Annotated in this window: 52 protein-coding genes (1 of these 52 cut by a window edge); 13 read left to right on the forward strand and 39 right to left on the reverse strand. The window is 42.1% G+C overall.

Going from position 1 to position 57671, the window contains the following annotated elements; genetic code table 11:
- Positions 1 to 544 precede the first annotated feature (544 nt).
- Genes L3V43_RS06105 through L3V43_RS06115 form a run of 3 tightly spaced genes read right to left on the reverse strand, consistent with a single transcriptional unit; the run spans position 545 to position 2394 of the window.
- Positions 545 to 973, reverse strand: a complete 429-nt coding sequence (locus L3V43_RS06105) for a GNAT family N-acetyltransferase (RefSeq protein WP_102056700.1) — start codon at positions 971 to 973, stop codon at positions 545 to 547.
- Positions 974 to 1030: 57 nt separating this feature from the next.
- On the reverse strand, positions 1031 to 2023 hold the full coding sequence (locus L3V43_RS06110; protein WP_237116156.1) for an NAD(P)H-quinone oxidoreductase: 993 nt from the start codon (positions 2021 to 2023) through the stop codon (positions 1031 to 1033).
- Positions 2005 to 2394, reverse strand: coding sequence for a hypothetical protein (locus L3V43_RS06115; RefSeq protein ID WP_010604606.1), 390 nt, complete (start codon positions 2392 to 2394; stop codon positions 2005 to 2007). The genes L3V43_RS06110 and L3V43_RS06115 overlap by 19 nt, the downstream gene beginning before the upstream one ends.
- A gap of 135 nt (positions 2395 to 2529) precedes the next feature.
- Here L3V43_RS06115 and L3V43_RS06120 point away from each other — a divergent pair, with 135 nt between their 5' ends.
- Positions 2530 to 3366 (forward strand): hypothetical protein, encoded by an 837-nt coding sequence (locus tag L3V43_RS06120; RefSeq protein ID WP_237116157.1) that lies wholly within the window; start codon positions 2530 to 2532, stop codon positions 3364 to 3366.
- Between the two features lie 64 nt (positions 3367 to 3430).
- Here L3V43_RS06120 and L3V43_RS06125 read toward each other — a convergent pair whose 3' ends face one another.
- From L3V43_RS06125 to L3V43_RS06145, 5 genes are all read right to left on the reverse strand, one after another.
- Complete coding sequence (locus tag L3V43_RS06125) at positions 3431 to 6112, reverse strand: ATP-binding protein (protein ID WP_010604604.1); 2682 nt, start codon at positions 6110 to 6112, stop codon at positions 3431 to 3433.
- 102 nt (positions 6113 to 6214) lie between these two features.
- Positions 6215 to 8455, reverse strand: coding sequence for a TonB-dependent receptor (locus L3V43_RS06130; RefSeq protein WP_102056695.1), 2241 nt, complete (start codon positions 8453 to 8455; stop codon positions 6215 to 6217).
- 250 nt (positions 8456 to 8705) lie between these two features.
- On the reverse strand, positions 8706 to 10946 hold the full coding sequence (locus L3V43_RS06135) for an NAD(P)-binding protein (protein ID WP_235367498.1): 2241 nt from the start codon (positions 10944 to 10946) through the stop codon (positions 8706 to 8708).
- Between the two features lie 114 nt (positions 10947 to 11060).
- A complete protein-coding gene (locus L3V43_RS06140; RefSeq protein WP_237116158.1) occupies positions 11061 to 12038 on the reverse strand; it encodes an acetoacetate decarboxylase family protein in 978 nt (325 codons plus the stop codon).
- 69 nt (positions 12039 to 12107) lie between these two features.
- Positions 12108 to 12695, reverse strand: coding sequence for a dienelactone hydrolase family protein (locus L3V43_RS06145; RefSeq protein WP_102056692.1), 588 nt, complete (start codon positions 12693 to 12695; stop codon positions 12108 to 12110).
- 283 nt (positions 12696 to 12978) lie between these two features.
- On the opposite strand from L3V43_RS06145, the gene L3V43_RS06150 reads away from it, so the two are divergent.
- Positions 12979 to 13809 (forward strand): transporter substrate-binding domain-containing protein, encoded by an 831-nt coding sequence (locus tag L3V43_RS06150; RefSeq protein ID WP_102056691.1) that lies wholly within the window; start codon positions 12979 to 12981, stop codon positions 13807 to 13809.
- A gap of 94 nt (positions 13810 to 13903) precedes the next feature.
- Here the strand turns inward: L3V43_RS06150 and L3V43_RS06155 are convergent, their stop codons facing one another.
- The 4 genes from L3V43_RS06155 to L3V43_RS06170 form a co-directional block, all read right to left on the reverse strand.
- The gene (locus tag L3V43_RS06155) at positions 13904 to 14476 is read right to left on the reverse strand and encodes a YceI family protein (protein ID WP_102056690.1); all 573 of its coding nucleotides are present in this window, start codon (positions 14474 to 14476) and stop codon (positions 13904 to 13906) included.
- 3 nt (positions 14477 to 14479) lie between these two features.
- Positions 14480 to 15055: a cytochrome b gene (locus tag L3V43_RS06160; RefSeq protein WP_102056689.1), complete on the reverse strand. Its 576-nt coding sequence runs from the start codon at positions 15053 to 15055 to the stop codon at positions 14480 to 14482.
- A gap of 154 nt (positions 15056 to 15209) precedes the next feature.
- Positions 15210 to 16592, reverse strand: a complete 1383-nt coding sequence (gene ccoG / locus L3V43_RS06165; protein WP_010371615.1) for a cytochrome c oxidase accessory protein CcoG — start codon at positions 16590 to 16592, stop codon at positions 15210 to 15212.
- Positions 16593 to 16733: 141 nt separating this feature from the next.
- Positions 16734 to 18161 carry a sigma 54-interacting transcriptional regulator gene (locus L3V43_RS06170; protein ID WP_237116159.1) on the reverse strand — a complete coding sequence of 476 codons (1428 nt, stop codon included), beginning with the start codon at positions 18159 to 18161 and terminating at the stop codon, positions 16734 to 16736.
- A 355-nt stretch (positions 18162 to 18516) separates the two neighbouring features.
- On the opposite strand from L3V43_RS06170, the gene rsmF reads away from it, so the two are divergent.
- Positions 18517 to 19956: a 16S rRNA (cytosine(1407)-C(5))-methyltransferase RsmF gene (gene rsmF / locus L3V43_RS06175; RefSeq protein ID WP_235367504.1), complete on the forward strand. Its 1440-nt coding sequence runs from the start codon at positions 18517 to 18519 to the stop codon at positions 19954 to 19956.
- Between the two features lie 261 nt (positions 19957 to 20217).
- Here the strand turns inward: rsmF and L3V43_RS06180 are convergent, their stop codons facing one another.
- Positions 20218 to 20466, reverse strand: coding sequence for a YkgJ family cysteine cluster protein (locus L3V43_RS06180; RefSeq protein WP_237116160.1), 249 nt, complete (start codon positions 20464 to 20466; stop codon positions 20218 to 20220).
- Between the two features lie 236 nt (positions 20467 to 20702).
- On the opposite strand from L3V43_RS06180, the gene L3V43_RS06185 reads away from it, so the two are divergent.
- Both L3V43_RS06185 and L3V43_RS06190 read left to right on the forward strand, forming a co-directional pair.
- Positions 20703 to 21878 carry an efflux RND transporter periplasmic adaptor subunit gene (locus L3V43_RS06185; protein WP_010604595.1) on the forward strand — a complete coding sequence of 392 codons (1176 nt, stop codon included), beginning with the start codon at positions 20703 to 20705 and terminating at the stop codon, positions 21876 to 21878.
- A 5-nt stretch (positions 21879 to 21883) separates the two neighbouring features.
- The gene (locus L3V43_RS06190) at positions 21884 to 25054 is read left to right on the forward strand and encodes an efflux RND transporter permease subunit (protein ID WP_102056686.1); all 3171 of its coding nucleotides are present in this window, start codon (positions 21884 to 21886) and stop codon (positions 25052 to 25054) included.
- Positions 25055 to 25275: 221 nt separating this feature from the next.
- Here L3V43_RS06190 and L3V43_RS06195 read toward each other — a convergent pair whose 3' ends face one another.
- Positions 25276 to 26490, reverse strand: a complete 1215-nt coding sequence (locus L3V43_RS06195; protein ID WP_039495683.1) for a pyridoxal phosphate-dependent aminotransferase — start codon at positions 26488 to 26490, stop codon at positions 25276 to 25278.
- Positions 26491 to 26678: 188 nt separating this feature from the next.
- Positions 26679 to 27023 (reverse strand): Hpt domain-containing protein, encoded by a 345-nt coding sequence (locus L3V43_RS06200; protein ID WP_206472808.1) that lies wholly within the window; start codon positions 27021 to 27023, stop codon positions 26679 to 26681.
- Between the two features lie 119 nt (positions 27024 to 27142).
- Here L3V43_RS06200 and L3V43_RS06205 point away from each other — a divergent pair, with 119 nt between their 5' ends.
- Together L3V43_RS06205 and L3V43_RS06210 are read left to right on the forward strand one after the other, a co-directional pair.
- Complete coding sequence (locus L3V43_RS06205) at positions 27143 to 27733, forward strand: tRNA-uridine aminocarboxypropyltransferase (protein ID WP_237116161.1); 591 nt, start codon at positions 27143 to 27145, stop codon at positions 27731 to 27733.
- 9 nt (positions 27734 to 27742) lie between these two features.
- The gene (locus L3V43_RS06210) at positions 27743 to 28531 is read left to right on the forward strand and encodes a CLCA_X family protein (RefSeq protein ID WP_237116162.1); all 789 of its coding nucleotides are present in this window, start codon (positions 27743 to 27745) and stop codon (positions 28529 to 28531) included.
- Here L3V43_RS06210 and L3V43_RS06215 read toward each other — a convergent pair.
- From L3V43_RS06215 to apbC, 3 genes are all read right to left on the reverse strand, one after another.
- On the reverse strand, positions 28491 to 30956 hold the full coding sequence (locus L3V43_RS06215) for an EAL domain-containing protein (RefSeq protein ID WP_237116163.1): 2466 nt from the start codon (positions 30954 to 30956) through the stop codon (positions 28491 to 28493). The two genes, L3V43_RS06210 and L3V43_RS06215, sit on opposite strands and share 41 nt — an antisense overlap.
- 460 nt (positions 30957 to 31416) lie before the next feature.
- The gene (gene dcd / locus L3V43_RS06220) at positions 31417 to 32001 is read right to left on the reverse strand and encodes a dCTP deaminase (RefSeq protein ID WP_010371648.1); all 585 of its coding nucleotides are present in this window, start codon (positions 31999 to 32001) and stop codon (positions 31417 to 31419) included.
- A gap of 2 nt (positions 32002 to 32003) precedes the next feature.
- Positions 32004 to 33107 carry an iron-sulfur cluster carrier protein ApbC gene (gene apbC / locus L3V43_RS06225; protein WP_237116164.1) on the reverse strand — a complete coding sequence of 368 codons (1104 nt, stop codon included), beginning with the start codon at positions 33105 to 33107 and terminating at the stop codon, positions 32004 to 32006.
- 202 nt (positions 33108 to 33309) lie between these two features.
- Here apbC and metG point away from each other — a divergent pair, with 202 nt between their 5' ends.
- Positions 33310 to 35346: a methionine--tRNA ligase gene (gene metG, locus L3V43_RS06230; protein WP_237116165.1), complete on the forward strand. Its 2037-nt coding sequence runs from the start codon at positions 33310 to 33312 to the stop codon at positions 35344 to 35346.
- A 56-nt stretch (positions 35347 to 35402) separates the two neighbouring features.
- Here metG and L3V43_RS06235 read toward each other — a convergent pair whose 3' ends face one another.
- The 6 genes from L3V43_RS06235 to L3V43_RS06260 form a co-directional block, all read right to left on the reverse strand.
- Positions 35403 to 35654: a lysine transporter LysE gene (locus L3V43_RS06235; RefSeq protein ID WP_237116166.1), complete on the reverse strand. Its 252-nt coding sequence runs from the start codon at positions 35652 to 35654 to the stop codon at positions 35403 to 35405.
- A gap of 44 nt (positions 35655 to 35698) precedes the next feature.
- On the reverse strand, positions 35699 to 36841 hold the full coding sequence (locus L3V43_RS06240) for an ABC transporter permease (RefSeq protein ID WP_010371660.1): 1143 nt from the start codon (positions 36839 to 36841) through the stop codon (positions 35699 to 35701).
- A complete protein-coding gene (locus tag L3V43_RS06245; protein ID WP_102056677.1) occupies positions 36825 to 37757 on the reverse strand; it encodes an ABC transporter ATP-binding protein in 933 nt (310 codons plus the stop codon). Before L3V43_RS06245 ends, L3V43_RS06240 begins: the two co-directional genes overlap by 17 nt.
- The gene (locus L3V43_RS06250; RefSeq protein ID WP_237116167.1) at positions 37754 to 38701 is read right to left on the reverse strand and encodes an HlyD family efflux transporter periplasmic adaptor subunit; all 948 of its coding nucleotides are present in this window, start codon (positions 38699 to 38701) and stop codon (positions 37754 to 37756) included. The genes L3V43_RS06245 and L3V43_RS06250 overlap by 4 nt, the downstream gene beginning before the upstream one ends.
- A complete protein-coding gene (locus L3V43_RS06255; protein WP_237116168.1) occupies positions 38698 to 39345 on the reverse strand; it encodes a TetR/AcrR family transcriptional regulator in 648 nt (215 codons plus the stop codon). The genes L3V43_RS06250 and L3V43_RS06255 overlap by 4 nt, the downstream gene beginning before the upstream one ends.
- A gap of 538 nt (positions 39346 to 39883) precedes the next feature.
- The gene (locus tag L3V43_RS06260) at positions 39884 to 41188 is read right to left on the reverse strand and encodes an NAD(P)/FAD-dependent oxidoreductase (RefSeq protein WP_102056675.1); all 1305 of its coding nucleotides are present in this window, start codon (positions 41186 to 41188) and stop codon (positions 39884 to 39886) included.
- Between the two features lie 400 nt (positions 41189 to 41588).
- Between L3V43_RS06260 and L3V43_RS06265 the strand changes: the two genes are divergently transcribed.
- Entirely contained in the window at positions 41589 to 41852 is a 264-nt protein-coding gene (locus tag L3V43_RS06265; RefSeq protein WP_174168991.1) for a RebB family R body protein, read from the forward strand.
- Between the two features lie 189 nt (positions 41853 to 42041).
- On the opposite strand, the gene L3V43_RS06270 is transcribed toward L3V43_RS06265, so the two are convergent.
- Both L3V43_RS06270 and L3V43_RS06275 read right to left on the reverse strand, forming a co-directional pair.
- Positions 42042 to 43307 carry an amidohydrolase family protein gene (locus L3V43_RS06270; RefSeq protein ID WP_235367517.1) on the reverse strand — a complete coding sequence of 422 codons (1266 nt, stop codon included), beginning with the start codon at positions 43305 to 43307 and terminating at the stop codon, positions 42042 to 42044.
- A 90-nt stretch (positions 43308 to 43397) separates the two neighbouring features.
- Entirely contained in the window at positions 43398 to 45182 is a 1785-nt protein-coding gene (locus tag L3V43_RS06275) for an MFS transporter (protein ID WP_237116169.1), read from the reverse strand.
- Between the two features lie 35 nt (positions 45183 to 45217).
- Here L3V43_RS06275 and L3V43_RS06280 point away from each other — a divergent pair, with 35 nt between their 5' ends.
- Positions 45218 to 47632, forward strand: coding sequence for a hypothetical protein (locus tag L3V43_RS06280; protein ID WP_235367519.1), 2415 nt, complete (start codon positions 45218 to 45220; stop codon positions 47630 to 47632).
- A 166-nt stretch (positions 47633 to 47798) separates the two neighbouring features.
- On the opposite strand, the gene L3V43_RS06285 is transcribed toward L3V43_RS06280, so the two are convergent.
- From L3V43_RS06285 to L3V43_RS06320, 8 genes are all read right to left on the reverse strand, one after another.
- Positions 47799 to 48773 (reverse strand): transposase, encoded by a 975-nt coding sequence (locus L3V43_RS06285; RefSeq protein ID WP_235367520.1) that lies wholly within the window; start codon positions 48771 to 48773, stop codon positions 47799 to 47801.
- Positions 48774 to 49153: 380 nt separating this feature from the next.
- A complete protein-coding gene (locus L3V43_RS06290) occupies positions 49154 to 49687 on the reverse strand; it encodes a GrpB family protein (protein WP_102056669.1) in 534 nt (177 codons plus the stop codon).
- A 31-nt stretch (positions 49688 to 49718) separates the two neighbouring features.
- Entirely contained in the window at positions 49719 to 50267 is a 549-nt protein-coding gene (locus L3V43_RS06295) for an HPP family protein (RefSeq protein ID WP_039495654.1), read from the reverse strand.
- Positions 50268 to 50298: 31 nt separating this feature from the next.
- Complete coding sequence (locus tag L3V43_RS06300; RefSeq protein ID WP_102056668.1) at positions 50299 to 50694, reverse strand: ACT domain-containing protein; 396 nt, start codon at positions 50692 to 50694, stop codon at positions 50299 to 50301.
- Positions 50691 to 51128 (reverse strand): GFA family protein, encoded by a 438-nt coding sequence (locus tag L3V43_RS06305; RefSeq protein WP_237116170.1) that lies wholly within the window; start codon positions 51126 to 51128, stop codon positions 50691 to 50693. Before L3V43_RS06305 ends, L3V43_RS06300 begins: the two co-directional genes overlap by 4 nt.
- A gap of 2 nt (positions 51129 to 51130) precedes the next feature.
- On the reverse strand, positions 51131 to 51589 hold the full coding sequence (locus L3V43_RS06310; RefSeq protein ID WP_010371749.1) for a YaiI/YqxD family protein: 459 nt from the start codon (positions 51587 to 51589) through the stop codon (positions 51131 to 51133).
- A 35-nt stretch (positions 51590 to 51624) separates the two neighbouring features.
- Positions 51625 to 52071: a GNAT family N-acetyltransferase gene (locus tag L3V43_RS06315; RefSeq protein ID WP_237116171.1), complete on the reverse strand. Its 447-nt coding sequence runs from the start codon at positions 52069 to 52071 to the stop codon at positions 51625 to 51627.
- On the reverse strand, positions 52058 to 52855 hold the full coding sequence (locus L3V43_RS06320; protein ID WP_102056665.1) for a PhzF family phenazine biosynthesis protein: 798 nt from the start codon (positions 52853 to 52855) through the stop codon (positions 52058 to 52060). The genes L3V43_RS06315 and L3V43_RS06320 overlap by 14 nt, the downstream gene beginning before the upstream one ends.
- Before the next feature lie 146 nt (positions 52856 to 53001).
- Here L3V43_RS06320 and L3V43_RS06325 point away from each other — a divergent pair, with 146 nt between their 5' ends.
- A complete protein-coding gene (locus tag L3V43_RS06325) occupies positions 53002 to 53187 on the forward strand; it encodes a hypothetical protein (RefSeq protein WP_010604566.1) in 186 nt (61 codons plus the stop codon).
- 51 nt (positions 53188 to 53238) lie between these two features.
- Here the strand turns inward: L3V43_RS06325 and L3V43_RS06330 are convergent, their stop codons facing one another.
- The 3 genes from L3V43_RS06330 to L3V43_RS06340 form a co-directional block, all read right to left on the reverse strand.
- Positions 53239 to 53457 (reverse strand): DUF6500 family protein, encoded by a 219-nt coding sequence (locus L3V43_RS06330; RefSeq protein ID WP_010371761.1) that lies wholly within the window; start codon positions 53455 to 53457, stop codon positions 53239 to 53241.
- Positions 53458 to 53576: 119 nt separating this feature from the next.
- On the reverse strand, positions 53577 to 54047 hold the full coding sequence (locus L3V43_RS06335) for a DUF3291 domain-containing protein (RefSeq protein WP_010604564.1): 471 nt from the start codon (positions 54045 to 54047) through the stop codon (positions 53577 to 53579).
- Positions 54048 to 54162: 115 nt separating this feature from the next.
- The gene (locus tag L3V43_RS06340) at positions 54163 to 55170 is read right to left on the reverse strand and encodes a phytanoyl-CoA dioxygenase family protein (protein WP_237116172.1); all 1008 of its coding nucleotides are present in this window, start codon (positions 55168 to 55170) and stop codon (positions 54163 to 54165) included.
- 133 nt (positions 55171 to 55303) lie between these two features.
- On the opposite strand from L3V43_RS06340, the gene L3V43_RS06345 reads away from it, so the two are divergent.
- Both L3V43_RS06345 and L3V43_RS06350 read left to right on the forward strand, forming a co-directional pair.
- Complete coding sequence (locus tag L3V43_RS06345) at positions 55304 to 55765, forward strand: carboxymuconolactone decarboxylase family protein (RefSeq protein WP_237116173.1); 462 nt, start codon at positions 55304 to 55306, stop codon at positions 55763 to 55765.
- On the forward strand, positions 55743 to 56510 hold the full coding sequence (locus L3V43_RS06350; RefSeq protein WP_237116174.1) for a helix-turn-helix domain-containing protein: 768 nt from the start codon (positions 55743 to 55745) through the stop codon (positions 56508 to 56510). The genes L3V43_RS06345 and L3V43_RS06350 overlap by 23 nt, the downstream gene beginning before the upstream one ends.
- A gap of 43 nt (positions 56511 to 56553) precedes the next feature.
- Here the strand turns inward: L3V43_RS06350 and L3V43_RS06355 are convergent, their stop codons facing one another.
- Both L3V43_RS06355 and L3V43_RS06360 read right to left on the reverse strand, forming a co-directional pair.
- Positions 56554 to 57408: an acyl-CoA thioester hydrolase/BAAT C-terminal domain-containing protein gene (locus tag L3V43_RS06355; RefSeq protein ID WP_237116175.1), complete on the reverse strand. Its 855-nt coding sequence runs from the start codon at positions 57406 to 57408 to the stop codon at positions 56554 to 56556.
- Between the two features lie 18 nt (positions 57409 to 57426).
- Positions 57427 to 57671, reverse strand: partial view of a LytTR family DNA-binding domain-containing protein gene (locus L3V43_RS06360; protein ID WP_010604559.1) — the 3' portion only. The gene runs 466 nt beyond the window's last position; 245 of the gene's 711 nt are visible here — the last part of the coding sequence; its start codon lies beyond the right edge, outside the window — the gene reads right to left on this strand; it ends in the stop codon at positions 57427 to 57429.

A 57671-nucleotide genomic window follows, 5' to 3' on the forward strand; every position in this document is an offset into this window, starting at 1 on the left:
AAGCACTACCTACTCTCTATAACCCGTGCCAAGGGTCGATAATTCGGATCCACTCAGTTGTACCACTCCTAAATATTCAGTCTTATCTAATAAGAATCCATTCGATTGTACCAACCTTAGATCTAATCCAAATAAAGAAAAGCACTACCTACTCTCTATAACCCGTGCCAAGGGTCGATAATTCGGATCCACTCAGTTGTACCACTCCTAAATATTCAGTCTTATCTAATAAGAATCCATTCGATTGTACCAACCTTAGATCTAATTCAAATAAAGAAAAAGCACTACCTACTCTCTATAACCCGTGCCAAAGCTCGGTAATTCGGATCCACTCGGTTGTACCAATCCTAAATATTCAGTCTTATCTAATAAGAATCCATTCGATTGTACCAACCTTAGATCTAATTCAAATAAAGAAAAAGCACTACCTACTCTCTATAACCCACCCCAAGGGTCGATAATTCGGATCCACTCAGTTGCAACCCTTCAAAAGTTATCTATATCTATCGCTATTTCTTAATCTACCAAGAAAAAAGTTGAAAATTCAAACTTTAGAGCTTTTAATGGAGCCTACTGTGAACTTCTTTGTCATTCCTTGACTCGCTGGAGCTACTAAGCGATAACCCAGTTTCTCGTAAAAGGCTGGCTCGTCTGCGATCATTGAAACATATGAGCCCGGCAAAACATTTGATGCTAAGTAACCATCAATATATTCCATTACTGTACGCCCTAATCCCTGCCCTTGATAAAGCGGATTGACGGCAACATCGACAATTTCAAAATTGCAACCTCCGTCTCCAACCACCCGGCCCATTGCCACAAGTTGTTCGTTATGTCGAATTGCAACCCCATATAATGAGTTAGGTAGTCCCCTTGTGGCTGCTTCTAGAGATTTTGCAGATAATCCAGCGGCTATTCGCAAATCACAATATTCCTCTGGGCAAGGTACTTTCTCTTCAATTTTGAACGTCAAAATAATCACTCCTCTAATCACTAAGAGTGATAGCATAACAACTGTATAAATAAACAGTCAACTAACTCTAACTATCACCTTCCCAAGGTTCTGGTTGTGTTCGAGAATATCGTGAGCTTGCTCAATTTCATCCCAATATAACTCCTTATATATTGGTATCTTCATTGTCTGATCCGGCAGGTCCGAGCCAAACTCATTCAGAAAATCTTTCACTAATTCCGTTTTATAGTCCAATGAGCGGTTTCTCAACGTACTTCCGTGCAAGTTAAACCTTTTCGCGAGTAACTTGGCAAAGTCTAGTTCTGTATATCTTCCGCCTAGCATAGCGAGCATCACACAGTGACAATCCATTGCTGCAACTCTTAGGTTCGCTCTGAGGTATTCACCACCGACTGGATCAAGAATGACATTTGCTTTCAAACCAAGCTTTTTCATTTCTTCAGCAAAATCACAGTCTAAATAATTAATAGTGTAATCCGCCCCCAGAGCCTTTGCGTACTTGGCCTTTTCCTTGCTACTTTGGGTCGTAATGACCATTGCACCAAGCCTTTTTGCAATCCGTATGGCAGCACTGCCAACACCCGAAGCCCCGCCATGGCACAGTAAAATCCCATTAGAATTTAGCTGCCCAGTTCGCACAATCGCATCATAGGCCGTAAGATATACTTCAGCTAAGCCTGCCGCATAGCTCAATGACAAGCCTTTGGTTAACGGCATGAGTAATTCACTTTGTGCAACCACGTACTCAGCATAGCCGCCTCCAGAGGTTAAACAAAACACTTGATCACCAAGTAAATGTTCAAACTCAGGAGATGCCACTTGAACTATCGTTCCAGACACTTCCAGACCCAATATCTCACTATCGCCTTCAGGCGCAGGGTATTTCCCTTGTTTTTGCAAAATGTCTGCTCTATTAACCCCAAACGCATGCACTTTGATTAGCACTTGCTTTGCACTCAATGTTGGTGTTTCAGTGTACTGGATTTGAAGCTGAGAAGATGCGTGACTGATATAACGCATCTTCTTTGGGATCACTGAACTTTTTTCCATACTTCCTTCTCGACGAACTTACCATCTTCATACAGTTCATGATGCCATAAATTACCATCAATCTTGTAGCTGAATGACATCGTTCGACCAAGTAAGGAAGTAACATTTCCATATTCATAGGTTTCGATAAATCTATCTCCCTCTATTTTGTAACTCCCTCCACCAGCGTATTTAAACTTTCCTTCACTTTGCGTAATGTAGCTGTGGTGAGCCTCAGTAATTAACTTTATCGACGTCAAGCTAGGCGCTTGCGCTGAGACAATGCCATCTGTGGTGGCATATTTTCCCTCAACAAATTCCCAAGTACCTAAAAGTGGGTTTGCCAAAGCAATTGGACTCAATAACAATAAACTAAGTGCGGTGACTTTCATCTTATTTCCCTTTAACGTTGTTTTATTCAGTTTTACACAATCACCCAACCAGGTCAGTTGAGATAATCTCAACATCAAGAATGAAATAATGCGTTCTCAGGTCTATTTACAATAGTAACCATTGTAGAGAAAATAATGAAATTATTAATGTTTATACTGTTGTTTGGCTTAATTGCATCCACTCAGGCAACCGAAATTGAAATCGAATATAAGAGCTGGATCAGTGGCAGTGATAGACAACATGTGGAAACTTGGCTAAAACACGGTGTTAAAGCAACAGAGCGTTCCTTGGGAATATTACAACAATATACACTTCCATTTATCATTGAACCGAGCTTATTCGCATCTGAGCCTGTGCCATGGGCCACGGTTCAACGTGGCAAACCCGACGCTGTTCTACTCCAAATCAAACGATTTACCTCAAGCCGAGTGTTGATTAAAGATTGGACCTTGTACCATGAAATTGCTCACCTTTATCACCCGTTGCTTGACCACTCAGATTTCTGGCTTGCAGAGGGGCTTGCTACCTATTTACAAAATGTCATTATGCTAGAGAACGATATTTTTAATGTTGCAGAGTTTCGTACAAGATTAATCTCAGGGCTCAGCCGAGGCGCAAAAAATACGCGAATGAATAAAGGAGCACTTAAAACAGTGAGCGAACAAATGTGGTCATTAAACGCACAACAAAGAGTCTATTGGAGTGGGGCTGCATTCTTTATAGAAGCAGAAATTGCACTGCAGGATACGGGCAATAAGAACACAATCAGAGCGCTTATCTCCTCATTTCAGCAGTGTTGTAAAGGCAGTGTAATATCGGGAGACCGTAACAGTGGACGTTTATTTATTGCGAGTCTAGATAAACTATCCAAAACCACCATATTTTCCAATCTATATGCCAACTATAAACAGCGGAAGGACTTCCCTGACCTAAGTAAGGCTCAAATCTACAGTCTGCAGCCATTAAGATAAGGTGTTGTATAAAATCCTTTCATTATCATGCCTATCCGCTATAAATATTAAAAGGCGTAGAATCCTAAGCTTGTTTGGTTTGCTGCTTTTCTGACTCAATAGCGGTTGTCATCGCACCAAGTAACTCAGTTAGCTGCACTTCAACACACTCTAGTTGTTTATTCTTCAGCTTAACATCCAACTCGTTTGCAATTTTATGAATATCAATACAATCAAACATCGCAGCAGTACCTTTAATCGCATGAACTGTTCTTGCTAACGCATCGTAGTCCTGATACTTAGCTTGATTCTTTATCTGAATGATTTGCTCATGCAGCCCAGAAATATACTGTTGTTTTAACTGATAAAATTCGGCTTCAGGAAGATCAACTTCCTCGTCGACTTGGATATCCAAATAATAGGCTACCTTTTGACTGAACACGACTCTATCAATAGGTTTTGCAAGATGATCACTAAATCCAAGTTTTAAGTAACGCTCAATTTCATGCTGCATGGTGTTGGCAGTTAATGCAATCACAGGCGTGCTACACCCTGTTGCCTGAATAAAGCTAAACGCCTGCTCACCATCCATTACAGGCATTTGGATATCCATTAATATCAAATCGAAATCACCATCTAGTACCGCCTGTACCGCTAGCTGACCATTTTCAACCGCCGTCACAGATAAACCCATACGCTCTAAAATACGCTTAATAAGCTTACTATTGTCTGTGTTATCTTCAGCTAATAACACCTCACCTTTAAGCTCTTGATTTATTTCATCAGGTATTGTGCCTTGTTCACGAACATCACCAATTTGAGCGAGACTTTGCACCCACTTTGTTTTCTCGGTGGTATATAGGCCAACAGTAAGAGTAAAGGCAGTACCTGAGCCTACCTCACTTTCTACCGAAATATCACCATCTAACTTTCTCGCTAAGCTTTTGGAGATATTTAGTCCAAGCCCTGTCCCACCATATTTCCTTGATGTGGAAGAGTCAGCTTGATAAAACGCGCTAAATAATTCTTTTTGCTCGTCCGCTGTCATTCCTATCCCGGTATCTCGCACTGTAATCATGAGACGCTCGTTTTGACACGCCACATCAATCGAGATTTTACCAACCGTCGTGAACTTCATTGCGTTAGATGTGAGATTTAGTAATATCTGTCGCAAACGAGTGGGATCAATAACCACAAAATCAGGCAGCGGAAAATGATAATTCAGCGCAAACTCCAGTCCTTTATCTCTAATTTGCTTACCCAATAATGAATCGACATGCGCAATCGCTTGAAAAAGGTTTGACTCCACCAACTCAACTTCTAGTTTATTGGCCTCAATTTTAGACATATCCAGAATATCATTAATTAGCCCAAGTACATGACGCGAGTTTTGCAAAATAACGGAGATAGCGTGATTACGCTCATGTGGCTTAATATCTCCGAGCATAATGCCATCGGCATAGCCAATAATTGACGTCATTGGTGTTCTTATTTCATGACTCATGTTTGCCAAAAATCGACTTTTTGCCTCACTAGCATCTCTAAGTTCTGAGGCCACCTGCTCTAACTCATAGGTCCGCTTTAACACCTTTGCTTCAAGGTTTTTATTGAGTTCTATATTTTCTTCACTGGTAATTCTAAACTTGTCCGCAACTGCGAAGGCCAGCAGTAATGCATCAAGCGCAGTACCTATTAGACCGTAAAGATATAAGTTACTCGACGATTCAGGCAGCAAACTTAAGTTCGTTAAATTACCCACCATATTGGGGATCGCCATTGCAATATATGCCATTACAAAATAGCGAGCGGGCTTAAATCCTTCAGTCCAACGCGTAATACCAACAAATAGTCCGAAGCAAAGCGCTAACCCCGTTACTAAAGTCGCCCAAATAAAACCAAAGCCAGGGAAAAGAATACAAAACGGTAGTCCAAGCGCAGCTATCACACCAAGCCAAATAGAAATCGACACATAGTTTGGATGAACGTCCTTGAGTTTTAGAAGATGGATATAAAATAACGCGTTAGTTAATGGCGCAAGCGCAAAACCTAACCAATGTAAGTTTGCAGAGTAAAACCCAAATAACTCGTCGGGAATATGAAAAAAATGGCTCCACGCAAATACCCACACACAAGTGAATAATGCGTAATAAAAATGAGTGATATCTTTAGAGCCGATGTAGATTAATAAGTTATACAGCCCCAAAACAATGCCGACACCAAAACAAAGCGTCATAATAAGATTTTCATAGACCACTTCCTGCTGAAAGTCTCTAAGAGGCTCAATGGTCAACTTTACCGGGGTGTAAAAGAAATCACTCTCGAAGAGAGTAACGATATAATAATCTTGACTAGGCTCCAACTTGACTTGATTACCATAATGAAATGCAAATTCATTTTCGACCTTACCCCCAGAGAAAACTCGCAAGACTGTTTCCGGTGTATATATCCTCGACTCAACTTTGCTTAATACCGTATTGTATGGATAAAGCACAAATTCATTTAAGGGTGTTTCATTTCTGACTTTAGTAACCAAGAAATAACGACCAGAAAACAGCGCTCTGTTTTTTAGTGGTTCATGAATAGATTCCCACGCACTCAATTCAGCCCAGTTTTGAGGAAATCTTGTACTAGAATTTGCCTCATAAGCCTTTCCAACATGGTGTAAATTTTGATATTGCCAAGGCTGCGTCAATTTCAACACAGCCTGATCTGCATAGGCAAAACTAGAAACCAGAATTATGCTGAAAATGATCAGGAGTAAACGCATTCTAGCCTGTTACCTCAGTAAAGTTACCTGTGATTCGGTATTGTATCTGCAAGTTTTCAACCCCCAAGTCAGGTGACTTATACGTATAGTGATTAAGCAAAATCAAAATCGATATGTTACATCCATGCCTACTCTTCTTCCCTCACCTTTAAAGTCTTCTAACATTCCCAAAAAACTACTCAGGTCAAATTTAAGGTGGCTATACTCTTTATCTAGAAGATTTTTACCCCAAATACCTAACTGCCAGTCTCTATACTCCAGCTGTAGATTAGCATTCCAAAGCATATAACTGGGTTGCTTAGCATACGGAGATTCGTTTTGGTCAAAGTAATATTCGCTTTGATAATCAAATGCTATTCTACTTTTTATACTAACTTCATCCCAATTAAATGCATAATTTATTTGCCCAGAGATATTCCATTCGGATGTAAACGGTAAACGATTGTCGGTCAATACAACGCCAACTGGATCGATAAACTCCTCAAAGTTAGCTTCAGGTATATACCCTACATCTAAGCCTATCTGAGTTTGCTCCGATAGATACCAAGTATTTTCTATCTCAGCACCATAGATTTTGGACTTACCTACGTTTTCAAGTAACTGATAAGGCGGCGCTCCAGGTACTTCTGAAGCCTGATTCATAAATACCTGTTGATCTTTATAATCATAGTAAAAAGCAGCCAAATTTGTACGAAGTTTAAGGTCATTAAATAACAGCTTAGCGCCTACTTCATGAGCGATTAGTTCTTCAGGGCCATAACTTGCCTGTATCGCGGCATCCTTCGAAATAAGGAAGCCACCGTTATAGCCGCCGCTTTTTACACCATTAGATAAACTATAATAAACACTTTTATCCGATTTAACTTTATGGATAACCGACAATTTTCCAGACAAATTACTATCGGACTCTTTTCCCTCAATGTCGTAGGCAGGAACTAAAATGCCAGCGAGATTACCTCCAAAAGGCACGTTTAAATAGGAAAAAGAGTCATACTTCACATCTTCATCGCTATATCTTACTCCTACGAGTACATCTGTATGCTCACTAACTTCATATTCATATTGACCAAATAAGGCCATTGATTTTACTTTAATATCATTATCATAGAAAAAGGTCGCCGCACTTGCACCATTAGGGGTTCCCCTAAAATCACGTAATAAGTCATTAAAATTATCTTGATAAATACGCTCTTCTAGTTGAAATAAACCTACCGTTAGAAAGCCGGTCTCCATACTTTGCTCAAACCTAAGCTCATTCACCAGCTTTTCATTTTTAAGTCCTAACTCGCCTTCACACAATGAAAATGGACTTCCATCACAATTAAATCCATGTATCCTATCTAAGCGATTGAAAGCCCCAAGATAAATAAGTTGAGACCGGTCATCCAGTGCATACGCGACCTCTGTTGTAACGCCTTTGCTTATACTGTGATGTTTTTGATAATTATTTACCCGTACAGCCCAAAAATCGTCACTGCCAATATTAAAGCCAAGCGCATCAACGCAGTTGCTAGTGCCCGCTTGGGCTGGAGAACATAATGAACCATCCAAAGGGTTTGAGAATAATCCGATATTCCCGACCGGCTGAACCAGTCCATTCCAATGACCATAATCTAATTTCACAAAAACACTGAACTTATCAAACTCGCCAAAATAACTTAGTCGAACATCATTTTGTTCCATATACGCCTCAGGAGCGTCAGGCTGTAAGTTATACGTTGTGTACTCATAGTTATTGTGGCTAGCTGCAAGTCGCACCGCGCTATTTTGATCTAGGCTATAATTGAGCGTCGCACGAGCTCTTGATAAAGAGTCAGAACCGACCCCTACACTGACAGAAGCAAAATCACCATCTGTTGGGCGCGCCGTGCGCACTAAAATTGCCCCCCCAGTGGTATTTCTACCAAAAAGTGTACCTTGTGGACCTTTCAACACTTCAACTTGTTCAACATCAAACAAGTTAATGATTTGATTATTCGCAGACCCAACAGATATACCATCTAAATACACCCCAACCGGAGAAGTGTTAGCCGTGTTATAATCGACAAGTCCGACACCTCGAATGCTGACCGCTGGGGGCGTACCCTCAGCTGCATTTTGACTGATTTTTACATTCGCAACTAAACTACCTAGTTCGGTCGTATCTTTCAGCGCGGCGTCAGTGATGACTTGTCCGGATATGGGTTTAACAGCGATAGCAACATCATTGATAGATTGCTTTCTTTTTTGGGCGTATACCTCAATGACTTCGATTTCTTCTTCGACTTGTGCTGATGCTTCCATCGAGACTGCTAAGAGTAATGTTAGTGTTATCGTATTTAACAGCACATTTGGATGTGGCATAGTTTGAATCCCGAGCTATATCATGCAATTGCACTATCAGTATAGCTGAATTAAAAAGACCCCCAAACAAATGAACCCGATTACCTTTTTAAGGTTCAAGTTATCGTTCATAATACATACAAATTATACCAAGGTGGAATTTGAGCCCTGCAAATTGCAGGGCGTAGAATATAGGTTAAGCTAATACAGTTGTACAACTAACGGTTCAAAAACCAAACGTTCGTTTAGCGCCTAAAGAGTAATAGCTCGGTTATTTAAACGGCTCAAACCCTGATTCTCCACTAATGTTTTGAGGATATCCGGTGATGGCTCTACTCGTTTGCATGCCAGCCATCACAGCAGCTTCAACACAACCTGCATTGACACCGGTTTTAATCCAATCTCCAGTAATGTAGAGGTTATTGAATATGCAGCCGTCCGTAGGCAGTCGAAATTGACTGCTATCAACAACACTTAAGACATAACGCTCACTGGGGTCGACATTCACCCTCCAATACTGAGTGTTGAACCTAACTTCACCTTCGTTATTATCAACATCAAACAATACGTTCCAGTCGAAGTCGTTACCATGATAAGCCTCTGGCCACAGTGGCTGCATCTGTAATCTAAGTTTTTGCAATGCGTTTTCTTTTACCTGAGCTTTCATGCGCTCAGGAAACTCATGATCGCTCGGAGGTGGATAATCTGCGCAGGTAAAAGCACTACAAAAGTAGGCAATGTTATTTGGCTGTGTATTTGGCCAATCTTCAACCTCAATTAAATTAGACATCGCGGCCCAAGTGTCAAAAGGTTGAGAAAATGCGCTTAATATTGGTGGCTCATTACTACCAGAAGGATCGTGAAAACCCAGTTCACTGTCAGTTTTAGTAAGCCACAACTGTAATGCTTGAGTCGCAACAGTTTTGACCTTTTCAGCTTGCAACTTTAAGCCGTTATCTTTAGCCAATAATTGCTGACAAAGTGGCTCAAGACTTGCCACTGAGATCCCAAAAATCACTAAATCGAAATCAGTACCTTTATTTAGTGTTTTTCTCGGTAACCTCTGTCCAAATGCTTGTTGGTAAACCGCCTCCCAATTAGACCAGTAAGACTCTAGGTTAATCTCATGTTCTTTAAGTAGTGCCACTTGCTGCGGGTCAATTTGTTGCCACAGAGGCGAGCTTGGCCAACATGGCAAGTCTTTGACTAATTCCAGAGGCTCGTAACTTTGCGTCTCTTTTAGTTTAACCTGTTGAATTAATTGAATGCTATCAACATAATGACCATCATCATCCTGTGTACAGTGTAACGATTCAACCTGATGAAAAAACGCAAACTTAACGCCTCGATGTTTGAGCAGCTCATAAATAGGAGAGAAAATAATATCTCCCATTCCCGCTTGCATTTTCCACATCACACCACCGCGATAACACAGCATAATCCGAAGCATGGCCAAAGCCGCAACTCCCGCTTCAACATTCGGCTTTTTAAAATCACCGTTCTCATAGCCAAAAACGAGATCATAAAAGCCGCGGACTGGTGCAGACTCCACAGACAGCAATTCATTTGCGCCATTGCGCTTGAGCCACTGTTTAAAATCGTATTGATCAAGATAACCAAACCCTCGTGAATAGACTTTGTCTCGGAGCATGCCAATGGTCATCGCAACACCTAAATCTATGCATATATATAGACGTCTAATGACAGGGTTGTCATCAATTAAGTCATTTACTTCAGACTGCAACCAGCGCCTAATTTTTCGAACCATATACCAAACAACTAAGTGATCTTTCTTATTTTCTAAACGATGATCAGCTTCACGTACCGTTAGAAAATTACTAAGTTGCGTTATTAACAGCTTTGGTGTGGATACGACCTCTTGGGCTTGATTTTCTGCGTCATCAAATAGAGCTCTAGCCTTTTCTTCTACACTATCAAAAAAGCTTTTAACTTCCTGTCCCAAGTGAGCAAGCAGCGTTTTGTCTCTTTCTTTTTTAGTTTTGAGTTGTGTGGATTTGTGGGTTTTCTCAACTTCGCATTCCAAATCATCAACCCACTTGTGTAGCCAAGCCGCAAGTAATTTTAAAATCTGCCAAAAATGTAAATCGAGTGTGCCATCTGCTGGATTACCTGGGATCTCAGGGAAATCTACTGACCAAGTTTGCCATTGCTGATCAATATATTCTTGCAACACCACCAAACTATGTGGTTTTAGCGCTTGTTGCCAAGTGTGAATGGGGATATCACTTGAGCGCTCAAGCTTATTATAAACGGTCTCAATTGCCCTAAAAGAATTGACATAGGCACCAAACCAAACGTGAAGACCGTGCTCCTCTATACGTTCGCCGTATTCAGCATTACGACCACTCGCCCCTTTGCCCCCCAAGCGCCAACCTTGCTGATAAACGGTAATATCATAGCGCTCTTGCCAATCGTCTTGTTCAGTCATGTATACCGCAGCAGTCATTGCCGAAACACCGCCGCCAAGTATTGCTACTTTTTGTTTACTCATAAACCTTCCTTTTTCTAACCTGTTGACGAGCAACATCTAAAGCCACATAGGAAGACAACTAAACATGCAAATATCGCTTTAGTAAAAAATCGTGTTTTTTATGCCACCAGTACACTAACGATGGAGGCTAGCGATACTCTGAGCACTGGAAACAATTTCTTCCACTCCTGCCTGATCGAAGTCCATTTTCACAAAGTAAGGTAGCTTGACCTCGCTTTTGCCTATTGGAATGCCAAACATTTTATCCAGTGGAAACGCATCCATTCGTTGTAGATTCAGGCTTAAGTCATCTTTGATAAAGCCAATTTTGTGGATTTTCTTCACCTCTGAAGGGGAATGCACCACTGCCGAATATACAGACTTCTCGGCATGGCCATCTGGGAACTGCTTAAATAATATTTGATCCATTTGCGGGTGGGTAAAACCCGATAAGAACTGCTTAAGAAATTGGCTATCGACGTTTAAATCAGACACTGAATCTTTGAAAAGCTCAGCAATTTCTTCACCCACTTCCAACACTTCTTTTAACCACGACTCCCCGTCATCCTCAGGTTCAATGGATAACAATTCATGCCATGCCATTTTGACGTTGGGATCAAATTCCTTAAAGGTCTCCAGAGAGAGGGAAAAGTTCAGTGGGTCGCCAAAGTTATCAGGCATTTCGTAGCGACATAAATATTTGTTGTAGCCCCATATTTCTCGACCATTTATCAGCGCGTTAATGTTATTGACCGAGATAAATGCTGGATACCAATATAGATGTTCTGCCTTTAACGTTTCGAGATTGACTTGCAGAATTGGCAACCAGATGATGACATCGGTTTCTTGCATATATCCATAGTTACTAAATGGCGGCACTTTTGACGCGATATTTTCAATATCTGTAAATGTCAATAAGCACCAATCGGTTAGGGCCCTGAATACAAATTCACTACTAGAAACCGAATTAAGCGTTTTATCAACATAGGTTTGGATTGTTGATTTTTTTCCTTTGACAAAAAAGCCATACATTTGTGCATTTAGCATTCTGCATGGAGGTTTGGCGATCGGATTACTATAAAAATGTTGATAATCAGGCAACTCGGGATACATCTTTCACTCCTTAAAGTATGATAAGTTAGTGTTTAGTGTAGTTCGCTCAAGCCGCTTTTGCGTATGTTGTTATGAAAACTCCGCTTCTTGTTGCACAACCTCAAAATAGTTACGCGCTTCTCGCTGGCAAAAATACTGATAATGCGAGTATGCGTACTCGTCATAGTTACCCGAAAGCTTGTTCATAAAACCGTGTAAATACCGCGTTCGGATACAATTCAACCCTTTTTTATCTTTTAACTGCTCAATGACGGGCTCAACGTCAAAATGAGATTCAACTTGAGCAAAGAAGATAGACACATCGCAGCTGGGCTTAATATTTAGATGGTTACGTATTTGGCTGGGATAAAATGCAATAAGTTGCTCGACAGAGTGAGATGCACCTTGTTCAGACAATGCAACCCACGCAGCAGCCCCGCCTGCACTAAAGCCAATAATAAGTTTTGGTTTGTATTCAGAAATCGCTGCTGATATTTTATCAGCATATAAACGATGACCACACTGAGCCAAAAACAGCTCATAACAATCCGACTCTGAGACACTATTTGGTTCTTCTATAAATGGTGAAAGCACCTGCACGTCACTTCCAAGCGATTTAGCAAAACGATCAATATGATCCGTATGACCGAAAATATCGGTAACGATTAATATAGCCATAGGTTTTCCTTATTAATAATTTATCGTTATTGGCTTTTATGACTTTCCTTGCCATGTGGCCTTATCTACTTATATTTGGATTAACGCACTGCAATCAAACTCTATATTCAATCGCTTAACTGAGCTTTGCTAGCATGCTTTTACCCAAAACTAAAACTTCTTTTAAAGCTAGCATACCGCCAACCTCTGTAAACATTAAATACAAATTAAATAAACATTAATTTAATCATCAACATCGCAAACAATGCTAAGCTTATTGTAAGTTCAGCAAGAGTGACCCAATTTGATCAAAATCATCTTACTCCTCTTCATTGCCTTTCAATCCAGTTTTGTATTTGCAAAACAAATAACTTGGATTGCGATAGATTTCGCGCCTTATTATATCCTTGCTGACGATTTGGAAGGGCAAGGACGAGACGAGTTATTGATAAAACTCATTCAACAACAGATGCCCGATTACACTTTTAATTATAAAGTATTCCCCGCATCTAGGGCCATACATGAGCTCTCTAATTTCAACAACCAATATTGTATGATCTCCCTCTATAAAACAGTCGAGCGGCAAAGACATATCGCTTTTAGTGAAGAGTATTCCACTATCGGATTATCAACCTCTGCCGCACTAAGGAAAGATGTTGCACAGTCACTTGGCATTACCAACAGCGCAATTGATTTGGAAAAACTCGTAACTGAGCATGGACTAACTGTAGGTGTCGCGGCAAATCGATCGTTTGGCCATGAAATTGATGCGTTATTGGCGGGTTTGCCTTCCAAGCAAGTGCTTGTAAGACCAGGAAGAGATACATTAGAGAGTTTGACTATCATGCTGCTCAAAAAAAGAGTCGACGTGATACTTGGATACCCAAGCGAACACCACTACCACAAATTGCATGTTGATAAGCAAGATGAATTGACACAAGTCAGATTGAGTATCGCCTCGCAGATAACTGCTGGATATGCAGGCTGTAATAACAATGCGATTGGTAAGGAACAAATAGCTGCAATTAGCGAAGCGTTAAAACAAGCCCATAAAAACGAACAGTTTAGACTGGCTATGTCTCGTTGGTTACCAGAGCAGTTTCAGCCACAGCTAGCTAGTATTTTTAAAAACTAACTTTCTAAAACTGATATTGCGCTTGAAAAGTGGGCTCCTCTTAGAATATAAAGCGCAGCACCACGTATGTAGAAACACGTGGTGCTAGTAGAGATTATTTACGAATACCTTCTAAGTGCAAACCGATGGTAACGTGTGTTGATGCTGGGCCTAGATCATAGTCGATGTCATAATCAGCAAGTTTTAACTGAGTTTCACCTTCAAAGCCAACTCGGTAGCCGCCCCATGGATCTTTACCTTCACCCACTTTTTTAATATCAAACTCGATATGCTTTGTTACCCCATTGAGTGTGAAGCTTCCTTTCACCTTCGCATTTGTATCATCGCTAAAAGTAATCGAGTTACTCTTAAAAGTCGCCTTAGGGTTTGCTTTTACGTTTAAAAAATCATTACCGCGCAAATGCTTATCACGCTCTGCATGGTTCGAATCAACAGAAGCAGTATCGATCACTACATTGATTTTTGACGCATTTGGGTTTTTTGCATCATAGCTGAAGTCGCCTTCGAAGCTATTAAATCGACCATGCAACCAGCTGTATCCTAAATGTTTAATTTTAAAGTTTACAAAGGCATGTGCACCTTTAGTATCAATTACATAATCCGCGGCATTTACTCCGGCCGATAAGGTCATAGCTGCCATGCTTAATGCAATGATTGTTTTTTTCATGTTTTAATCCTCAACTTTTGTAGCGTTTGGTACCTTGAGCATTCGAACTAAGGTACAATCTTTATTAATAAAGTGGTGTTTTAGCGCTCCCACAATGTGCAGCGCCACTAATCCAATGAGCCCCCAAGCAATATATAAATGCACAGTGCCTGCAATATCACTTTGTTCATCAAACAGCTCCCCAATACCTGGAACAGAAAACCAGTTGAACACCTCTATTGCTCTACCATCTGAGGTAGAAATTAAGTAACCTGTGACAAACAGCCCAAACAAACCTAAATACAAAACGACGTGAACGACATGTGCTATTGTGTTTTGCAATTTGTCCATGGGAGTGGCTTCGCTTTCGGGTTTCACGCTAGGGTTGGTAACCTTCCAAATCAGTCTAAGTACTATCAAAGCTGCTAGCAGTATTCCTATGCTTTTGTGAATATGTAAGCCATCACGGTAGAAAGGATCGTAATAACTGAGTTCAACCATGTACAACCCGAGACCAAACATGCCAAATACCGCAAGCGCGCTAACCCAGTGAAAGATGATGGCTAACAAACCATAGTGTTGTGATGTATTTTTAAACATAATATTCAGCTAATAAAACTCATTCTCAATAAGAGTAAGCTTATACGCTAAAAGTTCAGAGAGAAAGCCATAAATTTAGCGTCAGATTGTGCATATATGCACACAAAAAAAGGCGCTTCATAATACAAGCGCCTTGAGTCGGGGGGAGTGTAAACTAATTTTTATAGAAGTAGCTGTCCTTCGTTATGCTAATATTGGCATCTTGTTGCGACTCTATAGTGAATTGGATTGGAGTGCGCTTACCTTTAAGCTCATAGCCATCAGCGGTCACTGTTACTGGGATTAACGCCATGTCGCCGCCAGCGATATGCGTTGTGATTGGAGCTGTAAGTTTCGCATCTGGCAGTCCCTTTAAGCTCACGGTGTAAGTTAAATCGTGCTGTGTTTTGTTTATTACACTTAAGGTGTATGGGTTCTCGACCAACCCCTCATAATTAACACGATAAAGCGCATTACGGTCGCGAATGACAGAAGCTTCTATTGGTGTTCGATTGAATGCCCAAATCACCATAGTGACTACTATCAATACGGTAATAGCACCATAGCCTACTATTTTTAACCTAAACGGATTGGATTTTTTACCCGCTTGCTGATGCTCACTTTGATACTTAATCAAATCTGGCTGATAGCCGAATTTATTCATCGTTTCGTTGCACGCATCAATACATAAACCACAGTTAATGCATTCGTATTGCAAGCCATTACGAATATCAATACCAGCGGGGCACACTTCAACACATAAATTACAGTCTACACAGTCGCCGAGCCCCAGCTGTTTTGGGTCTTCTTTGCGTTTACGACGACCCCTATTTTCACCACGTTCGCTATCATAAGTGACGACTAACGTATCTTTGTCAAACATCACCGATTGGAAACGAGAATATGGACATGCCACAGTACACATTTTCTCTCGTAGAAAGCCCGCGTTTCCATAGGTACAAAGTGCGAACAAAAATACCCAGAAGGAAGTAAGGCCAGTCCACTCAAGCGTAAACATGTCTAGATACAGCTCTTTTGCAGGTATAAAATAGGCCATAAATGAAGTGGCAGTAAACACCGAAATTATCAACCAAATAGCGTGTTTGGCCGTTTTCTTCGCGACTTTTTTGCTATCCCAGTTTGATTTGTCCAACTTTATTCTTTGGTTGCGAGTCCCCTCCACTCGGTGCTCAACCCAAGTGAACATCAGCATCCAAATTGTTTGTGGGCAAGTATAACCACACCACACGCGACCCAGCCAAGTCGTGACAAAGAATAAAGCAAAGGCACCCACCATGAAAATCCAGGCTAGAATCATAAAGTCTTGAGGGAGAAAGGTGGCACCAAATATCCTAAATTGCTGCTTACCAAAATCAAGCAAGATGGCCTGCTGCTCATTGTACGGGATCCAAGGAATGAGAACGAAAGTTAACATTAAAAACCAGCCAAGGTTTCTCCTTATTTTTTGGAAAAAACCTTTTTGCTCTCTGACGTAAATAGGCCCTTCTTGTTTATAGGGCTTAATGATCATGTCTTCTTCTTTGATATCAAACTTCATGTTATTTGCTACATTGGTAATACACGAGTTTGATATTGCAACTTTCAGACCAATCTGAAAGTTTATAAAGCTTTGATTTTTAGTGTGTTTATCTTTATGACATTTTCATTTTCGCGAAATATCACGAATAGGCGCGAAATATCACGAAAGCTTAGTAATTTTTAGTTTTTTCATTTTCGACCTTAGCGTACTTTCGGGTAGTCCTAACTTATCAGCCGCCCCGTTGCTGCCAGCGATCTTCCAGTTACTTATTTCTAGCACTCTTAATATGTGTTCAGCTTCCGCCTGCGCTAAAGTCAGTTCACCGTTTTCAGATTTATGCTGCTCAGTAGCGTTAAGTGCTTGAGATAAATCAATTAAACGACCTTTAGATAATATCGCTTCGCGCTCCAACACGTTTTGGAGTTCTCGAATATTGCCTGGCCAATCATAACGCTGTAACGCATGAATAGCCTTTTTAGAGATCCCGCGTAGTTGCTTGCCCAGCTTTTTGTTGAGCTGCACGATGAGATTGTTGGCCAATACGGGTATATCCTCTATACGCTCCCTTAGTGCAGGCACTCGAATAGGAAAAACGTTTAAACGATAATATAAATCCATTCTAAACTCCCCACCCTCGACCATTTTCCATAAATCTCTGTTGGTCGCTGCGACTATCCGTATATCTACTTGAATCGACTTACTTCCCCCTACACGCTCAAACTCTCGCTCTTGTAATACACGTAATAACTTGCTTTGCGCTTCTAGCGGTAACTCACCAATTTCATCTAAAAATATGGTCCCTTTATCCGCCAACTCAAAACGTCCTTTACGTCTTTCATTCGCTCCAGTAAATGCTCCTTTTTCATGTCCAAACAATTCAGATTCAATCAAGGTTGGTGAAAAAGCAGCGCAATTTACTTTAACGAAAGGTTGCGATGAGCGCTCACTAAGACGATGCAGATTTCTAGCAACAAGCTCTTTACCGGTGCCGTTTTCTCCTAAAACCAATACCGTACTGTCAGTCTGACTAACCAGTTCTAGCTGCGCCAACATAGCCTGAAATATTGCGCTACTACCCACCAAACCCGAGTCTTGCCAATTTTCATTTAATGTCTCTAGCAGATAGGCATTTTCATCTTTAAGTTGCTCAGTCAGTACTTGAACTTTATTCAGCGCCTCTCTTAGGGCATTTTCAGTTTTGTGCTGTTGCGACACATCGCGAAATATCGCGACTGCACCGATAATTTGCTGATCTTTAAAGATTGGGGTTGAGGTATATTCCACAGGAAAACAACTCCCATCCTTCCGCCAGAACACCTCATTGGTTACCTGTCGTGTTTTACCATCAAACATTGTTTTGTAGATGTTACATTCATCAGCAGGGTAATCACTCCCATCAGCATGACTATGATGATGGTACTGATGTATTTTTTTCCCCAAAAGCTCATCACTTTGCCACCCAGTCATACGCTCTGCGGCCGGGTTTACAAAAACAGCGTTACCAGAAAGGTCAAAACCATAGATCCCCTCTCCAACCGCATTCAATAATAATTTAGGGTCCGCCAAAAAGTGTTTGATAATAGACATAGCAATCCTCGCGATATTTCGCGAGCATTATATAACTATAGTCTTTTACTGTCAGCCATGAGTTTTGCTTAATAACCTGAACCCGGGATAAGAAGTGAGTTAATCCACTAAAATATCCAAGTTCAAAAGTGTAATATCACTCTAGCCAGAAGTTATTTCTTAATACAAGGCAAATTTGTGCGTCAATAGCTGGCCTATTGCAAGCAAATTTAACGCAGTAGTAAGGAATAACAACTGCTAGAGAACAAGTTGTTATCCCGAGTTCAGGTTGAATAATCAGCATCGTCACAACAAATATGCATTTTTCACTCATGAAAGTGTAAAATGTGATAAAGCTTTCAAATTGAGTAACTGCGTGGACAAATCAACTTATATTCCCAGCGCGTTTCTAGACGACATAAAAACCTACTTACCAGATCACCTTAGCATCGAAGACTTTATAGATAAGTGCCAGTCTCCTTTACGCCGAGCAGTCAGAGTCAACACCCTAAAAATGTCTATCACTGAATTCTTAGCCTACTGCGAAAAAAGTGATTGGCAGGCAGAACCGATCCCTTGGTGTGAGGAAGGGTTTTGGATATCAAGAAGTGAACAAGAAGAAGCTAATCTTGCTATCGGCAACACAGATATCCATTTAGGTGGCTGCATCTATGTCCAAGAAGCAAGTTCTATGTTGCCGCCAACAGCATTGAAGTCGACTATCTGCAGTGATGATATTAATTTGGATATGGCGTCAGCACCGGGTTCGAAAACCTCGCAACTCGCAGCTTACATGGATGGACGCGGCGTACTAATCGCTAATGAGCTATCTTCATCTCGACTCAAAGCGCTTGCGGCAAATATGAAACGTATGGGCATACGAAATGTTGCGTTATCTCATTTTGACGGCTGTATCTTTGGCGATTATATGCATGAATGTTTTGATAACATCTTGCTTGATGCACCATGCTCTGGAGAAGGCACTGTTAGAAAGGATCCAAATGCCCTTAAAAACTGGTCCATTGAGTCTAATGTTGAAATAGCACAAGTGCAGAAGCAACTGATAGACAGTGCATTTCAAGCCTTAAAGCCAGGTGGTACCTTAGTGTATTCAACTTGCACATTAACACCATTGGAAAATCAGCAAGTATGCCAACACCTCATTGATAATTACCCTCAAGCAGTAGCAGTCGAAAACCTATCAACTTTATTTGAGGGTGCTGAAAAAGCAACAACGTCCGAAGGATACTTGCATGTGTGGCCTCAGCTATATGATAGCGAAGGGTTTTTCATTGCTCGATTTAAGAAGTTACACTCTGTTGCCGTTAAAAATCCAAAGCGGAAAAAAGGCACTTTCCCTTTTGAAGCGCTGGACAAGAAAACCACTCAACTATTGTTATCTGTACTAAACAAACAGTTTGGTATTGCCCAACTTGACGGTAAGTTGATGCAGCGCGATAAAGAGGTATGGCTATTTCCTGACAACTTTGAAGCAATCCAAGATAAGATCAAATATTCTCGCATAGGGATTTTAATCGGTACTACCCATAAAAATGGGGTAAGACTAGAGCATGAGTTTGCCACTACTTTCGGCCACTTAGCGTCTAAAAACACTTTAGGGCTAACAAAAGAGCAAGCTAAAGATTACTTTAATGGCAAGGATATACGCCTAGATGAGGTGACAAAACTAACGGGAGAGGTGATCCTCACGCTATGTGGCAGTGCCATCGGGTTAGGGAAATGGCAAAAAAACAAAGTTAAAAACAGTTTGCCTCGGGATTTAATTAAAGACGGCCTGTTGATAACTTGGGTATAACCTGAATATACCCTTTTGATATTTTTAAGACCGATTATGAATATAAAGAACAACTCTTTGTTTTATATAAACTTAATAAATGATTCATTTATTTGTAAAAAGAATGAAAGGTTAACTAAACTTAACAGTACTTTCTACTTCTCCCTACAGTCTTAGAAGGTGTTTTTAGTTAGCGCACGGCTCAATCTTGAGCCTTTCCCTAGGCCCAGAACTTAGCAGGTAAGTTTCTGGGCGTTTTTTTATCAGTTAACCAGAGGCTAGTTAGGTCAACATTTCGAGTTCTGTGATGATCTGCATCGCTGCTTCATTACTGTCACCGCACACATCTTCCATGGCCTTAAATTGCAAACACACTTGTGGGCGCTCTGGCTGGTTAAACAGTTTACACAGATTATTTTCATCTAGTTGAATACACCGCTTCCCCGCAGGTTTACCATTTGGCATACCGGGAATGGGTGTTGAAATACTTGGTGCTATACAACAAGCGCCACAACCAAGCCTACAATCCATTCTGTTTCTCGCAATTTTGACAATAAGTGGTGCATTTTATCGAAAAATCGACTACACGTAAAAGCATCAATCGCTTTTAAGAATGTAACGATAAATTTAGGTACGCAAAGCTTTGTTACATATTCAGTCTGGATTTAAACACCTCGACATAACTATTCGCGTATTCTTAAGCTTATCGATGATCTAGAGCCGTTAATCTGGGTCATCAAGAATCATTCAACAGGAAGGATTTTAACGTGGCTAGTAAAAAACAAATAATTCTACCAATTGCCGTTCTTGCGGTGGGAATTGCAGCGGCTGTTGCCATGTCTGCAATGAAACAACCTCCAGAAGAGAAGAAAGAAGAAATAGTACATCCTCTCGTACAGGTTCAACCTATTCATATTGACCAAATTAGGCTGAACGTATCGTCATACGGTATCGTGATGCCAAAATACAGTACTGAGCTTGTTGCTCAGGTCAGCGGTCAAGTCATTTCATTGTCTGACAAGTTTGTCAAAGGTGGCTTTGTCAAAGAAGGCGACGTGCTTGCTCGCATCGACCCGAATGACTATGAAGCGTCGCTGATTGAAGCCGAAGCGGCTTTAGCACAAGCCAGCTCAGCGCTAGAAATAGAGCAAGCTCAGGTGCAAGTAGCAAAAGCAGAATGGCAAAGGATTAAAGCAAACGCTAACGAAAAAATACCTTCCGAACTTTATTTAAGAAAACCTCAGCTCGCTGAAAAGTTAGCAAGCTTTAAAGCTGCGCAGGCAGCGGTGAAAAGAGCGAACCGAAATTTAGAGCGTACTTATATCAAAGCGCCTTACGATGCGATTATAGAATCTCGCACCGTAAGCCTTGGTAGTGTAGTCAATCCCGGTAATGGCTTTGGTAAACTCAATGCGACATCTGTTGCGGAAGTACGCCTCCCTGTTGCCGATAATGAATTGAAATACCTACCGCAACAAGGTGTTGGCACCGATGTCGTGATCACAGCAGAAGTCGCTGGTCAACCGATGAGTTGGAAAGGTGAAATAGTCCGCAGTGAAGGCGTTATCGATAACAAAAGTCGCATGACCTACCTTGTTGCTCAAGTCGAACAGCCTTATCACAACAACGTAAAACCACTACGTTTTGGCGCTTATATCAACGCTGATATTCAAGGTTTGTTAGTGCAAAATGCCACTATGCTTCCTCATCACTTAGTGAAAGAAGGTCGCGTTGCAACATTGGATGACGATAACAAGCTCAGTTACAAAAAGGTCAATATTATTAGAGAGTACAATGGCATGGTCGTCGTTGATAACGGCGTTGAGTCAGGCCAACAGATCATTACTTCAGCGCTGGACTATCCGTCTGAAGGGATGCAACTACGTACAGACGATACTCCTTCGCAAAGCGCAAACACCCAATTGGCGCTCAAAGAGGAGTAAGGTTTATGCATAGTCAAAGTACAGAAAAAGGCTTAATTGCTTGGTTTGCACGTAACCCAGTCGCAGCAAACTTATTGATGATATTTATTATTGTGGGCGGCTTGCTTACCGCGTTTTCGATCCGCAAGCAAATGTTTCCACAATACGATAGTAACTGGATAAGTGTTCAAGCTGTGTATCCGGGCGCGGCACCTCAAGAGGTCGAGGAAGGGATCACGATTAAGATCGAGGAATCCATGGAAGGTCTCGAAGGGATCAAACGCTTGATCACCTACTCTAATCGCGGTTACTCGCAAACTTGGATAGAAGTAGACGAGCAGTACAACACCAAAGAGGTACTCGACGAAGTCAAGATGCAAGTAGACTCCGTCTCAACTTTCCCATCAGGAATGGAACGCCCTATTGTACGTCACGACAAAGCAACCCAAGAAGTGATGTGGTTGTCACTCAATGGCGACTTGAGTCCCCATGATCTTAAAGAGCTTGGTAATCGCATTCATGAAGAAATGCTGTCGTTACCTGGCGTTAACCTTGTACGCTTTGATGGTGGCCTGAACTACGAAATCTCTATTGAGATAAGCCCTGATAAAATGCGCGAATACGGCCTAAGTTTTAGAGCAATTTCGGATGCAGTAAAGAGCTTCTCAGCGAACATGTCTGCTGGCCAAATTCGCTCCGAAAATGGCTATATTTCAATGCGAGTTGAAAACCAAGCCTATCGCGGTGACGAGTTTAGAAAACTCCCCTTACTAACACTACCAGACGGCGCACAGGTTAGCTTAGGCGATGTCGCCACCATTAACGATGGCTTTGAAGAAGGACTGCAATACTCTAAATACAATGGTAAGAACTCACTGGTGTATGAAGTTAGCGCGTCAAAAGACCAAGACATCACCAAAGTTGCAGATATCATTAAGAACTATCTTGAGGCAAAGAAAGGCTCACTGCCACAAGGCGTAGAACTTGAACCTTTTATTGACTTGACCTATTACCTCAATGGCCGCCTTAACATGATGCTAGAAAATATGGCGTTAGGTGGCGTATTAGTTATGCTAATGCTTGCTCTATTTTTACGTGTGCGTTTAGCATTTTGGGTAATGATGGGGTTGCCAGTTAGCTTCTTAGGTGCATTTTTAATGATGCCAATGGGTTATTTAGACGTAACGATTAACTTAGCCTCACTCTTTGCCTTTATTTTGGTGTTGGGGATTGTCGTTGATGACGCGATAGTCGTCGGTGAATCCGCCCATGCTGAAATAGAAAAACATGGTCATAGCCTCGATAATGTCGTCCGTGGTGTAAAACGTGTTGCTATCCCAGCCACTTTTGGTGTGCTTACTACTGTTGCTGCTTTCTTGCCGCAAACATTAGCAACTGGCCCAACTGCAGCATTTTCTAAAGCAATTGGTGGCGTAATAATTCTTTGCTTACTATTCTCTTTGGTTGAATCTAAGCTGGTTTTACCTGCGCATTTAGCAGCGATGAAAGAAAAACCAAGCAACCCTAAAAATCCGTTCCACCGCCTCAGAGAAAAAATGGATAGCGGCCTTCAATCTTTCATTGAAAACACGTACCGCCCATTCATTGTCCGCTGTATTCACTACCGCTATACCGTCATTGTTGGATTTTTAACCATTTTAATTGTTAGCGCCGGGATGTTTGCTGGTGGCTTAGTGAAGTTTGTTGCTAACCCAAAAATCCCACATGATTTTCCACGTATCTCGATTGATATGAACTTATCTTCGTCAGAAAACGCGACGCTTGAGTCAATTCAAAAAATTGAGCAAATGGTACTGAATGTCGACAAAGAAATTGAGGCTGAGTATGGCAAGAAAATGATCCGTGATTACATGGTGAATATGAACGGCCGCACAAGCGCAAATATTATGGTGATCTTGGTTGAACCAGATGCACGCCCAATCGATACCTTTGCACTCAGCGCCCGCTGGCGTGATACAATGCCTGCACTGCCTGGTGTTAAATCGCTAAACATTCAAGATAGCATTATGAATGGTGGCCGTGATGACGGAGACATTAGCTTTAGGTTAGAAGGTAAACACAAAGAAGAGCTTCGTGAAGTCGCACAGAAACTAAAAGACAAGCTAGCAACTATTGAAGGTGTTGGAGATATCAATGACTCTATGCAATCAGCAACCGATGAAGTGCAGCTTGAGCTTAAACCATTAGCGTACAGCCTTGGACTCACGTTGGCGGATGTTGCATCCCAAGTAAACTTCAGTTATTACGGCCTTGAAGCACAGCGTATTTTACGTGATGGTGAAGAGATCAAAGTAATGATCCGTTATCCTAAAGAACACCGTGATGCCATTAGTGACATTCAGGACGTGCGTATCTTAACGCCTCAAGGTGCAGAAGTGCCGTTGGTAGAAGTGGCTGACGTGAAATTGGTAGACGGTGTTAACCGAATTCGCCGAGAAAACGCCAAACGCACTATTAATGTTTGGGCATCAGTTGATACAGAAATCGCACAACCTTTTGAGATAGCAAAGCAAGTTCGTGACGAATATCTTCCTAGTCTATTAAAGAATTATCCTAGCGTTCAAAGTGCAGTGGCAGGTCGCGTACAAGAAGAAATGGAGAGTGTTGCTGAGCAAATTCGTGACTTTGCCCTATCATTAATGATTATTTTCGCACTACTGGCAATTCCACTACGTTCTTATTCTCAGCCTGTCATCATCATGTCTGTGATCCCATTTGGTGTGGTCGGCGCGGTATTCGGTCATATGGTATTGGGAATGACAATGAGTAGCTTGTCTTTCTTTGGTATTATTGCCGTAGCTGGGGTTGTGGTGAACGACTCTTTGGTTATGGTTGATTTTGTCAATAAAGCACGCGAAGAAGGTATCGATTTAAAAGCCGCAGCCGTCGAGGCCGGATGTAAACGCTTTAGAGCAATCTTGCTCACTTCGTTGACCACCTTTATCGGACTTGTACCAATCATTATGGAAACGAGCCTACAAGCTAAAATTGTTATTCCAATGGCGGTTTCGCTTGCATTTGGTGTGTTGTTTGCCACAGTGATCACCCTAGTACTTATCCCTTGTCAATATGTGGCACTTGAAGATGTTAAGCGCGTTGGCCGCAAATGGTTTAAAGGTAAAAGCTCGGCTGATAGCCAACAAACGACACCGGAGCTAAATTCTAATACTCCCTAAGTAACAAATTACTAGCCCACAAAAAAGCTCGGAAATTTCCGAGCTTTTTTATACCAATTCGCTTAATTAAGTGATCTATTTTGAGGCGAGAAAATCTTGTCGATAACCAGGCGAAAATTTTGCTATTTAGTTATTCTAAATGAGAAATTTTTAACGCAGTTAGTGTCAGATTTGCTCCTTCAAATTGAGCAAGTATTAAGGCTAATTGGTATTACAAGGTATTACTGACTGTAATGCGCAAAAAAGCGCTTTACTCTATCCATCGCAGGCTGTAAATCATCTTTATGTGGTAAAAACACTAATCTAAAATGATCCGCACTAGGCCAGTTAAAAGCGCGTCCGTGGACAAGTAGAATTTTTTCTTCTTTGAGCAAGTCCAGCACCATACGCTCATCATTCTTAATATTAAACCGCTTCACGTCGACTTTTGGAAACGCATAAAGCGCGCCCTTTGGCTTTACACAGCTTATCCCTTCGATATCGTTTAAACCTTTAAACGCAATATCACGCTGCTCATACAAACGCCCACCCGGTTCAATGAGTTGGTCGATGGATTGTATGCCTCCGAGCGCTTGTTGAATGGCAAACTGTGCAGGAACATTGGCGCATAATCGCATAGACGCGAGCATTTCTAAGCCTGTGATCAAGTCCCGCATCACTGAATGCTTACCACTGATCACCATCCAGCCCATGCGGATCCCGGCCGCACGATAGGTTTTTGCTAAGCCGTTGAAAGTGATAACTGGGATATCATCACAAAGACTCGCAATTGAAAAATGCTCCGCATCATCATATAAAATCTTTTCGTAGATCTCATCACTCAGTATTAATAGCTTGTGTTCTCTGGCAACGTCAATTAATGCCTCAAGCAATGCTTTGTCATATACAGCACCGGTCGGATTATTTGGGTTGATCAGCACCAATGCCTTTGTACGACTCGTGATTTTACGCTTGATATCTTCGATATCTGGAAACCAGTCTTGCTCTTCATCACAAAGATAATGCACTGGGTTACCGCCTGATAATTTAACTGCGGCAGTCCATAACGGATAATCCGGTGCGGGGATCAACACTTCGTCACCGTCATTGAGTAAGGCTTGTGCGGTCATTTGGATCAATTCACTGACGCCATTGCCAATGAAGATGTTATCGACACTAATATTGGGAAAGCTTTTTTGCTGATAATATTGATACACGGCAACTCGGGCAGAATACAATCCTTTTGAGTCGCAATAGCCCTGTGCAGAATATAAGTTTTTTATGATATCTCGGTGCATATCTTCTGGCATATCAAAGCCAAATGCCGCCGGATTACCAATATTTAATTTGAGGACTTTCATGCCCTCGTCTTCCATTTTTCTTGCTTGATCCAATACTGGACCACGAATATCGTAACTCACACCATTGAGCTTATTACTTTTTGTTATTTGTAGCATCTATAACCCCCTCATTTTGCTCAAGCATATATCACAATGCCGTCTAAATTCTATGCTTGTGATAACTTTTTATGCTTCAAAAAAGCAACTTATAAAATGAAGTGATTAGGGTGGAATAAATAAGAGCAATATTAAATAAAAAAGGCCATATAAACGACCTTATTTCCGCTCTTTGGCCTGTGCTGGATTTAAGACTGTGCACTCACCCACTGCTGCAGTTGCGCTTTTGAACCTGCAACTTGTGCTGCAAGCTTCTCAATAGAGTCATCAACAATATCCTGCTCCCCTTGAATAAGGGCATGTTCTATCGTCTTTGCTAAATCGCTCAAACTAGCGGCCCCAAACTGAGCAGCGTTAGATTTCAAACTGTGAGCATGACGAATGGCAGCTTCTTGATCCTGATTCAAATTCAGCATCAACTCCGATTCTAACCGCTCGAATTCAGAACAACAAAAATGAACCGTATCTTCGAATTGCTCGCCCAGCAACATTTGCATGTTTTCTAGGGCACCTTCATCTATTACGATGCTCATAATTTTCCTTAAATTTAATATTCTATTACTTATGCTAGCCAAATCTGGTTTCTTGTGCAAAGTAAATGCGGGCAAGATATGATAAAATATGACTTATATTAAGAAACACCTCGTTAAACATGAAACGTAATACCTGTCCAGTCTGCCAGTTTCCCACAAAAACTTGCGTATGCTCCTATATTGGTAACGTGATACCAAATGCGACTCAAGTTATTATCATGCAGCACCCAAGCGAAGTAAAAGTCGCCAAGAATACCGCAAAGCTCCTCGCCTTGCAGTTAGGCAGTTTTGCGCTGTATGTTGGAGAAAATACCACTGACTTTGAAGAGTTGATTAACTTCTGCAACCTAAACTATGTTGCACTGCTCTACCCAAACAGCCACGCTAAGACCTTAACTACAGAACATAATCACGCTCAAAAGCTTGATGCCATCATCTTATTGGATGGTACTTGGAAGAAAGCCACTAAGCTTTATAAGCTCAACCCGTGGCTAAGCCAGTTGCCCAGTTTCCAGTTCGATTCGGTCAATGCAAGTGAATATACTATTCGTAAATCTAAACATGAATACAGTTTATCAACACTTGAAGCGGCAGCTCAATTTCTCGAGATTGTAGATCGATGCGAAACTTCGGTTCTCTACAAACTTCAAGCTGGTATGGTGAAAGAGCAGATGAAGCGAATGCCTGATGATGTTAAGGCTCGATATTAAAGGAAGAAAATGCCAAGCTCGAGACTACAGCGCGGATACACTCGTCGAGGACCCGATTATCGATTCGGCGATCAAGTTGATTTCAGTGAAATCAAACAGACCTTTGGCTTTAAAACCATGACCATTGGTCATTGGGTTACGCCCGAAGAAACCCGTTTATCCGCCAATTTAATTTATGATGCCCTCGCAGATCTAGCCCAAATACTACAAGTACCACCAGAAGTCATTGGCCTTCGGGGAACACTTAATTTTGATTTTGGCACAGGCGGTCAACAAGGTGTTCAAGCGCATTATGCAGCAAATACGAGAACACTCGCGTTAGCAAAAAATGCCGGTGGTGGCGCACTTGCCCACGAATGGTGGCATGCATTTGATCACTATATTTGCCAGCATTTAATAACACAGCCAAAAAAGCCTTTTGCATCATCAGCTTGGTTACTTTCTACCGAAACCGTATCACACCCACTGAACAATGCTTTAGCAACGTTTTTTGCGCATACCTTTTTAGATGAACAACATCAACAAGCAAATCGGTATTTTCATACCGCCAAGATTGCTGATAGCGCAAACAAACAGATTTATTACGCACTGCCCGAGGAGTTAACAGCTCGGATGTTCGAGGCCATTATTGCCTACCACAGCGATATATCAAATTCATTTTTGGCCGCGGGAATTAAAGGTTCAGAACAAGAAAAACTGGGGATTTACCCAAAGCATAAACATAGAAAACGATGCGCTGAGCTCATTTTTCACTACTTCAGCGAACTAGGAAAGATTTTATATCACCAGCATAGGTGACTTTACTTAGCCAACTCTTAAATTCCGTGAACGGCAACGGACGTGAAATAAAATAGCCCTGTGCAAAGTCGCAGCCATAGGCCTGCAAACGAATGTAGCTATTGATATCCTCAACCCCTTCTGCCACCACCCTTGATCCTAAACTGTGCGCCATATCACACGTCGCTTTACAAATTGTTTGGTTGCTCTTAGATGTCTCAATATCCATCACAAAACTTTTATCAATTTTAAGTTCATCAAATCCAAGTTTACTCAAATATGCAAGTGAGGAATATCCAGTACCAAAATCGTCTATCGCCACCTTTACGCCGATTGAACGATAATCATCTAACACCCCTTTAAGCTCTGCTTCTTTTCCTATCGTTACAGATTCCGTGATCTCTATCATTATTTGAGAAGGTGCGAGTGATAATTCATTGATAAGCGTAATAAGCTGTACCGACAACTCTCTTCTACTCAAGTCACGACCAGATACGTTGATTGAAATAACGTGCTCAGGCAATAACTTGGTTATCTCAGCTTGATAATGAAGCGCATGCTCAATCACCCATTCGGTGATCTCATAAATTTGCCCTGAAGACTCCGCAATCGGAATAAATTCGTCAGGTGGTATGTAACCAAGTTCAGGGTGAAGCCAGCGCAGTAGCACTTCCGAGCCAAATACCCTGCCAGTCCTGAGGTCTACCTGCGGCTGAAAGAATAAACTGAACTGTTCATGTTCTATCGCACTTTTAAGAAACGAGGTGAGCTTTAATTGTCGCTCAGTCGAAATAGAGCTTTCAACATCAAATAGATGCCAACGTTGACCATTGTGTGACTTAGTATTAAGAGCCTGCAGCGCGCGCTGGATAAGCTTCTCAGTGGATTTTGCATGCATTGGATAATTCGCTACCCCAACCTCTAGACTATCGACAATCTGCGTGTCTTTATAGCCAACCCCTTCTTCGAATACAGCAGATAAAATACATACATATTGCTCAACTTGACTGACCTCTATTTTACCATCAAGCACGATGGCAAACACTTGGTCTTCTAGGCGGTAAATAGGTGTGTTTCCTTTATTTGCAACGGCAGCGCTACCATAAGTATTGATTTGCTCAGAGACCTCTTTGAATAACTTATTGATGTGCTGATTTGCAAAGGTTAAGCCAAAACTCAGTCTTATTGATGGCAGGATCAGTGGTTTAAAAAGCAACAATGTATGCGCTTTATTTTGCTCCTCAAGCTTAGCGAGCGAACCAAACAGGGCGAATTTATTGGGAAGTGCAGTCTCTTTATCAAACTCAGCATAATGAATATACATACGCCGCTTTTCCGCATCATGCCAAACCACAAACAGTAGTAAGAGCATTAAATGTAGGTTGATCAGCACATGGTTTACGATTGATATTTGCTCACTTGGTTGTATTAATTGACTCCCAGCAAAACCAATTAATACCGCCACCATGGGAGACCAAATTGCGCAGCAAAAATAGACTTCTTTACGACTGTCTTTATCTTGGCTTACCAAAATCATCGTACTTAATACAATCGCACCAATAACCATTATGGACTGAAGTGCAAACGGTAAATCCACTTTAGCAAACGCCACAATCACACCGCTTAGTAAGTAGATATATGCGGTCGTCTTGATGGTTAGCTTTATCTTTCTATCAAGCCTATTTTTAGTAAGGAAATGATGAAAAAACAAAAGGCTGAAGCCGAGTGCAAAACACACAAAGCTGCCACTGTAATGTAAAAAATGAATGCTATTTTGGTAGCTGAAAAAGATATCAGCGAGTCCTTTATGGGTGACGTAAAGGCAGGCTAATGACAGCAAATAGCCACCAACCGAAAGCAGGCTTGCGCGTTTCGAAATAATACCGGTACTGAGCATGAAAATACTCAATAAAAACATTACCCCCAGAAACAATCCAGTTAAAAATAGATGAGCATTGGTATCTTCTATATAAACTTCATAAGGATCAATACTCACTCTGGACAAGGAAACATAGGGTGATTGAACTTTAACAACGATCGGCTCAATATGGCTATTTGCATCAATTACCAAATGGGGGGAAAAGTGGGATAACGATGTATGATTATTACTTGCGGGGATTTGAGTTAATTTTCCAATAGGGTCCGTGGTAAAAAACTCAACACTGCCCATGGATGGACGTGCGACTGTTAGCACTTGGTCTGACAGATCATCGCGAACGAGGTTTGTGATTCGAAGCCAAACCGCAACACCCTTTGGAATAATTACCGTTTCTTGCGATACATTAAACTGGGCCTCGGAAAAGTCACCATAGCCTACTGAAATTAAAGGTCTTGCTTCTATAGTTTCTGCGGCCAGCTGCGTTTCAACAGTAGCCAACATCGCAAAGATGCAACACACAATTATCGTAAACATCAGTGTGGCATACCTAGCAGCGCTAAGCCACATACCCATTCTCCTTGAGTCACTTTGACGGTGATTTATCAGCCTATTCGTTATGCAAAGAACCAAGCGTTAACGTTCAAGAAAAACACCAACCTGAAAACATTCGCTATGAGCTTCTCTTTGCAAATCAGTAGGCAACGCCATTCGCGCACTAATACCTATTTCACTTTGTCTACTGCAGTCATTCGCATGACGCTTTCGCCGACAACATAAAAAACGCATTACAATAAGTATGGTTTGGATCAAAGCAAATGCAAAAATATTATTGAATTTAAATCGTTATGGTTATTTGATGGGGGATCAAAAATGTAAAGATGGCATGCCGTTATAGGGGGTTAAATATTTAATTATAAGATTGGAACAACAACTTGTTCTCCAGCCGCTGTTATTCCAAAACTAAGCGTCAGATTTGTTTGTAATAGGCCAACTATTTACACACAAATCCTCTCGCCTACCTATTCAATTAACTGTCGTCACTAATACGCGAAGCAACCGCACTATTTTGATCCTTATATTTGGCGTCTTTACGCTCGTTATAAGGGAATTGCGCAGCACTTGTCATCGTTTCAAAGCTCATCGCACCTATTTTCATGTTTGGCCTAAGTGCCAAAGGCAACTTACCTGAGTTATAGAATTCTAATACGATGTTTCCAGACCAACCGGGATCAATACGATGCGCAGTAACATGAACCATTAAACCTAGCCTTGCCAGCGACGAGCGGCCATCTAACCAACCAACAAGGTCGGCAGGTAGGGTTACCTTTTCATACGTCATTGCCAGCGCCAGCTCACCAGGGTGCAAGAAAAACGCTTGGCCATCTTCTAACACAATTTCGTCACTCATGATGGATTCCATCGCGGCATTGATCTGATCTTTAGGACCACTGAGATCAACGTAAGGCGCGGCATGGTCCTGAAACACTCTAAACTTGTTACCCAGTCTTAAATCCACGGTAACGCCTGAAATCATATCTGGCTTAGGTGTAGGTTCGATGATTATACGTTGTTGTTCAATCGCTTCTCGAATATGGGTATCCGATAATCTCATTCTTAGTCTTCCGTCATCACAATCTCAACACCCGATGTTGAGTCTGATTGGTAATATAACATACTGGCAATCAGTTGGGCACAATCAACATAGTGATCTGCTATACCATGATTGTCAGTCTTGCTTTCTGAATTAGGCTCACGGACTGTGGCAATGATATCTTCGCCCTGCTCCGTTGCTGTTCTGATCTGTTCGTTAAGCGGTACTTCCGCAAGCAAAGGCACACCATAGCGACTCGCCAGCGTGGTGCCACCAGAGTGACCAAAAATGTGGTTGCGACTACCACATTGCTCACAATTGAAGTAACTCATATTTTCGACCAAACCTAAAATGGGGAGCTGCACTTTTTCAAACATCGCGATGCCCTTCTGTGCATCTGCTAGCGCCAAGGTCTGCGGTGTAGTGACAATCACCGCACCACTGGCTGGCACTTTTTGCGTCATGGTCAGTTGGATATCTCCTGTGCCTGGCGGCATATCAACAATCAGATAATCCAGCTCACCCCAATCCGTTTCATTTAACAATTGAGTAAGCGCTTGAGAAGCCATTGGTCCTCGCCAAACAGTGGCGTCCTCTGCTGGGACCAAAAAGCCGATAGACATGGCTTTAATACCCGACTTTTCAATTGGTAGTAAGGTTTTATCATCTTTCGCCTGAGGTTTTTCATCCTCAAGAGCCAGTAAACTAGGTAGCGAAGGGCCATAAATATCAGCATCTAGCACACCGACTTTCGCGCCTTGAGCACGTAGCGCATACGCCAAATTAATCGCAGTGGTAGACTTACCAACCCCGCCCTTACCCGAGGCAACAAGAATAATATGTTTAATGGCTTTAAATTTTGGTCTGCCGACTACGACGACTTTCGATGTCACCTCAATTGGCTTACCTAAGTGTTGCTGCAGATAACTGGCAATTTCTTGATCACATTGAATAGCAAACGGGAAATTAATATGTACTTGGATTTGCGTTTTTGACTCTTGCGTTTTGATGACCCAATTGGCATCAATACCTACTGGTAATGCCGCACTACGATAGCCATTTAAAAGCTCAATGATTGCCTGTTTGGTGTTTTTCCCCTTGGCAAACCATTTTTCCAGTCCAAACATACAAATTAAACTCCTCTGGGTGATGAAAATAGCCACGGAATTATGTAACATTCAACTCATTAAAACCAGTCAATTCGCGGTTCATGGTCTGAACGAAGGTGAGTCACTAAGCACACTTGTCCATTCAAGTGTTAACTCGGTGAATAATCAACCAATTCAACACCATCAATTAGAAAGATCGCGCTAAATTCATGGAATCGTTATGACGAAGAGAAAAATTCTCATTACCAGTGCATTACCATACGCAAATGGCCCCACTCACTTAGGCCACTTGCTGGAATATATTCAAACCGATATTTGGGCTCGCTTCCAAAAGTTACAAGGCCATGAAGCCTATTATGTATGTGCAGACGATGCGCACGGCACGCCAATCATGCTAAATGCACAGAAGCAAGGTATCACACCTGAAGAAATGGTTAAGCAGGTAAGTATTGAGCGTCAGCGTGACTTTGCAGACTTCAATATCGAGTTTGATAACTATCACAGCACACACAGTGACGAAAACCGTGAACTAAGCGAGCTTATCTACACTCGTTTAGACGAAAAAGGCTATATCAAAAAGCGCACGATTTCACAGTTATTTGACCCAGAGAAAGGCATTTTCCTACCAGATCGTTTTGTTACTGGTACTTGCCCGACTTGTAAGTCTGAAGATCAAAATGGCGATAGCTGTGATGCCTGCGGTGCAACCTACAGCCCAACAGAGTTGATTGAGCCAAAATCGGTGATGTCTGGTGCGACACCCATCTTGAAAGATTCAGAGCATTACTTCTTTGACTTACCTGCATTCGAAGACATGCTAAAAACATGGCTACGCTCAGGTAGTCTGCAATCTGAAATGGCGAACAAGCTAGACGAATGGTTTGCAGACGGCTTGCAGCAGTGGGATATCAGCCGTGACGCCCCCTATTTTGGTTTTGAAATCCCAGGCGCGCCTGGCAAATATTTCTATGTTTGGTTGGATGCACCAATCGGTTACATGGCAAGCTTCAAAAACCTTTGCGAGAAACAAGGCCTAAACTTTGACGAGTTTTGGGGCGAAGGCTCTGACGCCGAGCTTTATCACTTTATCGGTAAAGACATCATCTACTTCCACAGCCTATTTTGGCCTGCAATGCTTGATGGCGCTAATTTCCGTAAACCAAATAACGTATTCGCTCACGGTTTTGTCACCGTGAATGGCGCTAAGATGTCTAAGTCAAAAGGCACTTTTGTAAAGGCTCGTACCTACCTTGAACACTTAGACCCTGAATATTTACGTTATTACTACGCGGCTAAATTAAACAGCGGCGTTACGGATTTAGACCTCAACTTAGAAGATTTCGCGGCACGCGTAAACTCAGACTTAGTGGGCAAAGTGGTAAACATCGCGAGTCGCTGCGCAGGCTTTATTACTAAGAAATTTGACGGCAAGCTAAGCGGCTCTATTATGGACGAAGCGCTACTAACTAGCTTTGTTGCTGCAAAGGATTCAATCGCGACACATTTTGAAAACCGCGAATACAGCCGCGCAGTGCGTGAAATCATGACCCTTGCTGACAAAGCAAACCAGTTTATTGATGCCGAAGCGCCTTGGGTGCTTGCAAAGAATGAAGAGACACTTGAGCGTGCACATCAAGTGTGCTCTATGGGTCTTAACCTATTCCGCGTACTACTTACTTATTTAAAACCTATCCTTCCAGGTATGGCGAAAAATGTAGAAGCTTTCTTAAACACTGAGCTAAGTTGGGAAAGCGTTGACAACGCCCTTGTTGATCATGAAATCAATAAGTTTAAGGCACTTATGCAGCGTGTTGAACTTGATAAAGTGAATGCGATGATCGAGTCGTCTAAAGAAAGCCTTGAAAAGAAAGTGGGCGGTCAATCTGTAGCAGCAGATCCGAATAGCCCACTTGCCAAAGAGCCAATCGCTGCGGAAATCGAATTCGATGATTTTGCCAAAGTTGATCTGCGTGTCGCAAAAATTGCTAACGCAGAGCATGTTGAGGGTGCAGACAAACTGCTTAAACTTACGCTTGATTTAGGTGGTGAAACGCGCCAGGTGTTTGCTGGCATTAAGTCTGCTTATTCACCTGAAGATCTTATCGGCAAGTTAACAGTAATGGTTGCAAACCTAAAACCTCGCAAGATGCGTTTTGGTATGTCAGAAGGCATGGTGTTGGCTGCAGGCCCAGGTGGTAAAGAAATTTACATCTTAAATCCAGACGAGGGCTCACAGCCTGGCATGCGAGTGATGTAATCACCCTATTACTTGTATACAAATAAAGGCTTCAATTTAGAAGCCTTTATTTTTGCTCAGATCAAACCTTCGCGCCAAATTTCATTATCGAAAATTAACCAAACCGCGACCAGATACAAACAGCCGCCGTAAAACCGATTCAACCATTTATTATAATTTGGGTTATTCGACACTCGAGCCAACAAGTCGCCAGCTTTAATCCACACCAAATGCACCGAAATGTTGAGTATCGCAAGCCATAACACCAGAATTAAATTGCCCAACGCGCCGAAGGTATCATTTACTTGCTCACTAAAAAGCGTAAACATAATAAAGACTAATGCCCATCCTTTGCTATTCAATATTTACACAACTAATCTAATCGCTTTTTAAAGCGCATCGTCGCAATCATAAAGCCAATCACACTAAAGGCGACTAAACAGAGTAAATCAAAATACAAATCGCTGAAATGCGCGCCTCGAAGTACCACAGCTCGGATCGACCGTACATAATGTGTGGCAGGTAAGATCTCTGCAAGGTATTGCGCCGCTCTTGGCATCGCGGCAAATGGGAACATAAATCCTGATAGCAATATCGCAGGCAGTAACACAAAAACCGTCATTTGCATTGCTTGTAATTGGTTCTTGGCTTTGGTGGAGATCAACAGTCCTAAGGTAAGGCTCGCGGTGATAAACAACAACGTCACGATAAGTAAACTTGGCATATCAAAATTGAGCGGTACATCAAATAGCCAATGTCCTAAAAATAGTATTATCGCCATTTGAATAAAGCCAACAAGAATGTAAGGTAGAATTTTACCTAACATTAGTTCGGTTGGCCGAACCGGTGTGGTGATAAGAAATTCCATATTACCCTGCTCACGCTCTCTAACCAGCGCTGATGAGGTAAATAGGATCATCGTCATCGTTAATATAATAGCAATCAAACCGGGAATAATATTAACCGACGAACGTTTCTCTGGGTTAAAGTAATTTTGCAGCGCAAAAGCTGGGTCTGGCAGTGCAGGCATAGGTAACCTTTTGATGCTAATTGGCAACTTGCTGAGTCCTGCCACGGCACCACTCAATAGCGGATCGGAACCATCAATCAACCACTGTGCAACGCTATGTTGCGCCGTACTATTACCCACTTTATAGCCACTTAGTTGATAATCACGATTGAGCTGCCGACGCACAAAATCAGCAGGAATAACCAACACGGTATTCACCTTTCCTCTGGTAATGGCCTGCTCAGCCGCCGCAATTGAATCGTAATAGCCGATAAAGTCAACAACTTGAGTGTTGGCTGCGGTTTGGATCAACTGTCTGGATTGATAAGTCTGACTAAAATCTACAATACCTGCGGAAACATGTCTCACATCAGTATTAATTGCATAACCAAATAGCAACAGCTGCGCCAATGGCAACATCACAATCATCGCAAAGGTAATACGGTCGCGTGCCAGCTGCATAAACTCTTTACTGACGATGGCATTTAACCTACGCAAGCTCAGCATAGCCCCTCCCTGTGCTCGTTACAAACACATCCTCGAGGTTAGCGCGAGTGAAATCCACTTCGTAACCACCTCCAGATTCAGCTCGCAATAATGCCAGAGGTTGTGATTCTTTTTTGTTTATCAACACCCTTAGGCGAGCACCTATTTGGGAGACGGAAATCACACTCGGTAATGAAGCTAAACGTGTTTTTAATGCCGCAACGTCGTCACCCACAACTTCGCACACCGAAACCTTTAACTGTTCCATCAGCGCGATGGGACTATCATCCGCACGCTTTACACCTTGCTCTAAGATAGCAAGGCGGTGACAACGCTCTGCCTCGTCCATATAATGGGTAGACACTAAAATGGTCGTGCCCTGCGCACTTAAACTAAATAACTGCTCCCAAAATGCACGACGATTTTCCGGGTCAACCGCTGACGTCGGCTCATCTAAAAAGAGCAACTCTGGTTTATGAATAACAGCGGCGGCAAGCGCGAGGCGTTGTTTTTGTCCACCACTCAATGCACCGGACTGCACCGATTTTTTATCTTCTAATTGGTATTCCTGTAGCAGCTCAGCCACTCTACGCTTAACATCATTGCGTGATAAACCATAAATTTTCGCCACAAACTCGAGATTCTCCAGCACACTTAGCGACTCGTATAGGGAGAATTTTTGCGTCATGTAGCCTAATCGATTACGCAAGCTTTCACCATGTGCCTGCACATCCTTTCCCATAATACTGATATGACCTGTGGTTGGTGTTAACAGTCCAGTCAACATTCGGATTGTGGTTGATTTTCCGCAGCCATTTGGCCCTAGAAAGCCATAAATTTCGCCCTGTTTTACGGTAAGGTCTAGGTCTGAAACCGCCCAATAGTCGTTAAACTGCTTACCCAACCCTTCACTTTGGATCACGATTTCCTTGGTCATTCTTGCAGCTCCACCCATACCGGCGTGCCTGACGGGACAGTCACTTTATCAGTGAGCAGCACTTCCACCACATACATTAAACGTGCTCTTTCCTCTTGTGAAAGTGCAAAATAAGGTGTGAAGCTCGCGCTTTGGCTAATGTAGTTGACGGTGCCTTGTAGACTTGTATCACTGCCATCGAAATGCACATTTAGCACACTTCCCAAAGAGACTTTAGCAAGCTGGGTTTGCGGCAGATAAAGCCGTGCGAATGTTTTGTCGTCAGCAGCCAGCAAAATAATCGGTGCACCTTTAATGGGACGCTCACCAACACGCCAAGGTAAATCCTCGACAACGCCGGAAGTGGGTGCTTTAAGGGTAAGATCAGCGAGCTGTTTATTGGCGATAATTAGCTGTGTTTGTGCTTCTGCAATTGCGATTTTTGCTTGTTCGATTGTCTCCTCTCTCGTGCCATTTTCAAGCTCTTTCAAACGCGCTTGGGCCTCTTGCAAAATACCAAGTGTCGACTCGACATTGGCTGAGGCGGCATCGACCCTATCTTGAGAGGTCAACTTGTCTTTGATTAACTGCCTCTGCCGAACAAGTTGCCGCTGAGCTTCTTCCCAAGCGGCCTGTGCTGCATGCACCCTTGCTTTGGCTTGTTTGACTTGTTCAACTCGGGTGCCAGAGAGTAACAATCTATATTGCGCTTGCAAGCGCGCGATTTGCTGTTCAATAGCATTAACCTGTTGTTGCTGCACCACGTCATCGATTTTCGCCAGTGGCTGTCCTTTTACCACTTTATCGCCGCGCTCGACCAGCAACTCAACTAATAACTCTCCGGTTGGGCTGCTGATCTGCACCTGCGGTCGTTCGATAATGCCGAAGATTTTACGCTCGGGTTTAGAGCAACCAACCAAAAGCGTCAGTAACACAAAACTAATGATGTAAAACGGTGTTTTCATGATGTTTTCCGTTCAATATGCTGGGATAGAAACACGTTAAAAATAGCTTGCTGATGTTTGCCAAGGGAGCGCCACTGCTCAGTATCCGAGTTTTCGATACCAAGTAGCGGCTGCATCACAGGTGGCACCAAAAAAGGAAATGCCGACAAGCCAAGGCAGGTTAAAAGTAACCATTCAGCTCGAATGGGCTCTGCAGGCGAAAGCGTTTGAAAGGTCGAGTTTAAGCTACTGACACCGCTCTCTACATGCTCAAAGAAAATCTTTTTTATGATTTCATGCTCTTTAGAGTGCGTATCATGTAATGCCATAAAAATGATCTTAGGTAGCGTTGGGTATTGGCTCATCACCTGAAAGTAACGCTCTATAAACTGAGTTAAAATGAGCGGTGAGAGTTCGCGTAACTGTGATTTTTTAATCCCTTCAAGCAAGCTCAGCAGAGGTGCTGCAACTTCGCGAAATACCGCTTCAAACAGCCCCGCTTTATCGCCGAAGTAGTACTTAATCAAAGCAATGTTTACCTCTGCAAGGTCCGCAATTGCCCTGGTCGTGACTCGATTATATCCGCGGTTAATAAACAAACATTTACCAGCGGTGATGAGCTTTTCTCTCGGGGTAACAGCGGCTTCCGTTAGCTTATTTGTCATGTTTCAACTCCATTAATCACTTGATTAATATACTAGGACAAATGTGCAAGCTTCACGACAGCTTTCGTTAATCAAAAAAGAGGAAATGATTAATCACTAATCTACATCAAACTTTCATTGGTTATCTGGCCTTTTCGTGGACAGGCACACAAATTGAGTAAGTTATGACGTGATTACAAGGCCATTATCGTGGACAGTCACTTAACAGTTGATATTCAAACAGCGAAGCCAACAAAGCAAAAAGCCGAATTTCATATGCCGTTATCATGGACAGTCACTTAATAGTTGATATTCAAATAGCAAAGCCAACAAAGCAAAAAGCCGAATTTCATCGGCTTTTGAAATGCAAAAAATTGCTTCACTTAGCCGGAGAGTTTTGGGGAAACTCTGCTCTCGTGCCCTGCTATTACGCTGGTACCTACATCCTTTAGGCAAGGCGCATTTACGCACCAATAGCTGGTTATTGGACGTGAATTCAACGCAGCTAGCGCTAAAACTAGCTGCTAGAAAGACATTAATTATCTGAAGTCAGATTAACTTAGTGCAGTTTCATTTTTGGCCGCACCACTCTAAGCACTTTTTCGCTTATCCAAAGTGCAAAGGTTTTTGCGATACCATGGATTGCGCGCTGATGCATTCTATAAAGTGAGATATACATAAATCGCGCTATCTTGCCTTCAATAAAAAAGCTATTGCTGGTTAGGTTACCCATTAAACTACCTACGGTGCTATATCGAGATAAATTCACTAAAGAGCCGTGGTCACTATAGGTAAACTCTTGTAAAGGTTGATTTTTTAGTGTGGCGATTAGATTTTTCTCTACACATTGCGCCATTTGATGGGCGGACTGAGCACGCGGCGGCACTTGAGTACCATCCGCTTGGGTAAATGCACAGCAATCACCGATGACATAAATATGCTCATCTACACTGCTTTGTAAGTATTGATTTACCTTAATTTGATTATTACGAGTAAGCTCGAACAGTCCAATCTCTTTAATAAAGTCAGGGGCTTTTACCCCCGCAGCCCACACCTTGATGTCTGCCTTTAACTGTTCATCTTCTTTAGTAATAAAACTGTCTTCAGTTGCCTGCTTTACTTGGGTGCCTTCTCGCACCGTGACACCTAGCTTCACAAGCTCCCGTTTAGCTGAATTGGCAATACGCTCAGGTAGTGCTGGTAATATTCGAGGACCTGCTTCTATTAAATCAATACGAAGGCGTTTGGCAGTCATTTTATTCAGCCCGTACATTTTCAACATGTCTGATACATGATACAGCTCGGCAGACAGCTCAACGCCAGTAGCGCCACCACCAACAATACCGATAGTTAACGAGTGCTTTGGATCATCGTCTTGGTGTAAGCGTGTAAAGTTATCGAGGAGTGCATGCTGAAATCGCTCAGCTTGCTGATTTGAATCGAGAAAGAAGCAATGCTCCTTGACCCCCGGCGTATTAAAATCATTGCTAATACTACCAATAGCGAGCACTAAATAGTCATAGCTGACTTGTCGCTCTGGGAGAATACGATGGCCGAGTTCGTCTTTTAGCTCGCTCAGCGTGATGGTGTTATTGATTGAGTCTACGTGGCTAAAACTGCCGAGCTGAAACTGATAATAATGCTTTGCTGCATGAGCAGAATAAACCACTCCATCTAAGTCAGCGTCTATAGACCCTGTCGCGACTTCATGAAGCAACGGTTTCCAAATATGACTGCGATTTTTATCAATTAATAAGATTTCTGCTTGGCGTTTTTTTCCGAGTTTATGCCCTAATTGTGTTGCCAGCTCTAAGCCACCAGCACCACCACCGACGATCACGATTTTAGGAAGTTGCGTATTCATCACGTTGCCCTTAAAAGTATAATACTTAAGTACTCTAGGGTCTTGGAAAAGCACTTAGGTATTTCAAATCCATCATGAAATACCTTGTCTGGCAACGCCTACTATTGTGCGCCTTTTTAGTTCATTTGTCAGCGAATAACGTCAAAATTATTCAACAGTTTTCCCAAGTCTATGGACGCTCAGAGCCAAAAAATGCGGTTCGTATATCGGCTAAGGTAACCCCCCTGCCGGTCAATTTTACATTCAGTTCTAGATAATTGTTGTACTAACCATATTGGTTGAATGCACTTTTTAATATAGAGACTAGACTGAATGTAAGCATACTCTGAGCCGAGAATAGTATCTCTGCACTCCACGGGGTTATGTGTCTTTTTGTATCAGCTATTTAAAGGAGATAAACATGGCATTTCCAACTGCGGTGAATAGTCAAGTTACCGATTCAGTGTCTCAAACAAACACCAAAGTGCTTGGAGACTCACCAGCATTAGCAACGAGTAAGCTCATGCTTGCCGTGAGCCAAGCATTGTCAAACGCTGCACATAACGCTATCAATGCGCAACAAAATAACAATGTCACTGCTCAAGCGGCTTTGACGCAGGGAGTGAATACCCTAATGAATGTGGATATCGCAGCATCAATGGCTGTTATAAAAATTTACAGATAGTAAGAAATACCCTATTCCCCGAGTCAATGTAAATAACATACAAAGTAAGGTAAAACTATGGGCAGTGCAGGAAAGCCTCCTTATAACCTCTAAGGCAGCCTAGCAAGCGAGAGTGAGGCTAAAAAAGAATTCCAACAGTTTCATAGCGTCTGCGCAGAACTTAGAACAAGCTCTGCGCTAGTCGCTAGATTATTGCTTTTCTATTTGGCCGTCTTTCATCACAAAGGTGACGTTTTCCATTACACTAATGTCTTTTAGTGGGTTGCCTTTAACCGCAATAATATCAGCAAGTTTCCCCGCCTCAAGCGAGCCTAATTGTGTATATTGCTTGAGTAACGTCGCCGAGTTAATAGTGGCAGCCTGTAAAGCTTGTAGTTCAGTCATACCAAATTTCACCATGCGGCTAAACTGCTTACCATTGTCACCGTGAGGATAAACACCAGCGTCAGAGCCAAACACCATATTCACGCCTGCTTTTACCGCTTTTGTAAAACTAGCACGCTGAGTAGCACCCACCTTACGTTCTTTATCCAAGCTTTCAGGCAAAATACCTGCCTTTTCTCCCTCGCCAAGAATATATTCCGTATTGTAGATATCCATAGAGAAGTACGTGCCTTTGTCTTTGGCTAGCTGAATGGCTTCATCATCCACAAAACTTACATGCTCTACTGAGTTCACACCTGCTTTAATTGCAGACTTGATACCATCCGTGCCGTGCGCGTGAGCAGCAACCGTTAAACCGCGTAAGTGTGCTTCGGTCACAATCGCTGTCATTTCCTCTTGGGAATATTGCTGAGCACCCACTTTAGTGCCTTTAGATAGTACGCCACCCGTTGCACAGAACTTGATTAAGTTAGCGCCATATTTAATATTTTCACGTACCTTTTGCCTTACTGCCCAAGGTCCATCAGCCACCCCTTCTGAAAATACTTTATGCTCATGGGTTAGGAGGTTGTTGTCACAATGGCCGCCAGTGATCCCAAGTGAAGGGCCTGCTGCGTTTACACGTGGGCCTGATACGTCACCATCAATAATGGCATCGCGCAGCGCGATGTCAGCATAGCCAGCAGCACCGAGGTTGCGAACAGACGTAAAGCCCGCATCTAGTGTGCGCTTGGCGTTTCTAACGCCAGTAATTGCCGCACGCGGTGCAGTGCGTTGCAGTCTTTTGTAGCCATGAACATGTGCGTCTGAAGTTAAGTGGACATGCATATCAAATAGACCGGGTAATAATGTGTGGCCACTTAGGTCTATCACCTCTGCGCCTTTTGGATAGGCTTTACGATTTGATTTTCCGACTGAGATAATTTTATTGTCTTCAACGACCACAGTTGCAGGTGAGATAAGCTTGCCTGACACCACATCAATCGCAGAGTCAGCATTTAAAACATACGTTTGCGCGTACACGCTACTTGAAACAAAGAGTGCCGTGCTCATCCATATTTTTTTATTCATGTTACTTCCTCATTTTTTGCTTGAGTGTAGAAAGAATATGGCTTGCAAACAAACTGATCGCGACCAATAACTGTTCCCATTTCAATAGTGCTATGTTTTTCTGTCTATTATCACTGTGTTAAACCAGAATAATGCAATGGCGGTTATAAATGCGATAGCGGCAAATAGCCCCCACATTAACTCTGGTGCCGCCATTTCTTGCACCAACACTTTATAGCTCCAACCAGATAAAAATCCAGCAAATAAGAAGCCCAACGCCATAGAAACAAAGTAGTACCCCATATACAACGCAGCTTGAGATTGAGGCGCGATACTCGCGACATATTCTTGGCTTTTAGGAGAGGCAAGCATTTCACCAAGCGCGATAAGCAATATGACAGTGACAATGAGCTGACCACTTAACCAGCCGCTATCGCTAAGTAATGCGATAAACGCAACCGTCATCACCAGTAAGCCCGTGACTAACACATAAAATGGTCTAAATCGCTGACAGAGAAAGCTCACCAAAATTTGTGCGACCACAATCGCTGCAAAGTCTAAATTAATGAGATACTCAGGATTAATTTGACGATATTGTACGAGTTGTTCAGCAAGAGCTTGCGCTTGGAGCTGTGAAAGTGCCTGTCCATTATCGTGAAGCGCATTTAGCGTTTGTAGTATCAACTGTATTTGCTCATGCGGGACATTCACTTTGAGGTGAACCCATTCAAGCCTAATGGTTTCAATGGATACCGCGCCGCTTTCCTTAAGCTCGTTGAACAGCGTAAAAATGGCAGCAGTTAACTTATCAATATCAACATGTGCTAAAAACGCGACGCCAGAATCGCCAAACCACGCCAATATATCTCGGGTATCTGCATAATCACGGATATACACAGGTAAAGTATAAAAAAGCTGATTATATACAGTCCAAAAGCCTGCAAGGATCAGCAAATATAACGCAAACGGCAGGTTACTCACCTTCATCGGTTGTTGCCACCATGCTTTAGTCGGCGCTCGATTTATAAGCACTCTGTCCCACACCCAGTTAGCTACTAACCATATTGCAATCCAAGTAAACGCTTGACTGTAGTTAGAAAACCCAACGCCTGCTGACATCAATAGCGCCAGTGCGACAAACAGCGTAACTGCTAAACGTGTATTACCCAGCACCGACTGTGCAGTTTTTAATACTTGAGTAAGAGATTGCTTGGTTTTAGGTAATGTTTGGGGGTCTTTGTAAAATAACATCAAGGGAATAAAGTTTATGGCAATCCAAATCGCCGACATCATAAATACTGCATCCCAACTAATGGCGCGCATATATCCCGCAACCAATGGACCTAAAAATCCACCAATATTCACCATGGTATAAAAGATCCCAAATCCAAGGCCACGATTACCATCGTTTGTACTGTGGCTTACGGTGCCAACGACCACAGGTTTAAAGCAAGCGGCACCCAGGGCAACAAAGCTCAGCGCAGCAAAAAACGGCCAAAAACTCTGTGCCTGTCCCAATAAATAATAGCTTGGCGTCATGATCAAAAATGCAAAAAAGAACATCTTTTTATACCCAACGCGATCTCCTAGCGCACCAGTTACAACAGGCAAAAGATATAAAAAGAAGGGAATAATCCCCTGTACCGCGCCACGCTCTATATCAGTAAAGCCAATACCACCTTGCGACTTCGGTGTTGTCATATAAATTGATGACACGGCGAAAAAGCCATACCAAGCGAGCCGCTCAAATATTTCCATGATATTTGCAATGTAAAAAGTTCGACCAAACCCAGAAGACGACTTTGACCGATTTGCCTCATTGAGATCTGGTTCACACCACTGCTGCTGATTTTGCATAATGACAATACCTGTTATCTTTGTTATTTTATATTGCATACAATATACACAAATAATAACGAGAGAAAAGTATCATGTCTTTATTTTATCTATTCCATACCTTTTATTGGCGAATACCCTCTATGCAAAAGCCGCGGCTAGGGTTTACTCCTCTAATTGCAATACTTGCCTTACTCAGCGGATGTAAAACTACGCGAAGCGATATTGCCGCTATTCCGAGCCCCGCTGATATGCGCTCTGAAATAAGCGTTAATGGTCGAGTCAGCACGTTGAGACACATTGATATCCAACATGTTGGTAAACAAATTCCGCTGACTTATAGCGATGGAAAAATAGCTAACTCGCGGGGATATGACTGGTGGGTGAGTAAACATTTTGCGCTAAAAAGTGACTTTCCTGAGGACAAAGTAAAACTCTATTTAGAATTATTAGAAATGTCTTACCCTCACTATGTTGAATTGTTTGGTATGGCGCCCGCAGCGATTGATAAAAAGAGAATTGCTGTCGTTTATGGCAGTTCACGCCAACGTACAAAAGAAGCCATGCTGGACGACGGTTTTTTGCGAGGCGTACATAAAACGGCTGGTGGCGAAACCATGTTTTATAACCGCGCAGGGTACAACTTTCCGAGTCATCGTCAGCATCACCAGCGCTACATCGTGATCCATGAAACCATGCATGCGTTTCATATGGCTCTGAACGGTCACTCAACTTGGGCACCCAATTGGATCACTGAGGGGATGGCAGATGCCATTGCAAGCCACGTATATGATCCAAATAAAAAACAGTTAACTGTAATGGTTTTTGACCGTGCTCCAATGAACTATCTGCACTTAGGTTTACAGCAGTATCACCAAAGTGGACAGCCATCTTTTGAAGCAATCAACGATGACCCATCACTCAAACGCGGGCTCAACTTTTTTATCGTACATTTTTTATTGAGCGATCCTGAACGCTATCAATATTTTAAACGCTTTATTGCTAAATTAATGGACGCAAATCCTCACTCTGAAGACACCTTGCCAACTGCCAATGCACTCTTAAAACAGACCTTCCCCAATTGGCCCCTGCTTGAACAGCAGTTTGCGGCGTTTGTGCGCTCTGCCACGCCAAGTTTTTATATTGTCGATGGGCCTTGGGAGCAAAACGGTGCTGCATATTGGCTCAGAAATACCGAAAGCAAAGCACTTAATCGTCTTGACATTCATCCAAACTTTTCTTCTACACATGTCGTGATGGATTTTCCCGCATCAGATAAAACACCTCTAATCAACTCACTTGATAAGAATAATGTTGCAGCACTAATCGACTTCGAGCCGGAGCAGATAAAACGTGGAGAAATTGGCTTTGCGTTAATCGCTGACTTAACAAGTCAAAGCTTAGATGCGCGTCTTGGACGCACTAAAGTTGAAGAAGTTGACTTTAGTAAAGATAACTTGCTGCAATTTACCCTTCAAGAAGGTGTAAAGTTAACGGTCTCAAGCAATCAAGCATTATTTCCCGCAAAGTCTATCGCACTGCTGCCGCAATTACGCATGGATATCATGCAATATCATCAACTTGCGCTCACGCTTTCAAAACAGAACGATGCGCTAGTTATTAAAATGAAAACACTACACCATGAGCAACTGGCTAGGTTACAATTGAGCCAAATCGACATTTCAGCGCTTAGCTTGCAAAAAATAAGTCTTCTTGGCCGAAATAATAATCATAGAATAGCGCCCTACTTTGCCGCGCATGATTACTTGATCACGAATGAACAAACCACTAATCCCTGGCACTTTAAAGGTGCATCGCTACTGCGCAGAGCCTTTAACACCTGTGTGGAATATAGCGCTCAGTTAAATGACTGTATGACCCCACTTCGCGAAATATTTAACAAGCAGAAATCAAGGACAGTCACTGAAACTGAGAATAAAACCCTCAACCACTTGATGCAAAATTGGCAAACAACACTTGGCGACGATGCGCTCTTTACGCTAAGTGGTATCAACATCCAGGACTACTTTTCTGACGGAATGCACTATCTTTACGTCAACAACCCCAGTAAGCATGCAGTTGCGCTAACTTACGGTAACTACAAAAAAATGCTAGCTTCAGGTGAACACCGTGTTCTATTGCCAAAACAAGTCTCTCAGACCTTGGTAATTAATTGGAATGGATTAACAAGACAAAAATCTCTTCTAACGCCGGAGAAACCTTTTGATGGGGTAAAAATGGAAGTAACTATTCGTGACAATATAACCATTACGCTAATCGGTCCCTATTCAGGTGCATCGAGTGGCACATTACACGTCGATTTTACCCCATATCAATCATTTAAAAATGAAGGGTCACTTTGGCAGCAGCCTGTTACTTTCTTACCTTATCAAACACAAGTAATTAAAATAGATAAGTTACAAGGATTAAAAAATGGATTACTTGAGATCACGGGTGAGTTTGACGTTGATGGTGAACCGATTAGGCTGGTTAAAATAATCAATTTGTAGAAACAATTAATTGGAAGTCTGAAAAGCCAAATAAAGTAGGACCGATGGCTTTGTGCAAATAAGATTGAGTGTATCATACAACGTGCACGACTAACTGCTCCCTCAACCTGAGCGAGCAGTTAGACACTTACAACCGGATTAAATTGGCCGTCTACGTAAGTTCATATTACATAAAAAGTCGCTGGCTTTGCGAAATATTACTTCGTCGCCGTAAATTGCGATGCTCACAATAAGACTCAATCGAATCTGCTCTACCAATCGCACCGTGAAAAGTTTGCTCAAGCTGGGTAGTAAGTTTCAGCCAATTACGTGCTTCTAGACCTAATTGTTCCAAAATAGATTTTTGACGCGGTTCGATAAACCCGGGTTTACCAGCACGAATACACCTCCCTGTTGAATCAACTAAGTCTAGATATGACCGTAATTCAAAAGGAATTCCTTTGTGTACATGTCTTTTGGTATTTCCTAAAAACCGCGCTAGATAATTCGGCTGTTTGCATCTTTTTGCAAACTCACACCTAAGTTTTATACTAGTGTGTTCTGAATCTTCTAGGTTACTAGCCAATTTTGCACGAATGGGGTTTAAGTCTACGTAAGCCATGCATGCTAACAAGGCTGAAGCATCAAGCAAGGCCTGAGATTTAAATCTCCCTTCCCAAAAGTGTCCGGTACATTCATCCTCTTGATTAGCACGTCGAGCAATGTGCTCATTGAGCCCTCTCATAAACCAGCTAATACTCGCTAAGCGGCTTCTATATTCATTGATTTCTTTGCTTAATTCACTTTTTTGCCCTTCGTTTAAGCATTCACCTTGTAAAAATTGCCGAGCGTGTGAAGATACCTTATAAAGCTTGCTCCAGCGTAGTAAAATAGCTTTATCATTGAGCCTTTGTGCTTTTTTATCATCGATATACAACACCACATGGGTGTGATTAGGCATTACCGCGTAAGCACAAACATCCAAGCAAAATATTTTGGCTAGAGAGAGTAAACGCGTTTCAACCCAGCCCCTCCGATGCTCATAAGACTTTCCTGTCAACATATCTTCACCACACAAAAAAGCACGGCGGACGCAACGTGACACACAATGATAGTAACGCGTATTTGACAAGTTGATTTGATACTTCCTAGCTAAGCCCATTGTTCTCTCCTTGAACGTATCAATGCTAATCGAAGAAATTAAAGCTTAGACCATGTCGCAAATTTGTAAACATTTGCATCTGTTCATGCCTGTCCTTAGTTGCATGCTTTTAGTTACATGCTACCAGTTATCACCTACTCTTTGATACTTAAATACAGTAAACGCTAACCTCCTTATGCTTGTTCGGAGAGTGAGCGAGGTTCCTGTCTTAACGCAAATCTTTACTTTTCCCCCTTGCCTAGTTAGCAAGTTTTAGGAGCAACATCAAACCGTGCTCCACTATGAATAATTTATGCGATCACCATGAGCGATTGGGATTGGATACCAGCAGTTAATTTTATCACTAACTTCAAGCAAAATATTAGTTATTCGAACTTTAGTTAATTAAAGTGGATGTCCTTTAAAGTGCGCTTTACAAATGGCGCTTTAGCTTTTCCATACTCATCTTGGGAGGCTATACCTTGCGCTATTACTAATTGCTTCTGAGTTTCATACTCCGCACGCGCGTCAGGATTACTGAGCATATAAGCTTTAAACTTTTCTTGCTTGATATGTTCTTCACTCCCTTTTTCAATAGCATGAGCATGCACTTGAAACAACTCACCTTGATACATCACCGCGATGTCTTTTCTAGGACGAGTATCAGGAAATGGATTATCGCTGTGCTGATCTTTAAAGCCTACATTTTTAAGATGTTCAACTGCTTGCGTTAATTGCCCGGGTTTGTATAACACAGAGATATCGATGATCCCTTTGCCGGCAACCTTAAAAGAGCTTGAACCAAAGTGTAGAAATTCAAGTTCAGGGTGTGCTAATGCCATCATCACTTCTTCTGCCACTTCAACAAATATTTCGCGCCATGGATTAAAGCTAGCTGGGACTAATTGGTAAGGGACGAATTCAATTTTTGACATGCCTGTCCTTTTAAATTTTTATATAAAATAGTTAGAACCAATAAACTGGGTAATGCCGCTTGGGGTTGCGCGACATATTGTTCACAGACAGCGCGACCAATAACATCAGCAGAGCCCCCATCAACACGGGATAAAATGCATACATATATCCCAAGTTATGAACAGACTCACCACCAATAATGGCGATTAGCGCGGTCGCTCCACCGGGTGGATGCAAGGTTCGAGTAAAGTGCATCACAACAATTGAGAGCGATACCGCAAGCGGTGCTGCAAACAGACTCTCTTCTCCAAGCAAAATAAAGATACTGACGCCGAGTAAAGCTGAAAAGAAATGCCCGCCCAGTAAGTTCCTCGGTTGAGAGAACTCTGCCATAGGAGCGCCATAGAGTAAAACAGCAGTTGCACCAAAAGAGCCAATGAGCAATGCGCTGCCAACACCATATGGTAAAGCGAGGTTAGAAATCACCGTAATCAACAAGATCCCCACCATTGCGCCAACCCATGACCAAAGGATTTTCTTAAGCGGTTTTCTCGGAGGACACACACCTTTGGAGGCCATTCTTTTAAAGTAAACTTTCATGCTACCTAATAACCTTCGAGATTTATCAATGTCATTTTGCCAACGTTTGTATCGCGAGTACCGCCCGCTTAGCATCATTTACGGGCACAAAAATATGATCATGATAGAAGCCCGCAATTACATTCGCGCTAATATCAGCACCTTTTAACGCATTGGAAAATGCAGCAGTTAACCCTACGGCTTCTAGGCTCGAATGCACTTGCAAAGTAATTTTATTCATCACACAGCTGTAATCCAATCCATGTTCATCTGCCATTTGCTTGGTGACTACCAGCGTTAACCCCTCGCGCTCCATAAAGGTCGCAATTGGATTGAAAATTACGCACTCAGCAAGGCTTTTTTGCACTGTACAAAATACAAAAGGTGTTTCATCAAGCGTCGGGGAAATGTCTTTTAATAATTGAGATAAATCACTAATACCCGTCACAAATTACCTCCCGATGTTGTTGATAGATCGCGGCTAGGCTCAAATGCATCATAACGAGGAAGCGGCGCGTCTAAGTCGTCCCAATTGGCTTTTGAAGAGACAAAATTATGTGATATTGGCCGCTCTTTGATATCCGAGTCCAAAATGCCAAGTCTTAACCTCACCCGCTTAGGATCGTTTTCATTCGAACTAAAAATTGGACTTGCGCAATGTTTGCAAAAATGGCGCTTTCTTCCAGGTTTAAACTCGAAGATGTTTAGTGCCTCTTCGCCACTGAGAATCACAAAATCACTCCACAGCACAAAGCCATTAGTGGCATAAGCTGTGCCTGTAGACTTACGACATAAAGAGCAATGACAATGAATGATATCGCTGATTGCTCCACGGATTTCAATTTGAACCGCTTTACACAAACAACTCGCCTTATAAGCCATACCTACCCCTTTGTGTTTCTGGTGATCCAAGTATCCAATTGATTGGCGAAATTTTGCTTATCAGCTTGAGACAAAGGCGGTGGCCCTTGAGTTTGCACGCCGCTGGCACGCATCGTGTCCATAAAGTCACGAATATTTAAGCGAGATTTTATGTTTTCTTTCGTCAGCAATTCACCGCGCGTGTTGAGTGCGGTGCACTTTTTCTCAATGACTTCGTCTGCAAGTGGAATGTCGCCAGTAATAACCAAATCACCTTCATTCACGCGCTTCACGATTTCGTTATCCGCAATATCAAATCCCTTTGGGACTTGAAGCTTTTGAATAAAAGGAGACGGAGGCGTTTTTAGATATTGATTTGCAACCAATGTAACCGTGGTAGAAGTACGCACTGCAGCGCGAAACAGCATTTCTTTTATCACCACGGGACAGGCATCGGCATCTACCCATATTTGTTTTGCCATAACAACTCTTTTAAATTTAAATTGGCTAGAGAATACTAAATTTGGGGATTAGGTTCACGCCTAAAATGAAACTCATATTCATCGTCAGCAAACTGCACAAATCCCAACTTTTCGTATAAACGCTTCGCGGGATTCGCTTTAAGCACCGTCAATACCCAAGGCAATGTTGAGTGGGTTTCTATCAAGCTTTTAATGACTTGTGCACCGAGCCCCTTTCCTTGTTGCTGGGGCTCTATTTGCAGCTGAAAGAGGTAATAGTCATGTTCACGTTGCTTAAACTTAGCCAAGCCAACACACTTTTCATTTATATAAATCAAATGTGAGCTTAGGTATTCGTATAATACTCTGGCTTTATGTTCAGCGTCAGTCAAAAACAGTCCGGCATTTTCTAAGTGCGGCACCATGGTCGCTTTACGCAGCGCCACTAGGTAGTCAAAGTCACTTTCTTTTGCCTGTATGAAGTGAATCTTATTCGTCCTCAATTTCGAATATTCCTTTTGCGTAAAGTACACCAAACCCAGATACGATGACATTCGTATCCGTCACTTCACAAAATAGCTCACCGCCACGTTTTGAAGCCTGATGTGCATGAAGTTTCTGTTTGTTTAGCGCCTTTGCCCAATATGGCGCTAATCCGGCATGAATTGAACCGGTAACCGGATCTTCATCGCCCCCATTTGCAGGCCAAAAGTAACGCGACACAAAATCAACGTCATTGCCTTTTGCTGTTACCACAACATCAAAAGGCGCAAGGGTTTTCAATTTATCGCTGTCGTACTCACAGCTGCGTACTTGTTGCTCAGTCTCAACAATCACAAAGTACGCTTGGCGATTTTTAAGTACCCGCGTCGGTGTTACGTTCAGCCCTTCCAGCAGTGCGTCGGGGGCTTCAGTTAACTCAGGGGCTAAGTTCGGAAATTCCATCACAATGCGACCATCAGCCACTTGCTTAACAGTGAGTGTTCCGACTTCTTGAGTTTGAAATTTTATTTCACCTGACTTTCCCTTGTGATTAAAAAGTACATACGCAGCACCAAGCGTGGCATGACCACAAAAGTCAATTTCAGTAATTGGAGAAAACCACCGGATCTCATAATGATTGTTATCAACTGGCTTCAAAAAGGCGGTTTCGGAAAGGTTATTTTCGATGGCTATCTGCTGCATTAAGGCGTCGCTAAGCCAGTTTTCAACCTCAACGATTGCAGCGTTGTTACCACCAAAACGTTTACGCGTAAATGCGTCAACCACAAAATATTCGACTTGCATCTTTTACTCCTTTCAGAAACACCTAAAAACACAGTATAATTTACTGTAATTAGAAGCGAATACAACTTAAATAAACGTGTATAGAGGTTGATCTCTGTGACCATGATGCACGTAGTTAAAATGAGTAGAACCAAGTCGAGGCTTATATGTTTACAGATGCTACTTTATCAATCTTATGTTTATATTCATTAGCAATGTTTGTCACTAGCCTGCTAATGATAGCGACAGCCCCTAAAACTGATGATGAGAAACGCAAACAAACTATCACCGAGTACACTATGTTTGCACTTGCATCTGTTGCAGTATTTTTTGTCTCGTTTTACACGCTGTAACTGCCAGTTGGGTCATCTCGATTGATGGCCCATGACAATATCCTTTAAGACCTATTTTCCACTTTCAACCATTGCTTTTATCTTTAACGCCTTTTCGAAGTGGTCTAGTTCGTGAGTTTGTATCCACCAAGTCGCCGCTTCCATAAGTAGTGCAGGGTCCGTGTTTTTATTGGCAAAAAAAGCGTAAAATGATACGCCAACGTTATCCCCTTTTTGTGCGATTTTTTTATCACATACTTCTATTATCTTGCTTCTTAGTGCCGCGCGCATTTTTGGTTAAATCCATACATCATGATCTACGATTAGTGTACCACCAACATCATCAGTATTCACCACTCCACGCGGCTCTACACCTTTACGGTTGATTATCATTTCATCGGTGCACAAGATTAATCTTCTTCACAAGCTTCCCTCTCCCTTACGTCTAGTTCGGTGAAACTATTTCTAAACGTAAAGGCATAAGCCGAATCTCCAAAACGACGCAGGTAATCGAGCCTTTCTTTGGCCTCATCTAGCGTCGGGATATGGCCCTCTTCAACCCACCATAACACGTAGGTTTCCTGTTCAGCGCGGTGAAACCATTCTTTTTTACGCGCCAAAAATTCCTTATGCGCGGTTTTAAACATAAAATCTTTGAGCGCTTGCTCCGACTGCCATACAGACATATTCACGATAATATTTGGATCATCAAACGCCTTAATCTCTGTTGCATTACCGGTTTCATCTTTTAAGCGCCAAATAAAGCCAGGGCTTTGTTCTGCGAGTGAATTAATTCGGTCTAAACTTTCTACAAAGTATTGGATTTCTGGCGCATCCATTTGGTATTTAGCGGTGGCTATATTGAGTTGTGCTAATTGCATCGACGGCTTTTCCTTGTGGTGAGTTGCTACATTCTCCCAAACTTAACAATCATACTACTGTTTGCTCGCCGCCAAGTTAAGACAAAATTTAACCAAATAGAGATTTTTTCACCTTCTACATTTCTGGAAATGGATGCATATTGATGTATTGCACTATACGAGGTGCGTTTGCTGTGTTCGCGCTGCCACCATGGGGTAAAAATTGATGCCAAATCACCATATCTCCTGCATTGGCTGCAATTGCTTTGGAACCCAGTTGATGTAAGTATTCTGTGTTTGGAATACATGGATCCCATGGAGCCGTTGCAAGCCATGACTCTAGCTTTGTATGAAATCCTGGTACAACCGTTGTTGCACCCTGTTTTTCTTCAGTGTCTGATAGATACAAAATCCCTTGCGTGCCAAACGTGAGTTGCTTAGAGAAATCTAAATCCCAATGTAGATCAGGACCTTGAAAGCTAGATTGTGCAGTTTCAGGCGGGTTGAACCCACACTGATCGGCTGAAACTATCAGTTGTTCGCTTTGCCATAACTGGCTAAAGGCCTTATGAATTCTCATTGAATTCCGATTGTCTTCCAGTGCTTTATGTTGTACCAAATGCACCATACTGCGACTCAATTTTTCGTGGTTAACCTTATACCAAGTCTTTGGTTCTGCTAATTCAATCTCCAAATAGTCTTGGATGGCGTTTCTCGCATTGGCACAGCCTTCGGCACTCACTGCATTTTTAACGATGACATAGCCGTTGTCCTGCCAGCATTTCAAGTCGTCCTCAGTGAGTACATCCGGCATATTCTGAACAGCAGCTATTTTTTCTTGATAACTATCGGGGCAAGGCATATGACAGGTGACATGTTTTAGCAATGCTATTTTTTCACTACTCGGCTGAGCAATTGTTACAATTGCATCAATAAAGCTATCGTAATCATGAGCATATTGAAACTGTAACTGATGTGCTTGAGATAAACTTAAGCCCAGTATGTCAAAAGTCGCTTTATATAATTCGAAACTAACTGGCTCTACCTGCTGCTGTTTATTTGTAAAAGTGCCGTTGGCCTGAAGCCAGATTTTTTTGAGTGTGGATAAATGATAAAGCGCTAGAGCAAGGTTTACATCGCACATTATTTGACAACCATCCTTTAAATTAGAGTTGTGTGTTCCTTCCTTAAAATTTTATTACAAAGACGTTTTTTTTCAATTTTTACCGCTTACACCTCATTACACTATACGTATCACTAAACATGAGGATTCAGAAATGAAAAGAGCAGACTACTTCAATCAGGCACCTGAGCTTATTCAGCACTTATTGGGACAAGAGGAATTATTAAAACAGCAGGCACATACAACTTTTGGAGTCACAATCTGGGAGCTCGTTAAACTTAGAGCATCACAAATCAATCAATGCGCTTTTTGTATTGCAATGCACACTAAACAGGCACTAGAGTATGGTGAAACCACTAATCGAATTATTGGATTAAGTGCATGGCAAGACATGCCGTTATACACCAATAAAGAAAAACTGGCATTAGCGCTTTGTGAAAAACTGACAAACGCACAAATGATTGACGACGCTTTTTATCAAACACTCAATGTAGAATTTGATGATAAAGAATTGACTACGTTAACTATCGCTATTAATGCCATCAACAACTGGAATCGGATCGTGAAAATGTTTAAGCCGAATGTAGAGTTCAATGAGCACAGATCTAACGCTTGAATTAATAAACCCAACAGGTGAAATCGCTAACTATGTGCAAGCTATCTGGTTTGCACAATCACACAAGCGCGGAGAAACTTGGCTTCCAAGCGACGGGGCAACTGGATTTATCTTCCCTCTTTGTGGGCTCGTTAGTTTCAACGACAATCAGCTCACAGCCCCCTTTTATCTACAACCAATTGCCATTCAGTCTAGCAAAGTCAGCTATTCTGAACAGGCATGTTTTTTCGGGATCCGCTTTAAACCCGCGGGACTGGCATTTCTGAAAACGCTGCAACATCCTATAGCAAATCCCAAGAATATATTGCCCTTGTTGAACACGCTACAAAAAAATAGTGCCAACCTGACAGCATTACTTCAACTCCTAGAACCAATATTGAATATGCCAATTCCTCGACACAATTCTATCCTACATACCCAAACACTCCTTGAGCATATTGTTTCAATGACTCCTTTAGAGCAAGCATATGCTCAAACTCCGATCGGAAAACGGCAATTAGAGAGACAAGTTAAAACACATTGTGGGATTACCCCTAAACATTTAGCTCGCATTTATAGAGTTCGATTGGCTAAACAAAAACTGAGAGAAACACCTGACATTAACATCGCTCAACTCGCGCTAGATTGCGGCTACGCTGATCAATCTCATCTTATTCGCGAATTTAAAACTATCTTTCAGATCACACCGGCAAAATACACAAAGCGACTAAAAGCTGCAGACACAACGTTACCTACAGCTCGGTAAATTTTTCAACGACCAAGAATATAAAAGCAAGGTGAATTCATTGCTACTTATTCGCGCAACGTGCTACCAAGGTTTCGCTTAAAAATTGATTTACCTCGGTTTGCACTTTTTTGTTAAAGCTATAGTGACCCGATTTAAGTGCGATATGTTTAAATGGATGAGAAAAACTAGCCTCGCGTAAACCAGCTTCTATATATCCGGCCATTTTGTACGATGGCCAAATTTCATCGTGTTTGGCAGAGACCAGCAGCACTGGCCCATTAGTGTTTTCAACCGGGATGCGAGCGGCTGCAATTGCTTCAGGTGTTGCCTCTGCCAATGCAGCCTCAAAGGCAGATGTAAACTCTCCCGTTACGTTCCCCTTTTGCATTTTCCATGACAACAGGGGTGCATCAATGTAGTCCAGAGCATTGCCGCTAAGCGTCCAACTCGAGCGAGAAGACAAAGTCTTAACAGCATTCCAGCTTACGTGACTAGGCATAACGGACACTACATGGTTTATCTCATCAAAGTGCGCACCGAGTAATAACGCAAGCTCCGCTCCTTTAGAAAAACCATACACCGCTACGCAATTTGGATTTATCTTTGGGTCTGCACTCAATGCTTTTATCCGTTTGGCTATATCATCCAAAGATAATTCAGCTGCACTGCTCGATGTATTTTCAGTGCCATAATAACCAAGTGCAGCTACTGAGACACCAATATCATTAAATCCATCTAAAAATGGTTTCCACTGAGGATTAGCGAGTGTATTCCCCCCTTCGCTGCCACCTAACACCACAACCAATGGATGAGTCTGACCATCATCGATAAACTGACATTTAACATCTGGTATAGTCGTGTTTGAGCAGGCCGCAAGAAGCCCTACCAAAGAAAATGGCATTATAGTTTTCATCATTTTATTACCTTTTTTGAGTTAGCTGAGCCCTATGTTGCTCAGTTGTTGTTTGAGTAGTTTTGCACCGCCCCGGCTGGTCACAACTTGTAAATTGCTATCTCGCAACTTGACAAGGTAACCCCCTGTAACCCAGCGTTCAAACGCCGTTATCGCGCTTTGGTTTACAATGGCATTACGGTGAACTCTTAAGAAATGTGTTGGCAATTGCTGTTGGATCTCCTCAAGGGAGCCATCAATGGGATATTGCTGTCCATTACTAAACG

It is taken from the genome of Pseudoalteromonas sp. L23 (genome assembly GCF_021728455.1).
Taxonomy (GTDB): domain Bacteria; phylum Pseudomonadota; class Gammaproteobacteria; order Enterobacterales; family Alteromonadaceae; genus Pseudoalteromonas.

What these genes read in the sequence shown, in the direction of transcription:
- L3V43_RS06110 (WP_237116156.1), bottom strand. Translation starts at nt 2,023, where the DNA reads ATGGAAAAAAGTTCAGTGATCCCAAAGAAGATGCGTTATATCAGTCAC.
- L3V43_RS06115 (WP_010604606.1), bottom strand. Translation starts at nt 2,394, where the DNA reads ATGAAAGTCACCGCACTTAGTTTATTGTTATTGAGTCCAATTGCTTTG.
- L3V43_RS06120 (WP_237116157.1), top strand. Translation starts at nt 2,530, where the DNA reads ATGAAATTATTAATGTTTATACTGTTGTTTGGCTTAATTGCATCCACT.
- L3V43_RS06125 (WP_010604604.1), bottom strand. Translation starts at nt 6,112, where the DNA reads ATGCGTTTACTCCTGATCATTTTCAGCATAATTCTGGTTTCTAGTTTT.
- L3V43_RS06130 (WP_102056695.1), bottom strand. Translation starts at nt 8,455, where the DNA reads ATGCCACATCCAAATGTGCTGTTAAATACGATAACACTAACATTACTC.
- L3V43_RS06135 (WP_235367498.1), bottom strand. Translation starts at nt 10,946, where the DNA reads ATGAGTAAACAAAAAGTAGCAATACTTGGCGGCGGTGTTTCGGCAATG.
- L3V43_RS06140 (WP_237116158.1), bottom strand. Translation starts at nt 12,038, where the DNA reads ATGTATCCCGAGTTGCCTGATTATCAACATTTTTATAGTAATCCGATC.
- L3V43_RS06145 (WP_102056692.1), bottom strand. Translation starts at nt 12,695, where the DNA reads ATGGCTATATTAATCGTTACCGATATTTTCGGTCATACGGATCATATT.
- L3V43_RS06155 (WP_102056690.1), bottom strand. Translation starts at nt 14,476, where the DNA reads ATGAAAAAAACAATCATTGCATTAAGCATGGCAGCTATGACCTTATCG.
- L3V43_RS06160 (WP_102056689.1), bottom strand. Translation starts at nt 15,055, where the DNA reads ATGTTTAAAAATACATCACAACACTATGGTTTGTTAGCCATCATCTTT.
- ccoG (WP_010371615.1), bottom strand. Translation starts at nt 16,592, where the DNA reads ATGAAGTTTGATATCAAAGAAGAAGACATGATCATTAAGCCCTATAAA.
- L3V43_RS06170 (WP_237116159.1), bottom strand. Translation starts at nt 18,161, where the DNA reads ATGTCTATTATCAAACACTTTTTGGCGGACCCTAAATTATTATTGAAT.
- L3V43_RS06180 (WP_237116160.1), bottom strand. Translation starts at nt 20,466, where the DNA reads ATGGATTGTAGGCTTGGTTGTGGCGCTTGTTGTATAGCACCAAGTATT.
- L3V43_RS06190 (WP_102056686.1), top strand. Translation starts at nt 21,884, where the DNA reads ATGCATAGTCAAAGTACAGAAAAAGGCTTAATTGCTTGGTTTGCACGT.
- L3V43_RS06195 (WP_039495683.1), bottom strand. Translation starts at nt 26,490, where the DNA reads ATGCTACAAATAACAAAAAGTAATAAGCTCAATGGTGTGAGTTACGAT.
- L3V43_RS06200 (WP_206472808.1), bottom strand. Translation starts at nt 27,023, where the DNA reads ATGAGCATCGTAATAGATGAAGGTGCCCTAGAAAACATGCAAATGTTG.
- L3V43_RS06205 (WP_237116161.1), top strand. Translation starts at nt 27,143, where the DNA reads ATGAAACGTAATACCTGTCCAGTCTGCCAGTTTCCCACAAAAACTTGC.
- L3V43_RS06210 (WP_237116162.1), top strand. Translation starts at nt 27,743, where the DNA reads ATGCCAAGCTCGAGACTACAGCGCGGATACACTCGTCGAGGACCCGAT.
- L3V43_RS06215 (WP_237116163.1), bottom strand. Translation starts at nt 30,956, where the DNA reads ATGTGGCTTAGCGCTGCTAGGTATGCCACACTGATGTTTACGATAATT.
- dcd (WP_010371648.1), bottom strand. Translation starts at nt 32,001, where the DNA reads ATGAGATTATCGGATACCCATATTCGAGAAGCGATTGAACAACAACGT.
- apbC (WP_237116164.1), bottom strand. Translation starts at nt 33,107, where the DNA reads ATGTTTGGACTGGAAAAATGGTTTGCCAAGGGGAAAAACACCAAACAG.
- metG (WP_237116165.1), top strand. Translation starts at nt 33,310, where the DNA reads ATGACGAAGAGAAAAATTCTCATTACCAGTGCATTACCATACGCAAAT.
- L3V43_RS06235 (WP_237116166.1), bottom strand. Translation starts at nt 35,654, where the DNA reads ATGTTTACGCTTTTTAGTGAGCAAGTAAATGATACCTTCGGCGCGTTG.
- L3V43_RS06240 (WP_010371660.1), bottom strand. Translation starts at nt 36,841, where the DNA reads ATGCTGAGCTTGCGTAGGTTAAATGCCATCGTCAGTAAAGAGTTTATG.
- L3V43_RS06245 (WP_102056677.1), bottom strand. Translation starts at nt 37,757, where the DNA reads ATGACCAAGGAAATCGTGATCCAAAGTGAAGGGTTGGGTAAGCAGTTT.
- L3V43_RS06250 (WP_237116167.1), bottom strand. Translation starts at nt 38,701, where the DNA reads ATGAAAACACCGTTTTACATCATTAGTTTTGTGTTACTGACGCTTTTG.
- L3V43_RS06255 (WP_237116168.1), bottom strand. Translation starts at nt 39,345, where the DNA reads ATGACAAATAAGCTAACGGAAGCCGCTGTTACCCCGAGAGAAAAGCTC.
- L3V43_RS06260 (WP_102056675.1), bottom strand. Translation starts at nt 41,188, where the DNA reads ATGAATACGCAACTTCCTAAAATCGTGATCGTCGGTGGTGGTGCTGGT.
- L3V43_RS06265 (WP_174168991.1), top strand. Translation starts at nt 41,589, where the DNA reads ATGGCATTTCCAACTGCGGTGAATAGTCAAGTTACCGATTCAGTGTCT.
- L3V43_RS06270 (WP_235367517.1), bottom strand. Translation starts at nt 43,307, where the DNA reads ATGAATAAAAAAATATGGATGAGCACGGCACTCTTTGTTTCAAGTAGC.
- L3V43_RS06275 (WP_237116169.1), bottom strand. Translation starts at nt 45,182, where the DNA reads ATGCAATATAAAATAACAAAGATAACAGGTATTGTCATTATGCAAAAT.
- L3V43_RS06280 (WP_235367519.1), top strand. Translation starts at nt 45,218, where the DNA reads ATGTCTTTATTTTATCTATTCCATACCTTTTATTGGCGAATACCCTCT.
- L3V43_RS06285 (WP_235367520.1), bottom strand. Translation starts at nt 48,773, where the DNA reads ATGGGCTTAGCTAGGAAGTATCAAATCAACTTGTCAAATACGCGTTAC.
- L3V43_RS06290 (WP_102056669.1), bottom strand. Translation starts at nt 49,687, where the DNA reads ATGTCAAAAATTGAATTCGTCCCTTACCAATTAGTCCCAGCTAGCTTT.
- L3V43_RS06295 (WP_039495654.1), bottom strand. Translation starts at nt 50,267, where the DNA reads ATGAAAGTTTACTTTAAAAGAATGGCCTCCAAAGGTGTGTGTCCTCCG.
- L3V43_RS06305 (WP_237116170.1), bottom strand. Translation starts at nt 51,128, where the DNA reads ATGGCTTATAAGGCGAGTTGTTTGTGTAAAGCGGTTCAAATTGAAATC.
- L3V43_RS06310 (WP_010371749.1), bottom strand. Translation starts at nt 51,589, where the DNA reads ATGGCAAAACAAATATGGGTAGATGCCGATGCCTGTCCCGTGGTGATA.
- L3V43_RS06320 (WP_102056665.1), bottom strand. Translation starts at nt 52,855, where the DNA reads ATGCAAGTCGAATATTTTGTGGTTGACGCATTTACGCGTAAACGTTTT.
- L3V43_RS06325 (WP_010604566.1), top strand. Translation starts at nt 53,002, where the DNA reads ATGTTTACAGATGCTACTTTATCAATCTTATGTTTATATTCATTAGCA.
- L3V43_RS06330 (WP_010371761.1), bottom strand. Translation starts at nt 53,457, where the DNA reads ATGCGCGCGGCACTAAGAAGCAAGATAATAGAAGTATGTGATAAAAAA.
- L3V43_RS06335 (WP_010604564.1), bottom strand. Translation starts at nt 54,047, where the DNA reads ATGCAATTAGCACAACTCAATATAGCCACCGCTAAATACCAAATGGAT.
- L3V43_RS06340 (WP_237116172.1), bottom strand. Translation starts at nt 55,170, where the DNA reads ATGTGCGATGTAAACCTTGCTCTAGCGCTTTATCATTTATCCACACTC.
- L3V43_RS06345 (WP_237116173.1), top strand. Translation starts at nt 55,304, where the DNA reads ATGAAAAGAGCAGACTACTTCAATCAGGCACCTGAGCTTATTCAGCAC.
- L3V43_RS06350 (WP_237116174.1), top strand. Translation starts at nt 55,743, where the DNA reads ATGAGCACAGATCTAACGCTTGAATTAATAAACCCAACAGGTGAAATC.
- L3V43_RS06355 (WP_237116175.1), bottom strand. Translation starts at nt 57,408, where the DNA reads ATGATGAAAACTATAATGCCATTTTCTTTGGTAGGGCTTCTTGCGGCC.